This is a genomic window from Bradyrhizobium sp. YR681 (assembly GCF_000282615.1).
In the GTDB taxonomy this organism is placed as follows: Bacteria; Pseudomonadota; Alphaproteobacteria; order Rhizobiales; family Xanthobacteraceae; genus Bradyrhizobium.
In genome coordinates this window covers 1-41700 of the sequence record NZ_AKIY01000273.1, presented here as the reverse complement: position 1 = coordinate 41700, position 41700 = coordinate 1, and the positions used below count along the sequence as shown (strand labels likewise).

Genomic DNA, 41700 nt, shown 5'->3' with positions numbered 1-41700 from the left:
CACGTTCACGGTGATCTTCTTCGACAAGTCGCCCTTCGCAACGGCGGTCGCGACTTCGGCGATGTTGCGGACCTGGCCGGTCAGGTTCGAGGCCATCGAGTTGACGCTGTCGGTGAGGTCCTTCCAGGTGCCGGCAACGCCGCGCACCTGGGCCTGGCCGCCGAGCTTGCCTTCGGTGCCGACCTCGCGCGCCACGCGCGTGACTTCGCCGGCAAACGCATTGAGCTGGTCCACCATGGTGTTGATGGTGTCTTTCAGCTCGAGAATTTCGCCGCGCACGTCGACGGTGATCTTCTTGGACAAGTCGCCGCCGGCGACCGCGGTCGTGACCTCGGCGATGTTGCGGACCTGCGCGGTCAGGTTCGACGCCATCGAGTTGACGCTTTCCGTGAGGTCCTTCCAGGTGCCGGCGACGCCGAGCACGTTGGCCTGGCCGCCGAGCCGCCCCTCGGTGCCGACCTCGCGCGCGACGCGCGTGACTTCGCCGGCGAAGGCGTTGAGCTGGTCCACCATGGTGTTGAGCGTTTCCTTCAGCTGAAGGATTTCGCCCGACACGTTCACGGTGATCTTCTTGGAGAGGTCGCCGCCCGCGATGGCGGTGGCGACGTCGGCGATGTTGCGGACCTGCGCGGTCAGGTTCGAGGCCATGAAGTTGACGTTGTCGGTGAGGTCCTTCCAGGTGCCGGCGACGCCGGGCACCTGGGCCTGGCCGCCGAGCTTGCCTTCGGTGCCGACCTCGCGCGCGACGCGCGTGACTTCGGAGGCAAACGAGTTGAGCTGGTCCACCATGGTGTTGATGGTGTCTTTCAGCTCCAGGATTTCGCCGCGCACGTCCACCGTGATCTTGCGGGACAAGTCGCCGCGCGCCACGGCGGTGGTGACGTTGGCGATGTTGCGGACCTGGGCGGTGAGGTTGCCGCACATCGCGTTGACGGAGTCGGTCAGGTCCTTCCAGGTGCCGGCGACGCCGGGCACGATGGCCTGGCCGCCGAGCTTGCCGTCGGTGCCGACCTCACGCGCCACGCGCGTCACTTCGGAGGCGAAGGAGCGAAGCTGGTCCACCATCGTGTTGATGGCTTCCTTGAGCTGAAGGATCTCGCCGCGGACGTCGACGGTGATCTTCTTGGACAAGTCGCCGTTGGCGACCGCGATCGTCACCTCGGCGATGTTGCGAACCTGGTTGGTCAGGTTGTTCGCCATCGAGTTGACGCTCTCGGTCAAATCCTTCCAGACGCCGGTCACCTCCGGCACCTGGGCCTGGCCGCCGAGCTTGCCTTCGGTGCCGACCTCGCGCGCGACGCGCGTCACCTCGGAGGTGAACACGCCGAGCTGCTTGATCATGGTGTTGACGATGTTCGCCGACTGCAAAAACTCGCCGCGGAGCGGACGGCCGTCGACGTCGAGCTTGACGGTCTGGAGCAGGTCGCCTTGCGCCACCGCCGCGACCGCGCGGGTCACCTCGCGCGTCGGCCACAGCAGGTCGTCGATCAGCGTGTTGACGGAGCCTTCCATGTCGGCCCAGGAGCCGGAGGCGAGGCCGAACTTGACGCGCTGGCGGGTCTTGCCTTCGCGCCCGACGACCTGGCCGACCAGTTCGAGCTGCTGGGCCATGCGCTGGTTGGCAGCGATGATTTCGTTAAAAGTGTCGGCAATCTTGCCGTCGATGCCGAGATAGTCCCCGCTCATGCGCACCGAGAAATCGCCGCTGCGCATGGCTTGTAGCGCGAGCAGCAATTCCGGCCGGGAATCCGGCTCCGACATTCCGTTGGATTTTGGCTTTGGGACGCGACGACCGGAGCGTGATGCAGTTCCGGGATCGAGGTCGCTCATACTGATTCCCCCGCAGGCGCCGACCGAATCTGGGGCGCGACGCAATTGATCAAACTAGAGCGTCAGCCAAATTCGAAATCAAGCGCCAAGGATGCGGCGCGAGAAGATGGAACCTGCTCTGCTCAGCCCGGCCAAAATAACGACGGTCCAGGCATTTGGTTCCATCTGGTTCCAGGGAATTTTGGATTGCCGCTTTTGCAGTCATATCGGGAGAACAGGGGTACGGCACGCGGCGGGCGCCGGGACGGGGCTATCGGTCTGCCATCGTCCGCTCCGCATCCTTCACCTGGGAGCGCAGCACCGGCAGCTGGTCGCGGGCAAAAGCTGCAAGCGCGACATTGTCGGGCGCTTGGAGATAGCGTTCGAGCAGGGCAATGGTGGATTCATATTCGGGGATCTGCGCGGCGTAGAACGTCCTGATATAGGCCGGTCCGTCCGAAGTCTCGGGCTCGGCGAGGCTGGCGCTCGCCGTGCTCTTGTCGACACGCGGCTCGGTGCCGATCGCCTCTTGAATCTCCTTTAGGGCTTTGTCGCGCTTGGCCGCCTCTTCGGCTCGCAAGGCGGCGAGGTTTTTGACCTCGGCATTGCCGTTCAGATCGGTACTCTCCAGCAGGCTCTGCTGAAAGCGGCTGAACGTGTAGAGGCTGCCGATGACGTCGGTTGCAGTCGGCGCGCGGTCGCTCGTCCCCCGTTCGCCAGTCGCGTCGGCGAATGCTGTGGTGCTGAGGAACGCCAGGAGGATTGCGACAAGTATCCGCATGCCTTTCCAATGACTGATGGCGTGCAAAGTTCCCGCACGTTACGATCCGGTAAGGGCGGTTGCGACGGCGGAGTTCCGTCCCCAGATGTTATCCATGAAACAGTCTGACATCTTCAGGGACAACGCCGACAACTGCCTTCAGCTCGCCGAACGAGCGAACGGGCAGCCCGCTCACAAGCGCTATTCGCGCATGGCGGACGCCTGGACGGCCCTGGCGAACGAGCAGGATTGGCTCGATGGCGAGATTCCGCCCGTCAAGGTCCGCGTCCTCCAGACGCAGGATGCCTGACACCTCCCGATTGTGTGAATCGGCGTGTGAGACCGCTCACGGAATGTGAGCGACCAATCAGGGATCATCGAGGAATAGTCGATCGCTCTCATTTTTCCAGAAGGAGGTTTTGCGATGGCTCCACGTCTGGCTCTTCTCTCACTCATTCTAGCCTTTGGCGTCTCGGTCGCGTTCGCGACGGTCACGACGGTACGCCAGGTGCATCAGGAAAATGCTTCGGCTGCGATCCACGCGGCGCACAGCTAGCGTTGTCGCTCTCGCGCGCTGGAACATTCGTTGCGCCCGTGCGTAGCCGCTTCGAGACATCTGGAGAGGCGAGAGGACATCATGGCCCATTCCGACCACGGCATCGTCAGGGACAAGCGGGCGGAGGATCAACCGCGCGACAAGCAGCGTGCGCAGACGGTGCACAAGACCGATCAGAAGGGCTCGCCGTCGCGTGAAGCGACACGCGATCCCAAGCTCAACGACAACGCCAAGACGCCGGGCTCCGGCGTGATGCCGGACGATTCCGGCGGCGCGCCGACCGGCTAGTTATCGGAAGGAACGAATCCCTTCGCGAAGAGTCGATGGATTGCTTTCGGCTGTCATGCCCCCGGTGCGCCGGAAGCAATCTCCAAGGACGGCCCTGGCACCCCACTGTGCCGGGGTCGTTTTGCTGTGAAGGACAGGCAATTAATCCTCGAGGTCGCCGCCGCCTTTTCCGGGCGTGTGTCCGTCCGGCCCACGGCCGAACACACCGACTTCGCTTGATTTGACGCCCGTGGGCGGCTCGATGCTCGTCTCGATGCCCGCAGCTGCGAGCCCGAATTTGAGGAGCTCGCGAACGGCAGCAGCCCGGGTCGGCATGCGGTGCTTGAACCGGAAATCGTCGACTGCGGCCAGCTCCTCCGGGGAGAGCATGACCTGAAGGCGCTCGGCGCGAAGGTCGTTCATGGTCAATCACGCAAATTGAGCAAGTTGAGTAGTTTACTCAACGAGCCAATTTGGCAAGGGTTCCACAAGAGTCCAAAAAGACATCAACTTAGCAATATTATCAAGCAATATCAATAAGTTATGACTTGCATTGACGTCCAGGAGGGCGCATTCTTGGGGCAGAAGGAGACGGGCCATGACGGACGAAGTCAGGTTACCGCGCCAGCTTTCCGAGGAACGCGAAGCACCCAAGCCGGTGCGCCCAAGCCACCAGAAGGTCATCGAGCAAGTCGAGCGCTGGGCCAACAGCCCGGGCCTGCAACCACCAAGGACGGACGATGCGAAGACGCTCTGAACCCCACACATTCGAGCAACGGTTGGAAGTGCAGAGATCTCGGCTCGAGCAACAGCTTGCGAGCCTGCCGGACGGCCATCAGCGCGCCTCGGTTGCCGCGCGCCTCGAGCAGCTCCAGGCCGCGGCCGAGATGTTTGAATTCCTGATGCCGCGAGAAGCTCTGGCGCCCCGCTGATCGTGGCCAGCGTCAGGACGGCGAGCGGGAGACGACGAAGCTTTCGTCTCAACCACCAGATCGACACCGAGACCACGGCCCAAGTTGCGCACCGACTATGCCGCAGCCGAAAGCGATGATCTACGGCGCGATCGCGCTGGCGAGTCCGCGGCGAATGGGGCATCCCCGACTTTGCGCTTCAGCGTAAGGAGTCGGGCATCGTTGCTCAAACGAGAGGACGCCGGACAGGCCGGCGTCCTCGGAAGATGTCCAATGTTTACTTGGACTGTCCGACGCTCGGCGCCTTGCCGAGCTCCTTGGCCATGTCGAGGTGGTGCCTGAGCGCCGGCAGGGTCTTGCCGGCCCAATCCTTCAGCGCGGAATTGTCGCCGCCCTTGGCGTAGCGCTCGAACAGGGACACGGCATCCTCATGGGCGCTGACCTGATAGGAGTTGTAGTCCGAGCTGAAGTCCTTGCCCGTAGCGCCCTTGAGCTTGTCGAGCTTGCTCTGGTGCGAGCTGTCGAGGGCTGTCGGCAAGGTCGCCTGCACCTTGCCGCCGCCCACGAGCCCCTTGAGCTCGCCGCTGGTCTTGGTGTGGTCGGTGACCATCTGCTGCGCAAAGGATTTCTCCTGCGTATTTCCCTTCTGCACAGCGAGCTTGCTCGATTCGATCTCGAACATGTCGCTGATCGCGACCTCCTTGACGAAGTCGGCAGTCGCAGGCGCGACGCCGAGCGCCGAATTGACGCCGGTCTTTTCGCCCAGCGACTGGGCAAGCGCGGGGCCTGCGAGCAGCACGCAGGCAACAGCGAGGATGGTTCGTTTCATGGTCCGGTCCCTCTGAATTGGCGGCGTGGCTGCTTGCCACGCGACAGCGCTGACCAACCCAGCGTGGGATGCGAGGTTCCTAATCCGTCGGATTCCGGCCCGTGCGCGGGTTGATCGGATCGGTCGGTTTGCGCCGAAGTCGCTCCGGCAAAAACGGCTCGCTCGACGACGCCGTGGGCTCGGCGCGCACGTCGGCATGATGTTGCGCCCGCTCGTGCGGCGTCCTGTTGTCATTGAACTGCCGCTTCACGTCGACGCCGTCGACGGGATCGTTGACGCCGTGCTGGATATCGCGGAAGTCGCTCATGGTTCATTCCTTCTGCTGCAGGCTGATGTGCGGTTTCTTGCATCGGGATTAAGAGAACCACGCGTTTCCAGCGATGTTCCTGATCAGCCGCCGAGCCCCGTTTTGGAACGATCGCCGTCGGAACAGGTTGGTCCACACACTGGCTGAGTGGAGAATAAAGATGTTGAATCAAGGCGAATTGGACCGCAGCGAAATGGGCCGGTTGATCGGCAGCGACAAGGTCGAGGGAACGTCGGTCTATGGCGCGGATCGGAGCAAGATCGGTTCGATCGAGCGGGTGATGATCGACAAGGTCAGCGGCAAGGTGTCCTACGCGGTGCTCGGCTTCGGCGGATTTCTGGGGCTGGGTAACGATCACTATCCGCTGCCCTGGCAGTCGCTGAAATACGACACCGAACTTGGCGGCTATGTCACCGGGATCACCGCCAAGTCGCTCGAAGGCGCGCCGAAATATGGCGAGCGGAGCGATTGGAACTGGGGAGACGATGCGGCGGTGCGCGGCATCAACTCCTATTACGGCGTCCCCTTCGCGTAAGCGAAGCACCGGAAGGAGATCCGATGAGCAAGGAACGGCCGACCGACGACCCCCGGCATCAAACCGACTGGGGATCGCACAGACAGACGGACAAGCCCTGGAAGGGCCTTCCGGAGAAAGAGCAGAAGTCGGACGAAACCAAGCCCGATCTCGAAAAATGGCATGACACCAAGACGCACTGAAGAATATGGGTGCGCGACTACAAGACAATTGAGCGCGGTGCCGAGAGGTGCCGCGCTTCTTTTTGATCGGTCTGTCATGCATGACAGCAGCGCGGATGCCACCGGAACCACGCTCCCGCGCTGCGGTTAGGTCTGCGGCGCGCCGGCAAGAGCCGGTCCGATGGGCGCCAGCTCAGTACCGAGGTATGCACCGTGGATGCTCAAACCCGGGAGCGTGGGCCGTCCGCGGAGCAGCCGCAGAGGGCCAAGGAAGCTCCAAGAACGTCTCCTGATCAGACCCGTGACGCGAAGGAGCAGAAGCCGGCCAGGAAGCCATTACTGCGCGAACGTTTGCGCGAGCATTGGCTGCTCGCGAGCGTCGGCGCAGTCGTGTTGATCGCGGCCCTCGTTGGCGGTCTGCTCTACTGGCTCGAAGTGCGTCACTACGAATCCACCGACGACGCCTTTGTCGCAGCGCGCAGCTTTTCCGTGGCTTCGAAGGTCGGCGGCTACGTGACAGATATCCCGGTCACGGACAACCAGCATGTCAACGCCGGCGATCTTCTCGCCAAGATCGACGAACGAGACTATCGCATAGCCATCGAGCAGGCTGCTGCGCAGGTTGCGGTTTCGAAGGCAAACATCGCCAATGTCGAGGCGCAGCTCGTTTCCCAGCAGGAGCAGATCAAGCAGGCGCAGGCGCAGCTCGAACAGGCGCAGGCGCAGCTCCAATTCGCACAGGAGGAATCTGCCCGCGCCCAGGACTTGGTGGAGAAGGGCGCCGGCACCGTGCAACGCCAGCAGCAGACCCGCTCCGATCTTCAGGCGCAGCAGGCCAACACCGAGCGGGCGAAGACCGCGGTGACCACGGCGCAAGTCGGTATCAAGACGCTTCAGGCGCAGCTCGAAGGCGCCAGGGCGCAACTCGATCAATCTCGCTCGCAGCTCGATCAGGCGAACCTGAACCTGCAATACACAAGCGTCGTTGCCGCGCAGTCCGGCCGGGTCGTCAAGCTCTCCGGCGCCAAGGGCACTTTCGTGACCGCGGGGCAGAGCCTGATGATGTTCGTGCCCGACGAGGCCTGGATCGTCGCCAACTACAAGGAAACCCAGCTCAACGACATGCGGCCAGGTCAGCCGGTGGAAATTCGCATCGATGCCTATCCCGGACGCAAGCTGACCGGTCATGTCGATTCCGTGCAGCGTGGCTCCGGTACCGCCTTCAGCCTGCTGCCGGCCGAGAACGCCACCGGCAATTACGTCAAGGTCGTGCAGCGCGTGCCGGTGAAGATCGTGGTCGACAATTGGCCGGCTGATCTGCCTGTCGGTCCCGGCATGTCGGTCGTGCCCTGGACCAGGGTGCGATGACCGACGCGACGCAAGGCGGCGCCCCTGCCGGTAGCTGGTCGCCGGAGCGCTCGGCGGCCGGCGGGCACAATCCCTATCTCATCGCTTTCGTGGTCTCCATCGCGACTTTCATGGAGGTGCTCGACACCACCATCGCCAACGTCGCGCTGCGCCACATCGCCGGCAGCCTCGCAGTCGGCATCGACGAGAGCACTTACGTGATCACCAGCTATCTCGTCGCCAACGCCATCGTGCTGTCGATCTCGGGCTGGCTGTCGACCGTGATCGGCCGCAAACGTTTTTACATGATCTGTGTCGCGACTTTCACGGTCTCGTCGCTGTTGTGCGGCTTCGCCTGGAATTTGCAGTCGCTGGTCCTGTTCCGCATCTTGCAAGGGCTTGGCGGTGGCGGCATGGCGACCAGCGAGCAGGCGATTCTCGCCGACTCCTTCCCACCTCATAAACGGGGCCAGGCTTTTGCCATCTACGGCGTCGCCGTGGTGGTCGCGCCGGTGATCGGCCCGACTCTCGGCGGCTGGATCACCGACACCTACACCTGGCATTGGGTGTTCCTGATCAACGTGCCGATGGGATTGCTCTCGCTGTTTCTGGTCGGCACGCTGGTCAAGGAGCCGTCCGGGGCGGAGGAGGAGCGCGAGAGGCTGCTGAGCAAGGGCCTGCGCGTCGACTATGTCGGCTTTGCACTGGTCGCGATCGGCCTCGGGTCGCTCGAATACGTGCTCGATGAGGGCCAGCGCAACGACTGGTTCGGCTCGAACCTGATCGTCACTTTCGCTGTGATCTCGGCCGCGTCACTGCTCGCGCTGATCCCTTGGGAATTGACACGCGACGAGCCCATCATCGATCTCCGTCTGCTCGGTCGGCGCCAATTCGCCGCCTGCTTCCTGGTGATGCTCGGCACCGGTGCGGTGCTCATCTCGACCACGCAGATTCTGCCGCAATTGCTCCAGACCGAGCTGAACTACACCGCGCTGCTGGCCGGCCTCGCTCTGTCGCCCGGCGGCATTGCCACCTTGATGCTGATGCCCGTGGTGGGAAAGCTGGTCAGCACCGTCCAGCCGAAATACCTCATCATGTTCGGTGCGGCGGTGGTCGCGTTATCGATGTGGCACCTGACCGGGCTGACCGGCGACATCACCTATGGCTACGCGGCGCTGTCGCGCATCTTCCTCGCGATGGGTCTTCCTTTCCTGTTCCTGCCGGTCACGACCGCGTCCTATGACGGCGTACCTCCCGACAAGACCAATCAGGCTTCCGCGCTGATCAACGTCGCCCGCAACATTGGCGGCTCCATGGGCGTGGCGCTGGCGCAGACGGTTCTGGCCCAGCGCCAGCAATTCCATCAGAGCCGCCTGATCGAGCACGCCGCGCCGTCCGATCTCGGCTATCAGCAGACCATCGATACCATGACGCGTTTCTTCCAGGCCCAGGGCTCGAATGCGAGCGATGCTGCGTCGCAGGCGGTGGCCTGGGTCGGCAGGACCTTGCAGCAGCAGGTCGACTTGCTCGCCTATATCGACGTGTTCTGGACGCTTGCCATCATCGCCATGCTGATGATCCCGACGGCAGCGGTGCTGCGGTCGATCGATCTGGGAGCGCCGGCGCGGGGGCATTGAGCACCCGTCCCACCGCTTCCCTTCGTCCCGGCTCCGCATGGATATGCACCTGCTTGGCATGCAGCGTCCCGCCGCCAGCTTTTTCAGCCGCTCGGTCCTTCGGAGAGAAATGGTGACTGCGGCAGGAGACTGCGGCTAGACTGATGCCACACAATCCGAAAAACCCGGGAGGCACTTCAGTGAAGACCGCGATCACCGAACTGTTCGGCATCGAGCACCCCATCATCCAGGGTGGCATGCATTTCGTCGGCTTTGCCGAGCTTGCCGCCGCCGTCTCCAATGCCGGAGGGCTCGGCATCATCACCGGTCTCACCCAGAAGACGCCGGAATTGCTCGCGAAGGAAATCGCGCGCTGCCGCGACATGACCGACAAGCCGTTCGGGGTGAATCTCACCTTCCTGCCGACCTTCGCGGCGCCGCCTTATCCGGAATATATCGCAGCCATCGTCGAAGGCGGCATCAAGGCGGTGGAGACCGCGGGCCGCAGCCCGGAAGCCTACATGCCCGCCTTGAAGGCGGCCGGGATCAAGGTCATCCATAAATGTACCTCGGTTCGACACTCCCTGAAGGCCGAGCGCATCGGCTGCGACGCCGTCAGCGTCGATGGATTCGAGTGCGGCGGCCATCCCGGCGAGGACGACATCCCCAACATGATCCTGCTGCCGCGCGCGGCGGAGGAGTTGAAGATCCCGTTCGTGGCTTCCGGCGGCATGGCCGACGGGCGCAGCCTCGTCGCCGCGCTGTCGCTGGGCGCGGCCGGCATGAACATGGGCACGCGCTTCATCGCCACCAAGGAAGCACCAGTCCATCAGAACGTGAAGAACGCGCTTGTCGCCGCGACCGAACTCGACACCCGCCTGATCATGCGGAGCCTGCGCAACACCGAGCGCGTGCTGAGAAACGCCAATGTCGACCGCCTCATCGAGATCGAGCGCGAGAAGGGCGATAAGCTCAAGATCGACGACATCCACGACCAGGTCGCGGGGGTCTATCCCAGGATCATGCTGGACGGGCAGATGGATGCGGGCGCCTGGAGCTGCGGCATGGTCGCCGGCCTCATCCATGACATCCCCACCTGCAAGGAACTCGTCGATCGGATCATGGCCGAGGCGGACCAGATCATCCGCAGCCGCCTGATGGGGTTCCTGGACGGGACGGGTGCGACGCGAAAGGTCGCCTGACACCGCCAAACTTCTTAACCAATGCGGGAACTGACCGCTGGTATTGCGCGCGGCGCCTCCTAAATAGAGGTAAATTACCTCTCAACAATCAATTTCAGGAGGCGTCCGTGGTCCTGAAGAGCGTTCATTTTGCTGTTGCCGCTGCCCTCGTGCTCGCATGGGGCGGCATCGCGCGTGCTGACGACTACAAGCCCGGCGAGTATCTGAGTCTCGATCTTTCCAAGGCCGTGCTGTCGCCCAGGCGGCTCGGGCCAGAGACGCAATTCGCGCCGGTCGCACTCGAGGCGCGCGGCGGTAACGAGGCGCAGGCGCGCGCCGAGCCGGTCGACGTGCCCAAGAAGGTCGCCGCCGAACGCGTGCGCGTAGCCGAGCCGAAGGCCGCTCACACCAGGAGCGCCCAGCCGCGTGGCGCGGCACGTACCAGGCTCGCGCATCGCCATGGCAACCCCTTGGACGCACAGGCGAGGGATACCCGCATCCAGACCTGGCCCTGCCGCTCGGGCGGCATCTGCAGCTGGCAGCGTTGAGGCGAGACTTATTTCGCTGCGATTGATATCCACTGCTTCGTGCGAGGCGGTGGAACGGGATGATGCCCGATGTCCGATTTCCGCTATCGGTGCCTGCTGGTCGCTTTCTCCCTGTGCATGTTGAACTTCGTGGCCTTTGCCGTTGGCGCATTCGCGCTCGGCGGCGATGCGATCAACGGCAAGATCGTCGGGGAGCATTTCTATCTGGCAGAACACGGCAAGCTCGCCGAGGTCAGCGAGGCCGTGTACACCTACAGTTTGTGGCACGCGCGCAGTGTTTTCGTAACGCACCCGTTGGCGATCCTGGCTGCATGGCTCGCTAGATTGGAGCAACAGGCGAGGAAGGCGGCAAGGCGTGATGGCAATCAAGGTGGCGCGCTTCCGAGTTCGATCTAGGCTCGCCCCAGCTGTCATCCCCGCGTCGCAAAACCGTAGGCCTGGAGTCAAGAAACCGTAAGCCGGCAGTCAAACGGCGCAGGCACCTTCCGTCGGGATTCGACGAAGGTTTCCTGAATGGCATCGCTCCGCGCCTCGCGCGCATGGACCCGGCGGCAGTTCCTGGTCCGCTCCACGTCCAGCCTCGCCTTGGCAGCGCTCGCAAAGCCGCACCTCAGCCGCGCCGCCGACCGTCCGCAGATCGCCGGCGGCATCCAGTCCGGCGACGTCGCGGACGGCTCCGCCGTGGTCTGGGCGCGCGCAGACCGGCCCGCGCGCATGCAGGTGGAGTGCTCCACCGTCGAAAGCTTCAAGACCATCGTTGCGTCCGCATCGCGTGACGCGCTGCCCGATGCCGACTTCACCGCAAAACTGCAGCTCGACAATCTGCCGCCCGGGCAGGACATCTTCTATCGCGTGCGCTTCGACGACATCGCCGCCGGCATCGCGGGCGAAAGCCGCGTTGGTCATTTCCGCACCGCGCCGGCCGCGGACCGGTCGATCTCGTTTGTCTGGTCGGGCGACGTCGCGGGGCAGGGCTGGGGCATCGACATCTCACGCGGCGGCTATCGCAGCTATCGCACCATGCTCGACAATCGCCCCGATTTCTTCATCCATTCCGGCGATCACATCTATGCCGATTGCACGATCCCTTCGGAGCAGAAGCTGCCGAATGGCGAGACCTGGCGCAATCTGGTGACCGAGGAAAAATCCGGGGCCGCGCACACGCTGGCGCAGTTTCGCGGCAACTACAAATACAATCACCTCGACGAAAACTTCCGCGCGTTCCACGCGCAGGTGCCGATGCTCGCGCAATGGGACGACCACGAGGTTACCAACGACTGGTCGCCGACCGGCAGCTACGACGAAGCCGGTTACGAGGACGACGGCACCCCGCGCCTGGTCGCGCGCGCCCGCCGCGCCTTCTTCGACTTCATGCCGATCCGCGACCTCGGCGCGCGGCAGGGCCGGGTGTATCGCAAGATCGGCTACGGTCCGCTGCTCGATGTCTTCATGATCGACATGCGCAGTTTTCGCGATGCGACCTGGAACAAGGGCGACGATCACCGCGGCTGGATTCTCGGGGCCGAGCAGCTCGCCTGGCTGAAGCGTGAGCTTGCGGCCTCGCGGGCGACCTGGAAGGTGATCGCGGCCGACCTGCCGATCGGCCTCGTCAGTCTCGACGCGGTCGCGCTCGGCAATGGGCCGCCTGACAGGCGCGAGCACGAGATCGCCGATCTGCTCGGCTACCTCAAGCGCGCCGGCGTGCGCAACACCGTCTGGCTCACCGCCGACATGCACTACACCGCCGCGCATTATTACGATCCGAACAAGGCGCAATTCCAGGATTTCGAGCCGTTCTGGGAGTTCGTCTCCGGCCCGCTCCACGCCGGCACCTGGGGCCCGGGCGAGCTCGACGATACCTTTGGCCCGGTCGCGATGTACCAGAACGGCTGCAGCGAGGCGCAGGGCGAGAACCTCGCGCCGTGCTTCGGATTGCAGTTCTTCGGCCGGGTCGACATCGACGGCCGCAGTGGCGTGATGACCGTGACCTTGAAGGACGTCGACAACCGCGACCTCTGGTCGGTCGACATCGTGCCGCAGCCGCGGGTGCGCCCGGCCGTGGTGGCGCAGCATTCCTAGGCCGCTAACCCGATCTTGCTTGGCCGCCCCGCGCCTCCCGCTCTATACTGAGCGTTCCCGCCATTTCTTTTCCATCACCGAAGGGTCTGTCCCCGCGGCCTCACCGTGGGTAAGCGGCGGGTTGAAATACGTCAGGAGCCTGTTTCATGGATCATCTGAAGACACAGGGCATCGACATGCCCAAGCTCGGCCTCGGGACCTTCCGCATGCAGGGCGATGCCTGCCGCGCCGCGGTCGAGAGCGCGCTGTCGATCGGCTATCGCCATATCGACACCGCCGAAATGTACGCCAATGAAGAAGCGATCGGCGCGGCGCTCGCCGCGGCCGGCGTGCCGCGCGGCGAGCTGCACGTCACGACGAAGGTCTGGCACGAGAACCTCAGCCCCGATGCGATCCGCCGCGCCTTCGACGCCAGCCTGACCAAGCTGCGGCTCGACCATGTCGACCTCTATCTCGTGCACTGGCCGTCGAAGTCCGCGAACTGGGGCGCGGTGTTCGAGACCCTGATGAGGCTGAAGGAGGAAGGGCGCACGCGGGCGATCGGCGTTGCCAATTTCACCACGGCGCTGCTCAAGATCGCGGTCGAGGACATCAAGGCGCCGATCGCCTGCAACCAGATCGAATATCACGCCATGCTCGATCAATCGAAGGTGCTGGCCTATCTCAACGCCAGATCGATCCCGCTGGTTGCCTATTGCCCGCTGGCGCAGGGGCGCTTCGCGACCGATCCGGTGCTCGCCGAGATCGGCGCCAAGCACGATGCGACGGCCGCGCAAGTCGCGCTGAAATGGCTGCTCGACCAGGACGGCGTCGCCGCGATCCCGAAGGCCTCGCGCCGGGAGAGCCAGCAGGCCAATCTCGACGCGCTGAAGATCGTGCTCGACGATGCCGACCGCAAGAAGATCGCCGCGTTGCCCAAGGACAAGCGCTGCGTCAATCCCGGCTTCGCGCCGGCATGGGATTAATCTCGCCTGACATGTCGAGAACGCAAAGAAATGGCCCCGCGAGGGGCCATTTCTTTGATGCGTTGCGCGTTAGTCCCAGTGGTGACGGTGACTGCGCTTGATCACCACGACCCGGTCGCGATGGTGGCCGCGATGCCAGCCATGATCGCGATGCTCGCGCATTTCGGCGCGGGCGCCGTAGCCATGATGGTGACCGCGCTTGATCACCACCGTCTCGGCACTCGCCAGTGTCGGCGCCGCAACCGCGAGCGCGCCGAGAGCCGCAATCACATAACCAAGCTTCTTCATGATGTCCTCCTCCAATTCAATGCACAGGAGAACGACGCATGTGTGCGAACGTTCCGGAGGAACTGGCAGAGAATTCTGAACGGATGTTCAGGTGGTTAATCACAGCGCTGCTGCGCGGGGGTCGGCGCACCCGTCGCGACGTATTTGCCGTCCCTGATCGTGTACGCGCCGCGCTCGCTGCGATTGTAGATCGCGCGCATGCTGCCGTCCTTCGCCAGCAGCAGCCCGAACTCGCGGGCCTGATGCAGCGACGGGAAGTACACCATCACGTTGAGCAGGCCTTCGGCGTTGACCGTGGCGGACACCACCTCGTTCTCGTCCCTGGCGTCGCCGAACTCGCGCCGGTACATCACCCTTCCGTCCTTCCGGATCTCGTAAGTCAGCAGGGCGCCCTTGTCGCGGTCGGGCCGGGCAGCGCAATCGACCGCCCATGAGCCGAGCAGGCCCCATTGCTCCACCGTCGCCGCAAGCGTCTCGGCGCCGGCCGGGGACGTCAACGCCATGCACACCGCCGCAGCCGTGGTCCAGCGGCTCAAAAAACACGTCATGTCCGGAAAGGCCCCGCCCTCGAAGATTTCCAAAGTGTAGCATCCCGCCCGCGGCCGTCCACGGCGGCCGCCGATTGCCCGCGAATTTGATCCGCGTCAATGAGGCCCGCCGTATTGCGGGTAGGATGGCGGCTCCCGAAGGCGAAATTGGATAGACCGATGCTGAATCAAGTCATGGATTTTGCGGGCGAAGTGCTGCCGGGGAGCCGTGCCCTGCCGCCATATTCCGAGACCGCGTTTCTGGCCGAGCTGGGCGACCGTTTGCGGTCTTCGCGCGCCCGCTGCGAGCTGTCGCGCCGGGAGCTGGCCCGCCGTTCCGGGATTTCCGAGCGCTACATCGCCCAGATCGAGGCCGGCAAGGGCAATGTCTCGATCGTGCTGCTGCTGCGGCTGGCCTCCGCCATGCACGGCAGCCAGCCCGAGGCGGCTTGATGAGCCGTTAGGTTCGCTTCTCGACATTGGCGCTGCGGGCCGGCACGCCGAACTCCTTGCGGCAGACCTCGGCCAGCACGGCGACGCCATCGCGGATCTGCTGATGCGAAGGGCTCGCAAAGCACAGCCTGAGCCGCGAGCTGGAATGGGGCTTGTCGGTCGACCATTCCGGCCCCGGATTGATCGAGACCCCGGCGGCAAGCGCGGCCTGATAGAGCTTCAGCGCATCGACCTGGTCGGGCAGCTTCACCCAGAGGAAGATGCCGCCCTTGGGTTCTTCGAATTCCGCCGCCGTTCCGAACTGCTCGTTCAGCGCTTCCATCAGCGTGTCGAGCTTGGTGCGCAGCGCCTTGGTCAGGGCCGGGACGTGAGTTGAAAAGTGCGGCTTGCAATAGGCGGCCAGCACCATCTGCTCCAGCGCGCCAGAGCCCGCATCCGTCTTCAGCGACAGCATTCGCGACATCACATCCCAGGGCGCCACGATGAAGCCGACGCGCAGCGCCGGTGCGATCGATTTCGAGAACGAGCCGATATGGATCACGCCGCCGTTCGGGCTCATCGCATGGATCGCCGGCGGCCGCTGTCCCGACCAGACGAGGTCGGCGTAGCAATCGTCCTCGAAGATGGGCACGCCATGTTCGCTCGCGAGCCGCACCAGCTCCGCGCGGCGGCTCTCCGGCATGATGCTGCCGGTCGGGTTCTGCACGGTCGGGATGGTGTAGATGTATTTCGGCCGGATGCCGCGGCTCTTCAAATCGGCGAGCGTCGCGGCCAGCAAATCCATGCGCATGCCGTCCTTGTCGAGCGGGATCCCGACGACGTTGACGCCGAGCCGCGCCAGGCGGGTCAGCGAGCCCTGATAGCTGTCCTGCTCGAAGATCACGGTGTCGCCGCGCGTCAGCAGCGTCGCGTTGACGAGGTCGAGCGCCTGAAGCGAGCCGGAGACGATCAGGAGATCATCGACGGTGCAATTGATGCCGGCATCGCGCTTCAGTTTTGTCACCAGGAATTCGCGCAGGGGCAGATAACCCTGCGGCCCATGCGCCAGTCCGTAGGTGGCGAGCGATCGACCCTCGCGACGCAGCACCGCGTTGGCCGCCTCGATCAGCTCGTCGAGCGGGACCTGTTCGGAATCGTTGTTGCCGCCGACGAAGCTGTATTTGGCCAGGCCTGTCCAGCGCGCAGTCGGGGCCGGCAGCCCTGCGGGAAACAGGGGCGCGAAATCGAAGCTGGACGTCATGGGAGCGTTCCTCGTTTTGTTCTTGTTGAGCGGCCGGCTTTGCGCCGGCTTGCCTTACGTCGTGCTGGTCGTCCGGGGGGGACCACCTCTATTTCCTCGTGGCCGTCCTGGTCGGGCGTCCCTGGCTGATGAAAGCGTAATGCGCATTGGCGACGCCGCCAACCATCAAGGCCTCGACAACCGGCTCGGCGATCTCGCCCGTGGCGGCCCAGTCGACGAGGAAGTTGGCTCCGGTCCCGCCGCGGACGTCGTCGGTCGGGATGAAAATCGAGACGGTGGCGAGCGGCTTCAGGGCGACCGGCGCCTTCAGATAGCTCTCGACCTGCTTGCCTGCGGTGTCGAAATAGGCGATGCGTTTGACCACCAGTGCTTGCGTCTCGGAGGCGTTGTGCACGCTCAAGGTCACCGAGAAGTCGACGCGCAGCTTGCCCTGGCTCATCGCGACGCTGGAATAGGCGGGCACGTAGAACCCGCCGGAGACGGCAAGTTCCTCCTTTGGCAGTGCGGTGAGCGAATCGGCGAAGTTTTGCTCGATATTGACCTTGGGCTGCGCGCTAAGGGGGGCAGCGGACAGCAACGGACCTAGCAGGGCTATCAGCCAGAGCACGATCCGCATGTGACGAATTGCTCGCTTGCCGCGTTGCACTCGGTCACTAGGGTGCGGCAAAACGGACCAATTTGGCATGCACGAGCTCATTCGCGACATCACTCTCTGTATTCTGTTTGCCTGGATGCTGGGCCTGCTGGCCCATTTCTCCCGGCAGCCGCTGATCCTGGCCTACCTTATCGCCGGCTTCTGCATAGGTCCATTCGGTGCCGGCTGGGTCAAGTCGCAGGAATCGATCAGCGTCATCTCCGAGCTCGGCCTGATCTTCATGCTGTTCATGATCGGGCTGGAGATCGACCTCAAGAAGATCGTGCGGGCGGGAAAGGTGATCCTGTTCGCGGCGGGCGGACAGCTTCTCGGCGGCTGCCTGCTCGGGGTGCTGTTCTTCGTCGGCATCGGCCTGTCGCTCGGCGGCGGCCATTTCGACGCGATTTATCTCTGCGTCGCCTGTGCGCTGTCGAGCACCGTCATCATCGTCAAGGTGCTTTACGAGAAGCGCGAGCTCGATACGCTGCCGGGCCGCATCACGCTTGGCGTGCTGGTGCTCCAGGACATCTTCGCCATCCTGTTCCTGGCGGTGCAGCCGAGCCTCGCCAATCTGGAAGTCAGCGTCATCCTGCTGTCGATCGGCCGCGTCGCGGTGCTGGTCGCCGCCGCGCTGCTGGTCAGCCGTTATGTGCTGCCGCGCCTGTTCCACCAGATCGCCCGCCGCCCCGAGCTGATCCTGCTCGGCGCGCTCGCCTGGTGCTTCCTCGTCGCCGAGACCGCGGAGCGGCTGTCGCTGTCGCGCGAGATGGGCGCCCTGATCGCCGGCGTCTCGCTCTCGACCTTCCCGTACGCGCTCGACGTCACCGCCAAGGTCACGACGCTGCGCGACTTCTTCATCACGCTGTTCTTCGTCGCGCTCGGCATGACCATTCCCGTGCCAGGCCTCTCCGTGATCGGGCTGGCGCTGATGATCGCGGCGTTCACGGTGGCGAGCCGCCTCGTCACCACCTTCACCCCGCTCTATCTGATGAAGCAGGGCCTGCGCGCCAGCCTGCTGCCGGCCCTCAATCTTGCGCAGATATCCGAGTTCTCGCTCGTGGTGATCCAGACCGGCGTCGCAGACCACCATATCGCGGCCGAGACGGCGAATGCGGCCTCCTTCGCCTTCGTGGTGCTGGCCGTGCTCTCGACCTTCGCGATGAGCCGCAGCGACGAGATCACCCGCTGGGCGATCGGCCCGCTGAAGCGGATCGGCCTGAAGGACCTCGACCATGGCAACGGCCATGGCGAGGAGGGGCACGAGGGCGGCCATGGCGAGGCCCGCCGCATCGTCATCCTCGGCTTTTTCCGTGCGGCGAGCGCGCTGCTGGCCGAGATCGAGCGGCAGGCCCCGGTGCTGCTCGAGCAGATCACCGTGATCGACTTCAATCCCAATGTGTACCAGACGTTGCTGTCGCGCGGCCTGCACGTGATCTATGGCGACATCAGCAGCGCCGACACGCTGCTCCATGCCGGCGTCGGCAAGTCCGAGATGATCATCCTCAGCGTGCCGGATGCGCTGCTGAAGGGGGCCAGCAACGAGAAGCTGGTCCGCCACGTCCGCACCCTCAACCCCACCGCCATGATCGTCGCCACGGCCGATCTCTTGTCGGATGTCGGCGAGCTCTACGAGGCCGGCGCCAGCTACGTCACCGTGACCCGGCTCAGCGACGCTCATGAGCTGTTTACCGTGATCGAAGCCGCCCAGGCCGGCCTGCTCGCGGACAAGCGCGCCGAGCTCGACCAGCGGCTCGGCGAGCGGCGCGAGGTGCTGCCTTGACGGGGGCGTGGCCGCCTTCCGTCCGGGCCCTGCGCGCCTATATCCCTGGTATCTTCGGTGCAAGCCTGAGGCCCGCGGGCCGGCCCGCCATCGGGCATATGCGGTTGCGTCCAGGACACTAGCGCTTGGCGCCAAGTCCGGCTAAGGCGTCCGGCTAAGCCTCCGGCCCATCAACGATAGAGATTGGGAAATGCCCGATAGCGTCCAGGAAGTCTTGCAGGCCTTCGCCACGGGCGAGCTCGTCGTCGTGACCGACGACGAGGACCGCGAGGGTGAGGGCGATCTGATCGTCGCCGCCTCGCTCTGCACCGCCGAGAAGATGGCGTTCATCATCCGCCACACCTCCGGCATCGTCTGTGCGCCCGTGACCAGCGAGGATGCGCGCCGGCTGCGGCTCGATCCGATGGTGGCCCACAACGATTCCGCGCATACCACCGCCTTCACCGTCTCGATCGACTACAAGCCCGACGGCGGCACCGGCATCTCCGCCGAGGAGCGCGCCTCGTGCTGCCGCGCGCTGTCCAATCCCAATGCCGGCGCCAACGACTTCGCCCGGCCCGGCCACATCTTCCCGCTGATCGCCAAGGACGGCGGTGTGCTGCTGCGCTCCGGCCATACCGAGGCGGCGGTGGACCTCTGCAAGCTCTCCGGCCTGCCGCCGGTCGGCGTCATCAGCGAGCTGATGAACGACGACGGCAGCGTGATGAAGGGCGAGCAGGTCGCCCGCTTCGCCGCCCAGCACAAGCTCAAGCACGTCACCATCGCGGACATGATCGCCTACCGCCAGGCGCGCGAGAAGCTGATCGAGCGGGTCTCGACCTTCGTCACCGAGAGCCCGATCGGACCGCTTCAGGGCTACGCCTATCGTTCGCCGTTCGACTCCATCGCCCACGTCGCCTTCGTCTATAACGGCGTCGGCGACGGCAAGAACGTGCTGACGCGCTTCCACAAGCCGAACATCGTCAAGGATATCTTCACCGGCCACAAGCGCATGGCGGCCGTGCTCGAGCATTTCAAGAAATCCGGCCGCGGCGTGCTGGTTTACCTGCGCGACGGCGCGGCCGGTGTTCCGGTGGCGGCGCTGCCCGATGAGAGCGCGACCGAGGCCGATCGCAACCGTCAGTGGCGCGAAGTCGGCGTCGGCGCGCAGATCCTGCGCGATCTCGGCGTCACCTCGATCCGCCATCTCACGTCCTCGGTGCACGACTACAAGGGCCTGTCGGGCTTCGGCATCGAGATCGTCGCCAACGAGCAGCTTGAAATCTGACGACGTCATTTCCGGCCTCGCGCGGTTGCGTGCCCCGGAATGACCGAAACCAGGATGCATTTGCACTTGTTGCCGCGGCGCTTTAGTTTGTCGGGCAAATTTTGACGGAACCAGATGCGAAAGGACGTTTCATGAGCGTGCGCCCTCAGGCCAAGGACAAGCCGGCTGCGGCTTCTTTCCAGTGGGACGATCCGTTCCTGCTCGACGAGCAGCTGACCGAAGACGAGCGCATGGTGCGCGACACCGCGCGCGCCTACGCCCAGGACAAGCTGCTGCCGCGCGTCACCAAGGCCTATCTCGAAGAGACGACGGATCGCGAGATCTTCAACGAGATGGGCGAGCTTGGCCTGATCGGCATCACGCTCCCTGAGGAATATGGCTGCGCCAATGCGAGCTACGTCGCCTACGGCCTCGTCGCGCGTGAGATCGAGCGGGTGGACTCAGGCTACCGCTCGATGAACTCTGTGCAGTCCTCGCTGGTGATGTACCCGATCTACGCCTATGGCGATGAGAACCAGCGCAAGAAATATCTGCCCAAGCTCGCCAGCGGCGAGTGGGTCGGCTGCTTCGGCCTGACCGAGCCCGACGCCGGCTCAGATCCGGCCGGCATGAAGACTCGTGCCGAGAAGGTCTCGGACGGCTACCGGCTGACCGGCAGCAAGATGTGGATCTCGAACGCGCCGATCGCCGATGTGTTCGTGGTCTGGGCCAAATCGGCCGCGCACGACAACCAGATCCGCGGCTTCGTGCTGGAGAAGGGCATGAAGGGCCTCTCCGCGCCGAAGATCGGCGGCAAGCTGTCGCTGCGCGCCTCGATCACCGGCGAGGTCGTGATGGACGGCGTCGTGGTGCCCGAGGATGCGCTGCTGCCCAACGTCTCCGGCCTGAAGGGCCCGTTCGGCTGCCTCAACCGCGCCCGCTACGGCATCTCCTGGGGCGCGCTCGGCGCGGCCGAGGACTGCATGCATCGCGCCCGGCAGTACACGCTCGACCGCAAGCAGTTCGGCAAGCCGCTCGCCGCGACCCAGCTGGTGCAGAAGAAGCTCGCCGACATGGAGACCGAGATCGCGCTCGGCCTGCAGGGCTCGCTTCGCGTCGGCCGCCTGATGGACGAGGGCAAGTTCGCGCCCGAGATGATCTCGATCATGAAGCGCAACAATTGCGGCAAGGCGCTCGACATCGCCCGCGTCGCGCGCGACATGCACGGCGGCAACGGCATCTCGGCCGAGTACCACGTGATGCGCCACGTCCATAATCTCGAGACGGTCAACACCTACGAGGGCACCCACGACGTCCACGCCCTGATCCTGGGCCGCGCGATCACGGGCATCCAGGCGTTTTTCTGAACGCCGCGTTCTCCGGTCGTGGCTCGTTTGCTCCGCTGTCATCGCCCGCGAAGGCGGGCGATCCAGTATTCCAGAGACCTCGCCTTCGCCACCGACGCCACGGCGTACTGGATACCCCGCTTTCGCGGGGTATGACGGCAGAGTGGGGCTGCAGTGCACAGGAAGTCCCATGTCCGACAACGACGACGTCCCGTTCAACCGCAATTTCCCGCTTCAGCCCGGAATCGTCGAGGAAGTCCGCCCCGGCGTGCGGCGGGTGCTCTGTAACAATCCGAGCCCGTTCACCTTCACCGGCACGGTCAGCTACATCGTTGGCCGGGGTAACGTCGCGATCATCGATCCCGGTCCTGATGATGCGGCCCATGCCGCAGCGCTGCTTGATGCCGTGCGCGGCGAGACGGTGAGCCATATCTTCGTCACCCATACCCACCGCGACCATTCGCCGAACACGGCGCGGATCAAGCAGGCGACCGGCGCGCCTGTCTATGCAGAGGGCCCGCACCGCGCCTCGCGCCCGCGCTTCGAGAGCGAGAAGCACAATCCGGAATCCGGTTCCGATCGCGACTTCGTGCCCGATATCCGGATCGCCCATGGCGATGTCGTCGAAGGCGACGGCTGGCGGCTGGAGGCGGTGGCGACGCCCGGCCATACCGCCAACCATCTCGCCTTTGCCTGGCCCGAGCGGAAATTCAACTTCGTCGGCGACCACGTCATGGGCTGGTCGACCTCGATCGTGGCGCCGCCCGACGGCTCGATGATCGACTACATGGACTCGCTCGACCGGCTCGCTGCGCGCGAGGAGGATCTGTATTTCTCCGGCCACGGCCCCGAGATTCCGGAGGGCCAGCGCTTCGTGCGCTTCCTGATCCGTCACCGCAAGGCGCGCGAGGCATCGATCCTGCATCGCCTCGCCAAGGGCGAGACCGACATCCCGACCATGGTGCGCGCGATCTATATCGGCATCGATCCCAGGCTGACGACGGCGGCCGGCTATTCCGTGCTGGCGCATCTGGAAGACCTCGTCGCGCGCGGCGTGGTCGCGACGGATGGCGATCCCGTGATCGGCGGGACGTATCGGATGGCGGGTTAACCCGCCCGTCATTCCGGGGCTCGCGAAGCGAGAACCCGGAATCCATCCATCGACAAACTCTGCGGCGCGATGGATCCCGGGCTCGCGCTAAAGCGCGCCCCGGGATGACGCTCTATCGCGTCACTTCTTCACCGTCTTCGCCGGCGCTTTCGGCGGCGCCACCGGCGTCTTCTTCACCGGCTTGAGCGCATCGGCGTCCGCGGCGGTGTTGAGATCGTCGATGAATTTGGTCACGCGGGCGGCGTTGCTGCCGAGGTCGCTCTCGAAATAGCGCGAGGCGGAGCGGATATCGACGCGGGAATCCTCGCCGTCGGGGACGACCCGGATCGAGATGTCCTCGCGCAGGCCCATGATCGGCGAGCGTGCCACTGCCTCGATGCGGCCGATGCGGCGCGGTGGCTGCGGCGCGCGCTCGTCGATGACGAGCCATTTGCGCTTGTTGACCAGCTGGAGCGCGATCGCATAGGCGCGATCGACCGGGATTTCGAGTTCGATCGGCTCGATATCGGGGTAGAATTGACGCTGCTGCTCGGCCGAATAGAGGCCGGCATAAACGGCGGTATTGGCGCCGTCGCTGGCACGCAGCTTCGCCAACGCGTCGAAGCGGGGCGGGTCGATCGGGTCGGTGGTGATGTCGTGGATCGGCGGCAGCTTGCTGTATTGCAGGCCGAGATAGGCGGGGTAGGCGAGGATCGCCCCGTCGATCAGGAAGGCGAGCAGGATGCGCGCCATGCCGCGCGAGCCGTTCTGCCAGATCGCGGCAAAGCCGGCGAGGCCGAAAAGGATCGAGAGCCCGGCGATCGCAAGGCCGCCGAAGAAGGTGACGAGCGCCGGCTTCGGCTCCAGAAAGCCGAAGCGGACGATCACGATCGAGACCACGACCGCCACCACCGCGAACACGGCCAGATTGCGTGCCCAGCTGGCGAGGCTGGACACGGGCTCCGTCTGATAGGGAGCGGAAAACCTGCGGGCCATCGGGTGAGCTCTGCCGGATAGTTGGGGGCGGTGCCGGCCGAATTGGCGCGACAATGCGCCGTTGAGACCATGGCCCGGCGGCAAATTCAAGGGTCGTTCACCCTCCCCTGACGGGGAGGGTGGCACCGAGCCTTACGCCGCCGCGTTCGGGAAGCGGTACTCCTTGAACTGATCGCGCAATGCGGTCTTCAGGATCTTGCCCGTGGCCGTATGCGGGATGCCGTCGACGAAGGCGACGTCGTCGGGCATCCACCATTTGGCGATCTTGCCGTCCATGTATTTCAGGATGTCCTCGCGGGTGGCCTGCTGGCCCTGCTTGAGCTGCACGATCAGCAGCGGACGCTCGTCCCATTTGGGATGATAGATGCCGATCACGGCGGCTTCCGCCACGGCGGGATGGCCGACCGCGAGGTTTTCGAGGTCGATCGAGGAGATCCATTCGCCGCCGGACTTGATCACGTCCTTGGAACGGTCGGTGATCCGCATATAGCCGGCCTCGTCGATGGTCGCGACGTCGCCGGTGTCGAAGAAGCCCTCCTCGTCGAGGATGTCGGTGTCGACGCGGTAATAGGCCTTGGCGACGGCAGGTCCTGAGACCTTGAGGCGGCCAAACGTCTTGCCGTCCCAGGGCAGTTCCTTGCCGGCATCGTCGGTGATCTTCATCTCGACCGCGAAGGGCGCGTAGCCCTGCATCTGCAGCACGTCGAGCCGCGCCTCACCGGCGGCGTTCTGGAACGGCGGCTTCAGCGCCGCGACGCTGCCGATCGGGCTCATCTCGGTCATGCCCCAGGCGTGGCGCACGTTGGAGCCCATGTCGAGGAAGGCCTTGATCATCGAGCGCGGCATCGCCGAGCCGCCGCAGATCACCATCTTCAGGTCGGGCAGCTTCAGATTGTTGGCGCCCATGTGCTGGAGCAGCATCAGCCACACCGTGGGAACGCCCGCGGTATGGGTCACCTTCTCGGTCGAGAGCAGTTCATAGACCGAGGCGCCGTCGAGCTTGGCGCCGGGCATCACCAGCTTGGTGCCCTGCGAGGGCGCGGAGAAGGCAATGCCCCAGCTGTTGGCGTGGAACAGCGGAACCACCGGCAGCATCGTCTCGGAGGCGCTGGTGCCGAGCGCGTCGACATTGTTGGCCATCAGCGCGTGCAGCACGTTGGAGCGATGCGAATACAGCACACCCTTCGGATCGCCGGTCGTGCCTGACGTGTAACACATCGCTGCCGCCGTGTTCTCGTCAAAGTCCTTCCATTTGAATTTGCCGTCGGCCTCTGCGATCCAGTCCTCGTAGGCCACCACATTCTTCAGCGTGGTCTCGGGCATATGCGCCTTGTCGGTGAGCACGACGTAGCGTTCCACGCTTGGCAGCTTGTCGGCGATCTTCTCCAGGACCGGAACGAAGGTGATGTCGGTCATCACGATGCGGTCCTGCGCATGGTTGATGATCCAGGCGATCTGTTCGGGGAAAAGGCGGGGATTGACGGTATGGCAGATGGCGCCGATCCCCATGATGCCGTACCAGACTTCGAGATGGCGCCAGGTGTTCCAGGCGATCGTCGCGACACGGTCGCCGAGCTTGATGCCGTCGCGCTCCAGCACCTGCGAGACCTTGAGCGCGCGCTTGTGGATTTCGCCGTAGGTGGTGCGATGGATCGGTCCCTCGACCGACCGCGTGACGACCTCCTGCTGGCCATGAATCCTGGCGGCGTGTTCGATGATCCGGTGGCAGAGCAGGGGCCAATCTTGCATCAGACCAAGCATTCAGACGTTCCTCCGAGTAAGGCTGGACTTTGTTATCGCTCTCAGCGCTGGGGCAAAGAATTGTCATGAGTTTTAGCCTGCCGGACTTTCGCCGCAAATGGTCTTGTCGCGGCTATATGTCCACCGGCGCGGCAATGGTTACCGCCGCGCTGGGGCTGACGCTCTTGCTTGGGGATCCGGCTGAGGCGCGGAAATATGCTGCGCCGCTCGATATCTTTGGCATTGCTGCACCACGGCCGCGCGCGACGGTTCATTCGGCCAAGATCCCGCTACCGAAACCGCGCCCCGAAGAGGCTCCCAAGGCATCGGAGGAGGCACCCCCAGAGGCGGATGGGAAGCCGTCTTCCGACAAGCCGAGCCCCAACAAGCCCGCCGAGGCTGCGCCGCCGCCCGAGAAGCAGCTCTCGGCTTGCCGCCTGGCGCTGACCGAGGAGATCGCGATCGCGCCCTCCATCCCCGATATCCGTGGCCCCGGCGCCTGCGGCGGCGAGGATCTGGTACGTCTGGAGGCCATCGTGCTGCCCGACAAGCGCAAGGTCGCGGTCAAGCCGGCGGCGGTCCTCCGCTGCACCATGGCGTCCGCGATTGCCGACTGGGTGCGCAAGGACATGGTGCCGCTGGCCACCAGCCTCGGCTCGACCATCAGCGATCTCGACAATTTCGACAGTTTTGAGTGCCGCGGCCGTAACCGTGTGGTCGGCGCCATGCTGTCCGAGCACGGCAAGGCCAACGCGCTCGATGTCCGCGCCATCAAGCTCGCCAACGGGCAGTCGATCGGTCTGACCGACCGCACCTTGTCGCGCGACGTGCGCGAGCGCGTGCTGCATTCGGTCTGCGCGCGCTTTTCCACCGTGCTCGGGCCGGGGTCGGACTGGTACCACGAGGACCACATCCATCTTGATCTGGCGCAGCGGCGCAACGACTACCGGATCTGCCAGTGGAACGTCTGGGATCCCCTGCCGCAGGTCGCACCGCTGTTGCCGGCGGAACGGCCCGAGGAGGCGCCGCCGCGCGAGGTCGCGGCCAAGCCCGAGAACAAGCCCGAGACGAACAAGCCTGAGGCAAAGGACGGAGCTGATGACGAGGCGGCGGAAAAATCTCCGGCGCCCAGGCAGAAGCCGGCGGACAAGCCGTCCAGGCCCGCAACAAAAAAGCGCCGGTGAGACCGGCGCTTTTGAATGTTCGCGATCAGACGGCGATCAGTAGCTGCCCGCCTGGCCGGTTCCGCCGGCGCCAAGCGCCAGACGCGAATTGTAGGGGGAGTCGCCATGCTTCGGCTCGAGCACCACGACGATGGTGCCGACCTTGACGCGATCATAGAGGTCGATCGCGTCCTCGTTGGTCAGGCGGATGCAGCCCGACGAGATCGAGGCGCCGATATATTCCGGCTGGTTGGTGCCGTGGATGCGGAACAACGTGTCTTTTCCGCCGGAGTAAAGATAGATCGCGCGAGAGCCCATCGGATTGTCCGGGCCGGGCGCAACATAGGTCGGCACGCCCAGGCGTGAAATTTCGCCCGGGGTCGGATGCCAGGCCGGCCACTCGGTCTTGCTGCCCACCTTGGCGATGCCGGACCAGGCCATCGCCTCTTCGCCGACGGTGATGCCGTAGCGGATCGCCTTGCCGCCATCCTGCACGTAGTAGAGATAGTGGTTGTCGGAATCGACCACGATCGAGCCCGGCGATTCCTTGCGGTGGTAGTCGACGATGGCGCGGCGGAACGGCTCGGCGACCGGGGTGTTTTCGTACCGGACCTTGGCGAGGAGTTCCTTGTCCTTCGGTTTGAAAGCCTTGGTGTCAGTCGCCTCAAAATGTGTGGCCTGCATGCAGCCCGACAGCATCAGGCCAGCGGCCAAAATACCCAGCTTAACTTTCAGCGACGACATGATTTGGTTCCAATCGACAACAACAAGCTTTTGCGGAGCTTGAGCCAAGCCCAAAACCACGACTCCGTTGGCCGCTATTATCGTTGAAATCTGCCACAATTCCAGCGTTTCGGACCCTTTCCCGCGCTGCAAGACCCCAGCTGTGGCTTTTTTGCCGCAAGTTTTGCGGCTTTGCGCGGATTTTCGGGCGCGGGCTGCCGAACTGTCGATTCCATGCCACGGTTGGGCCACGCCGCCGCCACAAATGCAAACGCTCCGTTAATGTGCTTGTCATCTTGAACTTGTCAGAATCGCGCTAAGGGCTGTCACTCTGTCGCAGGCCCCTGCTGGAGTTGTGCATGTTTTCTGTGTTCGTTCCCTCCGAGACCTCCCTCAGGAAGGCCGTCATCGAGGATCTCACGGCGTTGCCGGAGAACGCGGTCTGGATCGACCTCGTCAATCCGAGCGCGGCCGAGGACAAGGCGGTGGAGCGACTGGCGGGGATCGCCATCCCGACCCGGGAGGACATGCAGGAGATCGAGATTTCCAGCCGCCTCTATATCGAGAACGGCGCGCGCTACATGACGGCGACGCTGATGTGCCATTCCGATACCGACATGCCCCGGACCACGGCGGTGACCTTCATCCTCGGCGACCACCGCCTGGTGACGGTGCGCTACGACCAGCCAAAGCCGTTCGCCCTGGTCGAGGCCAAGCTGGCCCGCTCCTGCACCCCGGGCATCACCGGCGAAATGGTGCTGATGGAGCTGCTGGACGCCGTCATCGACCGCTGCGCCGACATTCTGGAGCGCTGCGGTGCCGAGATCGACCAGGTCAGCCACGACATCTTCGAGCCCGAGAGCGAGCGCCACGGCCACGCCAAGCAATATTCCCAGATCCTGATCTCGATCGGCCGCAAGGGCGATCTGACCTCCAAGGTGCGCGAGAGCCTCGTCTCGATCGGCCGCGTCGTCGCCTTCCTCTCGGCGGTGGTGGAAGGCGTGAAATGGTCGAAGGACATGCGCGAGCAGCTCAAGACCATGCAGCGCGACGTCTCCTCGCTGACCGACCACGCCTCCTATCTCTCGAGCAAGATCACCTTCGTGCTCGACGCCATGCTCGGCGTCGTCAATCTCGAGCAGAACAACATCATCAAGCTGTTTTCGGTCATGGCCGTTGTCCTGATGCCGCCGACCTTGATCGCATCGATCTACGGCATGAACTTCAAGGCGATGCCGGAACTCGAATGGGCGCACGGCTATCCGTTTGCGCTGGTGCTGATGCTGATCGCGGCCATCGTGCCGTACTGGATCTTCAAGTGGAAGAAGTGGCTGTGATACCTACCGAGACCTTACGGCGTTCGTAGAGACACCGTGCTTGGTGTCGCAGAATAGAGCGGGATTGCGGCCGCGCGGTGATGCGTGCCTGCCGCCCCAATTCCTCCGGTAAAATTTGAGCGGTGGGCTGAACGTTTGCGCGAAACTTGTCTGCGATAAGCAGTGCGTAGCCGCGAGGAACAACCATGGTTGAAAAACACATAACGTCGCCCCGCAACGTCATCGATCTGGCGCACTATCGTCAGACCCTGGCGAGCGGCAAGGCGTCGTCGATGTCGGCACGCCTGTGCCGGCACTGTGGTGCTCCGCTGCTCGACGGCGAGAACGACGACGACTGCTCGACTGCATTTGATGCCGCAGCTCCCCGGCTGCGTGAACAGTCGCGTCGCTTCCGCGCCGATTGAGAACGGAAGGTAAGGGCGATCCAGGTCTTGCGGCGGCTTTGTCTGGATCGCCTTGCTTCCCTGACGTTGTTTCCATCCGTCATTGCGAAAAGCTCTTGCGACGAAGCAATCCAGACTGTCTCCGCAGAGGCACTCTGGATTGCTTCACTTCGCTCGCAATGACGACAGCGTCTATACGTGCTGGCCGCCGTTGATGTGGATCTCGGCGCCGTTGACGTAGGACGAGGTCTCCGTGCACAGCACGTAGATGATCTTGGCGACCTCGTCGGGCGTGCCGAGCCGGTGCATCGGGATCTGCTGCTCCACGATCTTCTCGGTGCCCGGCGACAGGATCGAGGTGTCGATCTCGCCCGGCGCGATGGCGTTGACGCGCACGCCGACGCGGCCGAAGTCGGAGGCCATTTCGCGCGTAAGCGAAGCCAATGCGGCCTTCGAGGTGGCATAGGCGGCGCCCGCAAAGGGATGCACGCGCGAGCCCGCGATCGAGGTGACGTTCACCACCGAGCCCTTGGCCGCCTTCAATTCCTCGATCAGTCCGCGCGCGATCATGATCGGCGCGAAGAAGTTGACGTGGAAGACATGCGTCCAGGTGTCGAGATCGGTGTCGACCGAGCCGAGCCGCGAGCCGCCCGGGCCCTTCGGCGAGATCGCGGCGTTGTTCACGAGTGCATGCAGCATGCCGCCTTCGAGGCGGTTGCGGATGTCGGAGATCGCGCGGGTCGTGTCCTTGGGATCGGCGAGGTCGACCTGGATGTGGTCCTCAGGACCCGCATCCCAAGGGCAGTCCTCCGGGAAGGGATGCCGCGAGCAGGTGATGACGCGCCATCCCGCCGAGGAGAAGCGGATCACGGTGGCATGGCCGATACCGCGGCTCGCTCCGGTCAGGAGCAGCGTGCGGCGCGGCGCATTGGACGAATGCGGCATGGACATCCTTCAGGTCGGCCTAAACTTACGGATACATCCGCGTCTTGGACCACGGTTGGCCGGCCGCGTCACGGCGAAATTCGATACGGTCGTGCAGGCGGAACGGGCGGTCGTGCCAGAACTCGATCCGCGACGGTGTGATGCGCCAGCCGCTCCAGCCCGGCGGGCGCGGCACCTCGCCGATGACGTGCTTGGCCGCGACTTTCGCGATGGCCTGCTCAAAGGCGAAGCGGCTCTCCAGCTCTTGCGACTGCTTGCTCGCCCAGGCGCCGATCTGGGCCTGCTTGGGACGGGTGGCGAAATAGGCGTCCGCTTCGGCGTCGGTCACCGGCGTCACGTTGCCGCGGATGCGGACTTGGCGGCGCAGCGACTTCCAGTGAAAAAGTAAAGCGGCCTTAGGATTTGCGGCGAGTTCGCGGCCCTTCTGGCTGGCGATGTGGCTGTAGAAGACAAAACCCTCGGTATCGAAGCCTTTCATCAGCACCATGCGCACATCCGGCAGCCCGTCGGGATCGACGGTCGCGAGCGCCATGGCGTTCGGATCGTTCGGCTCGCTCTTGATGGCTTCGTTCAGCCAGGCCTCGAACAGCGCAAAAGGCTCGTCGGCGGCGGTGAAATCACCGGATGTTAAGGGTGTCTGGTGTTTCATCGAGGTCGTGTCGGTCATGTCTGGAGTCCGAGTTGCGTATCGCGGCCCAAAACGCGTTGTTGTCCGCTGCCGCCCTATATAGGGCATGGGGACGCGTTGGCCTATCGGCGATCGGGCCGTCCAGCTTTGCCATGACGATCATTCTGATCGGGCTCGGCGCCGGCGGCTGCAGCTTTTCCCGCAACGACAAGAATGCCTATGCCAAGGCCGACGATGCCGACCTGACCGGCTCGATCGCGCGGCCGGCGAAGGACGCACCTCCAACCGAGACCGATCTCGCCTTTGCCCGCAACGCCGCCTCCGACGTGCTGAGCAAGGGCGACAAGGATTCGAGCCAGCACTGGGAGAATCCCGAGACCGGGGCGCGCGGCTCGGTGACGCCGATCGCGCAATCCTACGCCGCCGAGGACGGCCGCAAGTGCCGCGATTTCCTGGCGAGCTACGTCAACGGGAGCACCGAAAGCTGGCTCCAGGGCGCCGGCTGCCAAAGCAGCCGTGGCCGTTGGGAGATTCATACGCTAAAGCCGTGGCGGAGCTGAGCATGATCCGGAGAAGTGGGAACCGGTTTTCCGATAAGATCATGCTCCAAACGTAGAGAATCGGCCGGCGACCCTAGTTGCAAAAATGCCACTCACCCCCCACATGAGGCTCAAGTGGGGCGGGGAGCCCTTTGAACAATTCGATTCCTTGAAGGAGACGTGACGGATGCGCGACCCCTATGAGGTCTTGGGGGTGCCGCGGAGCGCCAACGCTGCCGCCATCAAGAGCGCCTATCGCAAGCTTGCCAAGAAGCACCATCCTGACAGCAACAAGGATGACCCGAAGGCTGCCGAGCGTTTCTCCGAGATCAATTCGGCGAACGAAATCATCGGCGACGAGGACAAGCGCAAGCAGTTCGACCGCGGCGAGATCGACGCCGACGGCAAGCCGCGCTTCCAGGGTTTTCCGGGCGGCGGCGGGCCGCGCGGGCGCGCTGGCGCGGGTCCTGGCGGGTTCGAGAGCTATTCGTTCCGTTCCGGCGGCGGCCCCGGCCAGGGGGGCGGCGCGTTCGAGGACATCCTCAACAGCATGTTCGGCGGCGGGGTGCGCGGTGCGCGGCCCGGGGCCGGCGGCGGGCAGTTCGAATTCGACACCGGAGGGGTCGGGCTCGATCTCGACGTGAATGTCGCCATGAGCGTCTCGCTCGAAGAGGCGGTCAAGGGCGGCGAGAAGCGCGTCCGGCTGCCGACTGGCAAGGAGCTCAACGTCAAGATTCCGGCGGGGGTCACCGAGGGCCAGCAGATCCGGCTGCGCGGGCAGGGCGAGAGCGCCCATGGCCACCCGCCCGGCGATCTCCTGATCACCATCAGCATCGCGCCGCACCCCTTCTTCAAGGTCGAAGGCGCCGACTTGCGGATCGACCTTCCGGTCACGCTCTACGAGGCGGTGCTCGGCGGCAAGGTCCGCGTGCCGACCCTCGGCAATGCCGTGGAGCTGTCGGTCCCGAAAAACACCTCCAGCGGCCGGACCTTCCGTCTCAAAGGTAAGGGCTTGCCGAAAACCGGTGGAACCGGGGATCTCTTTGTCACCATCAGGATTATGCTACCGGACGGGAACGACGCCGAGCTTGAAGCATTGATGGAAAAGTGGCGGGACCAGCACCCCTACAATCCACGTAGCGGGCTTGGTTAGGGCGAGATCGAACTGAAGGGGTTCTCCTAAGGTCTACGGCATCCTCTTTGCAGATGATGCTCATCATATCCCTGAGGCGTGGTAGCGCTTCATGTGCTCGACGTGTCGGCTGTCCGGCGGGGCAGCCGATAAAAAGGTGCGGCCTCGAGAGGGGGACCAGCGCGGTACCAAAAACCCCAATCGAGGCCGCCCGCGTCGATCGGCGGATCGAACGCTGCTCATTTTCGCGTGATCATCCGGTGCGATAATGAGACGCGCCGATGTCTTGATTCCAAATTTTCAATGTCGGAATCGAGGCACCGACTTGATGCGGTTGTCTAGGTGCCGTTTTTCTCTGCCTGGTCGTACACGGCCTGCGCCACCTTGGTCAGCCGTTCGCGGTCACCGCCGCCGCTGACGACGTAGCCGACGCCCCGCTCGGACCAGAACAGCGCGCCGTCCTTGTCCGTCCTGGCGTAGCGCATCTGCGTTGCACCATTCTCGGTCTTGGCGGTGTAAATCGTGTACCGCTCGCCCGAGGCGCCCTCATACATCAGGAACGACGCCGGACCGTTCGGTCCCGGCAGGAGCCGGCCACCGACCAGCTTCAGCCCGCTCGTCTCCAGGTTCGGCGCGAACACGGTCCAGCCGCAGCGCCTGGTCAGCCAGGCCTGGAGGTGGTCCCGCTCGTTGCCGCCAACCTCGACGGGGTGGCGGACCTCGACGACATAGAGGCGATGGGCGTCGAGCGCATCCGCCGTAAAGCTCTGGAAGACCGAGGGCGCGTTGGCGGCGCCATGTGCGACCCAGCCGGCCGAGCCGCCGGCGACGAAGGCCACCAGCACGGCTGCGGCGGCGCCGTAGAGCCATTGCCGGGGACGGCGCTCCAGCCGCTCCAGCTCCAGCCGCGCCGGCACCGGCTCCTGGGCGATGGAATCGTAACGGGCGTGCAGCATCTCGGCCATGGTGCGCCAGGATTGCACCCGCTCGGCATCCTCGGGGTGGGCGGCAAGCCAGGCCTCGACATCGGCGCGGCGCTCCGCCGGCAGCTCGCCATCGACATAGGCGTGCAGCTCGTCCTCGGTAATGGGAATATTGCGGTCGTTCATATCGGTCGTCTCTGGCTCTGCGGCCCAAAATATCTTTCGTGACTCGACTTCGCTCGCTTCGTCTGGCTGCGGGCGGACGCTACGCGATGCATCAATCCTGCCATCATTTCACCCGCCTGAGCGCCGGGCGCTCACCCTCCAGCGAGGCTTTAACGTGGGCACGGGCGCGTGCCAGGCGCGACATCACGGTGCCGATCGGCACGCCCTGGATGTCGGCGACCTCGCGGTAGCTCATGCCCTCGAGCATCACCAGCAGCAGCACCGAGCGCTGTTCCTCGACCAGCGTCGAGAGGGCCCGCTCGATGTCGCGCCCTTCGGCTTCGGTCCCGCTGGCATCCGGGTTGTTCTCCGTCAGCTGCGTGAATTGCGGCCGCCTTGCCAGCGAGCGCCGCCGATTCTTGTTGAGGTTGGTCAGGATCGTATAGAGCCAGCTCCTGACGTCGCCTCCGAGAAACAATCGCTCCGAACGGAGCGCACGCACCAGCGTGTCCTGAACCAGATCGTCGGCCGCATCCGCATCGCGCGTGAGCGCGCGGGCATAGCGGCGCAACGCCGGGATCATGGCTTCCACGCTTTGGCGAAACGCACTCATGCCGTCTTCGATGTCCTGCCGTTCGGCGCAAGCGCCACAACCATCATAACACCCGAACGGAACGGCTATTCCGGCGCTCGAAACAGCGTTAACGCCGCGTATTAGGACTGTACCGCGCGGGAGGGCTGGTGTACCTCCAGACCTGAACGGGAGCCACGGGACGTTAGCAAAATGGCGCAGAATTCAGGTCTGATGCAGGGTAAGCGCGGGGTGATCCTCGGCCTTGCCAACAACCGCTCGATCGCCTGGGGCATCGCCAAGGCATGCCACGCGGCCGGCGCCGAGCTCGCCTTCACTTATCAGGGCGATGCGCTGAAGAAGCGCGTCGAGCCGCTCGCCGCCGAGATCGGCGGTCTCGTGCTCGGTCATTGCGACGTCACCGATGCCGCGACCATCGACGCGGCGTTCGCGGTCTTGCAGGAGAAGTGGGGCAAGATCGACTTCCTGGTGCATGCGATCGCCTATGGCGAGCAGCTCGACGGCCGCTATGTCGACACCACGCCGGAGAACTTTTCCAAGTCGATGCTGATCTCCTGCTACTCGTTCACGGCGGTGGCGCAGCGCGCCGAGAAGCTGATGACCGACGGCGGTTCGCTGATCACGCTCTCCTATTACGGCGCCGAGAAGTGGATGCCGCATTACAACGTGATGGGCGTGGCGAAGGCGGCGCTGGAAGCCAGCGTGCGCTATCTTGCCGCCGATCTCGGCGAGAAGAACATCCGCGTCAACGCGATCTCGGCGGGGCCGATCAAGACGCTCGCGGCATCGGGCATCGGCGACTTCCGCCATATCCTGAAGTGGAACGAGAACAACGCGCCGCTACGGCGCAATGTCTCGACCGAGGACGTCGGCGGCAGCGCGCTGTATCTGCTTTCCGACCTGTCGCGCGGCGTCACCGGCGAGGTGCATCACGTCGATTCCGGCTATCACGTGCTCGGCATGAAGCGCCCGGACGCGCCGGACATTTCGTTCGGCAGCAAGGACTGACATCTCACTCGGAATGCCCGTGCCCACGATCTATTACCTTCGCCACGGCGAGACCGAGTGGAATGCACTCGGCAGGCTTCAGGGCACCAAGGACATTCCGCTCAATGCGCGCGGGCGTGACCAGGCCATGCAGGCCGGCGGCGTGCTGGCCGATCTCTTCAAGCGTGACGGCACGGACAGGACGGCGCTGCCTTACGTGTCGAGCCCGCTCGGCCGCGCACGCCAAACCATGGAACTCGCGCGCGGCAAGCTCGAACTGCCGGTCGCCGATTACGCGCTCGACGATCGCCTGCGCGAGATCGGCTACGGCAGCTGGGAAGGGCTGACGCTGGCCGAGAGCGAGGCGGCCGATCCCGAAATCTATGCCAGGCGCCTCGCCGACAAATGGACGGTGGGCCCGGCAGGCGGGGAGACCTACGCCGATGTGCAGGTCCGCGTCCGCGCCTGGTACGACCAGCTCCGCACCGACACGGTCGCCGTCGCCCATGGCGGCACCTGCCGGGCCCTGATGGTGTCGCTCGGCCTGGAAACGCCGGCCAGCGCCGCCGAGCTCTATATCGAGCAGGGCGCCGTCTACGTGTTCCGCGAGGGACGGCTGGAGAAGTATAGTTAAGCCAGTCCCGGTTGTCCTTGCGGTTTGACCCCCGGGCCCCCGCACGTTACCACACGCCGGAACCGAGCGAGCAGCGATGTCCTTCAACACCTTCGGCCACATGTTCCGCGTCACCACCTTCGGCGAGAGCCACGGGGTGGCGATCGGCTGCGTGGTCGACGGCTGCCCGCCGATGATCCCGCTCACAGAGGCCGATATCCAGGGCGATCTCGACCGCCGTCGGCCCGGCCAGTCGCGCTTCACCACCCAGCGCCAGGAGCCGGACCAGGTGAAGATCCTGTCGGGCGTGATGGCGCATCCGGAGACCGGCGTGCAGGTGACGACGGGTACGCCGATCGGCCTCCTGATCGAGAACACCGACCAGCGCTCGAAGGACTATTCCGAGATCAAGGACAAGTTTCGCCCGGGCCATGCCGACTTCACCTATGAGGCGAAGTACGGCCTGCGCGACTATCGCGGCGGCGGCCGTTCCTCGGCGCGCGAGACCGCGACGCGCGTCGCCGCCGGCGCCATCGCGCGAAAGGTGCTGCCCGACGTGAAGGTGCGCGGCGCACTGGTGCAGATGGGCCCGCACAAGATCGACCGCGACAAATGGGACTGGGCCGAGGTCGCCAACAATCCGTTCTTCTGTCCGGACAAGGACAAGGCCGCGTTCTTCGAGGCCTATCTCGACGGCATCCGCAAGAGCGGCTCCTCGATCGGCGCGGTGCTCGAGATCGTCGCCGAAGGCGTGCCGGCCGGCCTCGGCGCCCCGATCTACGCAAAACTCGATTCCGATCTGGCGGGTGCGATGATGACCATCAACGCCGTGAAGGGCGTCGAGATCGGCGCCGGTTTTGGCGCGGCCGAACTCACCGGCGAAGAGAACGCCGACGAGATGCGCACCGGCAATGACGGCACCCGCTTCTTGTCCAACCATGCCGGCGGCATTCTGGGCGGCATCTCCACCGGACAGCCGGTGGTGGTGCGTTTCGCGGTGAAGCCGACCTCGTCGATCCTCCAGCCGCGTCTCACGGTCGATCGCAACGGCGCCGACACCGAGATTTTTACGAAGGGCCGCCACGACCCCTGCGTCGGCATCCGCGCCGTCCCCGTCGGCGAAGCCATGATGGCCTGCGTGCTGGCAGATCACTTCCTGCGCGACCGCGGGCAGGTCGGGCGATAGAGGGGCAATCTCTTCACCTCTTCCGGCGGGAGAGGTGAAGCACAGCGCGATGATCCTTCATGTCGCGGTACCAGCCCACCGCGCAGCTTGACGTCTCCACAACTTCGTCCGCAAATGCGGACATGCAAAACTCCGAGATCCAGCGCATTACCAACTGGCTGATCGACGGCGCGAGGTCGTCCGGGACCCCGTCGCAAATGATCGCCGAGGTCTGCGAGCATCTGGTCGCGGCCGGCCTGCCGCTGTCGCGCTTCGGCATCTTCATCCGCACGCTGCACCCGGAAATTTTTGGCCGCAATTTCATCTGGCGGGAGGGGCAGAAGGTCGAGATCGGCACCGTCGATTTCGAGATCCTGGAGACGCCCGAATTCGCCAGGAGCCCGCTTCGGATCGTGTTCGAGGAGGGGCTCGAGGTCCGCGGCCGGATGGACGATCCGGACAGCAAGCGGTTTCCATTCCTCGACGACATGCGCGCCGAAGGCGTGACCGACTATTTCGCGGTGCCGATGCCCTATCTCGACGGCTCGATCCACGCGACGAGCTGGGTGACGCGGCATCCCGGCGGGTTCAGCGACGGCGACATCGATGCGATCCGGACCCTCGTGGCGCCGCTCGCGCGCGTCAGCGAGATCATCAGCCTGCGCCGCACCGCCGAGATGCTGCTCGACACCTATGTCGGCAACCGCGCCGGCGCGCGCATCCTCGGCGGCCAGATCCGCCGCGGCCACAACGACACCATGCAGGCCGCGATCTGGCTGTCGGATCTGCGCGGCTTCACCGCGCTGTCGGACCGGCTACCGGCCGAGACCGTGGTCGAGATCCTCAACCAGTATTTCGACTGCCAGGTCACCGCGATCCGGGGCCATGGGGGCGAGGTGCTGAAATTCATGGGCGACGGCTTGCTCGCGGTGTTTCCGATCGACGAATATGTCGGCGATGCCACCCATGTCTGCGCGCGCGTGCTGGAAGCCGCGCGCGAATCCCGCGCCAGCGTCGAGGCGCTCGCTTATCCCGTCGGCGAAATCGTCGAGCGCTTCCGCTTCGGCGTCGCGCTGCATGTCGGCAACATCCTCTACGGCAATATCGGCGGCGGCAACCGCCTCGACTTCACCTGCATCGGCCCCGCCGTCAATCTCGCGGCGCGGCTGGAGAAGATCGCCGGCCGGTTGGGGCGAACCGTCGTGGTCTCGGAAGTCTTCGCCAATGCCTGCCGCCACGACTGGCGCGAGCTTGGCGAGTTTCCGATCGCGGGATTTTCCAAGGCGCAGCGCGTGTACGGGTTAGCGGAGGAGACGCCGGTGGTGATGGCTTAGGGCACGGCATCGAAGGTCCACCGCCTCCGCTCGGTCGGCAGGATCCCGTCGCTATACGGCCGCCGCCACGACCGATTTGAGCGGTACATCCAACCGATAGGCAAATCCCCTCGGCTCATAGGCGAGGTGTACCTGGCCGCTCAATTGCTGACCGAGCGACTCGATCATCCGGGTGCCGAAGCTTCGGCGTGTTGGCGGCGCCACCGGGGGACCGCCGCCCTCGCTCCACGTCAAGCGCAGCCTCTGCCCGATGTCGTCGACCGTCCACGCGATGTCGACATGGCCGGAGGAGTTGGATAGCGCGCCGAATTTGATGGTGTTGGTACACAATTCATTGAACGTCATCGCGAGCGCGATGACGGCACCGGAGGTGATCCTGATGTCCGGCCCATTGAAATGGAAGCGTCTGCCTCCTTGAACATCATAGGGATCGGTAGCGCCGCTGAGGGTATGCGTGAGACTGGCATTTGCCCAACTGACCTGCATCAGCAGATCGTGAGCCCGTCCCAAGGCCAGCAAGCGGCCTTCCATGGCTTTCTGCCCATGCTCCAGATTGATTGCGCCGCGGAAGCTCTGGGATGCGATCGCGCTGACCGTAGCAAGCGTGTTCTTGATGCGGTGGTGCAATTCCCCAAGGATGAGCTTTTGTAGCTTGTCGGCGGCGTCGCGTTGCTGAGCTTCAATGCCTGCTTGAGCAAGCAGGATCTTGGCGTCAGTACCCGCTTGCTCCAGTAAAAGGCGAAGGTTGTCGTTCTCCGCCGCCAGGATGGCCTCTTGCGGCGTGCGGAGGATCTGGAGTGCTTCCTCGGCGGTGACCGCTGTCGTGCTCGGGACGATCTCCAACGCGCCCACGCCGATCATTGCCTGCAACTGGGCGATCATGTCCTCGACTGACAGCGGCTTGCGAAAGAAGCGGCTGTCTGCGGGCGTTTCAGCGTCAGAAGGCTTCACCTGACCGGAAACCAATACGATCTTGATCGAGGGCCAGCGGTCGTGCACTGCGTGGGCCAGCTTCAGGCCGTCCATGCTGCCGGGCATCTGGATATCGCTGAACAGGAGCGATATGTCCGACCGCGACTCGAGAATTGAGATGGCTTCGTCGGCGTTGACGGCCTCCACTGACCGGAATCCCGCATCTTCGACGATGTCGACGGCGCGCATCCGCAATATCATCTCGTCTTCGACGACGAGAACGTTCGGCAACGGCGGTGAAGTTGTTGACATCTGACCCATGACACTTTCCTGCAGCAGCCGACAAGATCAGCATGCGCTTGCGATTGTTGGTCTAGCGGCGCGCCGTCACCAGACGAGCTTCTCGAACGAGGATATCGGACTGGCTGTTACGCAGGCAGGATGCTTCGAAGTTGGGCCAGACTTGGCCGGGGCAATTTCGGGCGACGGGATGGATCGCCAGTCGATCTGCTTTTGCCAAAGCGACGGATTCTCGCGCCTTCACCTCAGGGGCGAAACCGGGCAACACGATTGCTGACACTCCGAGGAGCGCGAATATCGCGAGTGCGACAAGAGATTTCATCATTCGGGGGCTACTTTGGCTGCGGGCTGCTCCCTCTCCGTTTGGGGAACATGACTACAACAACCAAAATGAAATATCGTTCATTATTTGCAACTTATATTTGAGGCCTCCCGACGCCGCTCTTGGCCCGGACCTCGCTTGACGTGAAGGATGTCGCCAACCGGATCGGCTTTGTCACGACTTCGGCGCTTTCGGGGAGGGCGAACTCATCCAGTTATGAATGTGCGAGGCCGTTTCGCTCAATCGCGCCGCTTTGAGAAGCGCTTCCCGCTGGACTCCCGGCGGAGCCTCCTCGGCCCGGCGACGGGCCTCGTCCGCCAATTGGGCAAGGCGATCGCTCAGGGGGATGTGTCTCTTGATCGGGTTTCGCAAGGAGGTGGCTCCGCATATCGGCGGGAGCGCGAGAAGCTCTCAGTCACCGATGGATGCCGTCAGACGCCGGTGATGGCTCATCATGCGCTTATTCATGGTTCATGGATACCAAATTCCGCAGAGCACCATGGGTCGCCAAAATCAACAGAGCGCGCCACGGACGGCGCATCTGAAGCAGCAGCCGGTGTCGCAGGCACCACCGGCCGCCGTGTGCACGCACTTCAATAAGCCACCTTCATCGCCAGTGTCGCGATCACGATCATGATGGCGCCGCCGACGCGGGTGGCGATCTGGGCGAAGGCCATCAGGCCCATGCGATCGGCGGCGCCGAGAATGGCGACGTCGCCGGTGCCGCCCAGGCCGGAATGACAGGCGGTGACGATGGCGGCTTCGACCGGAAACATGTTCAGCCATTTGCCGACGAAGAAGCCGGACGCCACCATCGCCAGCACCGTCGTGGTGCATACCGCGATGTAGCCGGGATTGAACGAGGCCACGAGCTGCTGCCACGACACCAGCAGCGTTCCCATCGCGACCAGGATCGCGAAGGTGAGGTTGGTCGACATGAACTTGTTGATCTGGTAGGCGCCGAGCTCCATCTCCGCCGGCAGCAGCTTTGTCAGCTTGAGCGCGACCGCCGAGACGATCATCAGGATCGGGCCGGGGATGCCGGTATAGGGCGCGAGCACCATGCCGAGCACGAACAGCACGCAGGACAGCACGATGCCGGCACCGAGCAGGCCGAGATCGATCGGACGATCGGCTCGGGCCGGACCGAGGATGTCGTTGTCGCCGGTCTTGACGAGGATGCCCTGGCCGGTGAGGTCGCGGCGTTTTTCGCCGAGGCGAGCCAGAAGTCCGGCCGCGACGATCGCGACGACGTTGCCGAGCAGGGCGGCGGGCACCATCTGCGCCACGAGCTCGGCCTGCGGCCGGTGCAGCATTTCCGCATAGGCGATCGACAGCGGCAGCACGCCTTCGGCAAGGCCGCCGCCGATGATCGGGATGATCACGAAGAAGAACGTCTCCTTCGGGCTGTGGCCGAACAGCAGGCCCACGGCGATACCGGCGGCGATGGCGCAGAGCGTGCCGACCAGCAGCGGCACGAACATCCGGATGAAGCCCTGCACCAGGACGCGGTGGGGCATGCCGAGGATCGAGCCCGCGACGAGGCAGGCGATGAAGAAGTACTGGAAATTCGCGGTGCGGAAGGTCGTCGTGATCGCCTTCAGCGCGGTCTCCGGCATCAGGCCGTAGCTGACCAATGCGGCCGGCACGAACAGGCACAGGATGGCGGTGCCGCCGATCCGCTTCAACACCGGAATGGTCTGACCGAGCTTGCCGAGCAGGAAGCCGAGCAGCATCAGCACCGAGAGCCCGCCGATCACGTCGTTCGGGAGCTTTCCGGTGTAGATCGCGGCCGCGCAAACGAGTGCGGCGGCAAGATAGACCGTGATCGGCAACGGGCCGATCTTGAGCGCGGCGAGCGTCGATGGCTGCGTCGTTTCCTCGAGCTTGATGGTGGTGTCGGTCAAGAATGCCTCCCTTTGTCGTTTTGGTTTGATTGGCCCGGCCTGCGCTCAGAACCAGGGATTGTCCGCCCTGTGCCGCACCTCGAAAGCGCGGATGTCGTCGGCAAAGACGAGCGTGGAGCTGATCGCGTCACGGCCTGTGAGGAACGCCTCCTTCCGCGCGGGCTCGATCGCGAAGGGCACGGTGCCGCCGCCGTCGATGCGGATGGTCTGCTGCTCGAGATCGATGGTGAGCCGGTTGCTTGCGGGATTGGCGACGATGTCGGCCAGCGTGGCGACCGTGGCCGCATCCAGGCTGATCGTCAGCAGGCCGTTATTGGCACAATTGTCGTTGAAGATGCCGGCGAAGGTGGTGCCGATCAGGGCGCGGATGCCGAGCTGCCGGAGTCCCCAGACCGCATGCTCGCGGCTCGAGCCGCAGC

Annotated in this window: 47 protein-coding genes; 27 read left to right on the top strand and 20 right to left on the bottom strand. The window is 64.4% G+C overall.

Annotation, left to right across the window (positions count from 1 at the left end; all coding sequences use genetic code 11):
• Together PMI42_RS30090 and PMI42_RS30085 are read right to left on the bottom strand one after the other, a co-directional pair.
• A partial coding sequence (locus PMI42_RS30090; protein WP_008141589.1) for a HAMP domain-containing protein occupies window positions 1-1830 on the bottom strand: 1830 nt, incomplete at its 3' end.
• A 250-nt stretch (window positions 1831-2080) separates the two neighbouring features.
• Window positions 2081-2590: a DUF4142 domain-containing protein gene (locus tag PMI42_RS30085; protein ID WP_008141587.1), complete on the bottom strand. Its 510-nt coding sequence runs from the start codon at window positions 2588-2590 to the stop codon at window positions 2081-2083.
• Window positions 2591-2684: 94 nt separating this feature from the next.
• Here PMI42_RS30085 and PMI42_RS30080 point away from each other — a divergent pair, with 94 nt between their 5' ends.
• The gene (locus tag PMI42_RS30080) at window positions 2685-2879 is read left to right on the top strand and encodes a hypothetical protein (RefSeq protein WP_035967038.1); all 195 of its coding nucleotides are present in this window, start codon (window positions 2685-2687) and stop codon (window positions 2877-2879) included.
• A gap of 327 nt (window positions 2880-3206) precedes the next feature.
• Window positions 3207-3413: a hypothetical protein gene (locus PMI42_RS30075; RefSeq protein WP_008141581.1), complete on the top strand. Its 207-nt coding sequence runs from the start codon at window positions 3207-3209 to the stop codon at window positions 3411-3413.
• A gap of 141 nt (window positions 3414-3554) precedes the next feature.
• On the opposite strand, the gene PMI42_RS30070 is transcribed toward PMI42_RS30075, so the two are convergent.
• On the bottom strand, window positions 3555-3815 hold the full coding sequence (locus PMI42_RS30070; RefSeq protein ID WP_008141574.1) for a hypothetical protein: 261 nt from the start codon (window positions 3813-3815) through the stop codon (window positions 3555-3557).
• Window positions 3816-3990: 175 nt separating this feature from the next.
• On the opposite strand from PMI42_RS30070, the gene PMI42_RS40190 reads away from it, so the two are divergent.
• Together PMI42_RS40190 and PMI42_RS30065 are read left to right on the top strand one after the other, a co-directional pair.
• Window positions 3991-4149, top strand: a complete 159-nt coding sequence (locus PMI42_RS40190; RefSeq protein ID WP_008141573.1) for a hypothetical protein — start codon at window positions 3991-3993, stop codon at window positions 4147-4149.
• 28 nt (window positions 4150-4177) lie between these two features.
• Window positions 4178-4324 (top strand): hypothetical protein, encoded by a 147-nt coding sequence (locus tag PMI42_RS30065; protein WP_240535300.1) that lies wholly within the window; start codon window positions 4178-4180, stop codon window positions 4322-4324.
• A 256-nt stretch (window positions 4325-4580) separates the two neighbouring features.
• Here PMI42_RS30065 and PMI42_RS30060 read toward each other — a convergent pair whose 3' ends face one another.
• Together PMI42_RS30060 and PMI42_RS30055 are read right to left on the bottom strand one after the other, a co-directional pair.
• Window positions 4581-5132 carry a DUF4142 domain-containing protein gene (locus PMI42_RS30060; RefSeq protein WP_008141571.1) on the bottom strand — a complete coding sequence of 184 codons (552 nt, stop codon included), beginning with the start codon at window positions 5130-5132 and terminating at the stop codon, window positions 4581-4583.
• A 79-nt stretch (window positions 5133-5211) separates the two neighbouring features.
• Window positions 5212-5439 (bottom strand): hypothetical protein, encoded by a 228-nt coding sequence (locus tag PMI42_RS30055; RefSeq protein ID WP_008141570.1) that lies wholly within the window; start codon window positions 5437-5439, stop codon window positions 5212-5214.
• Window positions 5440-5599: 160 nt separating this feature from the next.
• Between PMI42_RS30055 and PMI42_RS30050 the strand changes: the two genes are divergently transcribed.
• The 9 genes from PMI42_RS30050 to PMI42_RS30015 all read left to right on the top strand — a co-directional run bounded on the left by PMI42_RS30050 (window position 5600) and on the right by PMI42_RS30015 (window position 13871).
• Entirely contained in the window at window positions 5600-5974 is a 375-nt protein-coding gene (locus PMI42_RS30050; RefSeq protein ID WP_008141564.1) for a PRC-barrel domain-containing protein, read from the top strand.
• Window positions 5975-5997: 23 nt separating this feature from the next.
• A complete protein-coding gene (locus PMI42_RS40185) occupies window positions 5998-6156 on the top strand; it encodes a hypothetical protein (RefSeq protein ID WP_008141563.1) in 159 nt (52 codons plus the stop codon).
• A gap of 192 nt (window positions 6157-6348) precedes the next feature.
• Window positions 6349-7503, top strand: coding sequence for an HlyD family secretion protein (locus PMI42_RS30045; RefSeq protein ID WP_008141562.1), 1155 nt, complete (start codon window positions 6349-6351; stop codon window positions 7501-7503).
• The gene (locus tag PMI42_RS30040) at window positions 7500-9119 is read left to right on the top strand and encodes a DHA2 family efflux MFS transporter permease subunit (protein WP_008141561.1); all 1620 of its coding nucleotides are present in this window, start codon (window positions 7500-7502) and stop codon (window positions 9117-9119) included. The genes PMI42_RS30045 and PMI42_RS30040 overlap by 4 nt, the downstream gene beginning before the upstream one ends.
• Before the next feature lie 179 nt (window positions 9120-9298).
• The gene (locus PMI42_RS30035) at window positions 9299-10300 is read left to right on the top strand and encodes an NAD(P)H-dependent flavin oxidoreductase (protein WP_008141560.1); all 1002 of its coding nucleotides are present in this window, start codon (window positions 9299-9301) and stop codon (window positions 10298-10300) included.
• A gap of 107 nt (window positions 10301-10407) precedes the next feature.
• The gene (locus tag PMI42_RS30030; RefSeq protein WP_008141559.1) at window positions 10408-10827 is read left to right on the top strand and encodes a hypothetical protein; all 420 of its coding nucleotides are present in this window, start codon (window positions 10408-10410) and stop codon (window positions 10825-10827) included.
• 69 nt (window positions 10828-10896) lie between these two features.
• A complete protein-coding gene (locus PMI42_RS30025) occupies window positions 10897-11223 on the top strand; it encodes a hypothetical protein (protein WP_008141551.1) in 327 nt (108 codons plus the stop codon).
• A 117-nt stretch (window positions 11224-11340) separates the two neighbouring features.
• On the top strand, window positions 11341-12906 hold the full coding sequence (locus tag PMI42_RS30020) for an alkaline phosphatase D family protein (protein ID WP_008141549.1): 1566 nt from the start codon (window positions 11341-11343) through the stop codon (window positions 12904-12906).
• Between the two features lie 146 nt (window positions 12907-13052).
• Window positions 13053-13871: an aldo/keto reductase gene (locus PMI42_RS30015; RefSeq protein ID WP_008141547.1), complete on the top strand. Its 819-nt coding sequence runs from the start codon at window positions 13053-13055 to the stop codon at window positions 13869-13871.
• Window positions 13872-13940: 69 nt separating this feature from the next.
• On the opposite strand, the gene PMI42_RS30010 is transcribed toward PMI42_RS30015, so the two are convergent.
• Complete coding sequence (locus PMI42_RS30010; protein WP_008141543.1) at window positions 13941-14159, bottom strand: hypothetical protein; 219 nt, start codon at window positions 14157-14159, stop codon at window positions 13941-13943.
• A gap of 95 nt (window positions 14160-14254) precedes the next feature.
• The gene (locus tag PMI42_RS30005; RefSeq protein ID WP_008141536.1) at window positions 14255-14662 is read right to left on the bottom strand and encodes a hypothetical protein; all 408 of its coding nucleotides are present in this window, start codon (window positions 14660-14662) and stop codon (window positions 14255-14257) included.
• A gap of 204 nt (window positions 14663-14866) precedes the next feature.
• On the opposite strand from PMI42_RS30005, the gene PMI42_RS30000 reads away from it, so the two are divergent.
• On the top strand, window positions 14867-15139 hold the full coding sequence (locus PMI42_RS30000) for a helix-turn-helix domain-containing protein (protein WP_008141533.1): 273 nt from the start codon (window positions 14867-14869) through the stop codon (window positions 15137-15139).
• 7 nt (window positions 15140-15146) lie between these two features.
• Here the strand turns inward: PMI42_RS30000 and PMI42_RS29995 are convergent, their stop codons facing one another.
• Together PMI42_RS29995 and PMI42_RS29990 are read right to left on the bottom strand one after the other, a co-directional pair.
• Entirely contained in the window at window positions 15147-16379 is a 1233-nt protein-coding gene (locus tag PMI42_RS29995; RefSeq protein ID WP_008141531.1) for an aminotransferase-like domain-containing protein, read from the bottom strand.
• Window positions 16380-16467: 88 nt separating this feature from the next.
• Window positions 16468-16995: a DUF3124 domain-containing protein gene (locus tag PMI42_RS29990; protein ID WP_008141528.1), complete on the bottom strand. Its 528-nt coding sequence runs from the start codon at window positions 16993-16995 to the stop codon at window positions 16468-16470.
• 67 nt (window positions 16996-17062) lie between these two features.
• On the opposite strand from PMI42_RS29990, the gene PMI42_RS29985 reads away from it, so the two are divergent.
• The 4 genes from PMI42_RS29985 (at window position 17063) to PMI42_RS29970 (ending at window position 22496) form a co-directional block, all read left to right on the top strand.
• A complete protein-coding gene (locus PMI42_RS29985; protein ID WP_008141525.1) occupies window positions 17063-18793 on the top strand; it encodes a cation:proton antiporter domain-containing protein in 1731 nt (576 codons plus the stop codon).
• A gap of 190 nt (window positions 18794-18983) precedes the next feature.
• Entirely contained in the window at window positions 18984-20060 is a 1077-nt protein-coding gene (gene ribB / locus PMI42_RS29980; protein ID WP_008141523.1) for a 3,4-dihydroxy-2-butanone-4-phosphate synthase, read from the top strand.
• A 131-nt stretch (window positions 20061-20191) separates the two neighbouring features.
• Complete coding sequence (locus PMI42_RS29975; protein WP_008141520.1) at window positions 20192-21406, top strand: acyl-CoA dehydrogenase; 1215 nt, start codon at window positions 20192-20194, stop codon at window positions 21404-21406.
• A 169-nt stretch (window positions 21407-21575) separates the two neighbouring features.
• A complete protein-coding gene (locus PMI42_RS29970) occupies window positions 21576-22496 on the top strand; it encodes an MBL fold metallo-hydrolase (protein ID WP_008141518.1) in 921 nt (306 codons plus the stop codon).
• A gap of 120 nt (window positions 22497-22616) precedes the next feature.
• Here PMI42_RS29970 and PMI42_RS29965 read toward each other — a convergent pair whose 3' ends face one another.
• Window positions 22617-23471 (bottom strand): DUF1499 domain-containing protein, encoded by an 855-nt coding sequence (locus PMI42_RS29965; RefSeq protein ID WP_008141516.1) that lies wholly within the window; start codon window positions 23469-23471, stop codon window positions 22617-22619.
• Between the two features lie 132 nt (window positions 23472-23603).
• Entirely contained in the window at window positions 23604-25232 is a 1629-nt protein-coding gene (locus PMI42_RS29960; protein ID WP_008141514.1) for a fatty-acid--CoA ligase, read from the bottom strand.
• A gap of 65 nt (window positions 25233-25297) precedes the next feature.
• Between PMI42_RS29960 and PMI42_RS29955 the strand changes: the two genes are divergently transcribed.
• Window positions 25298-26395: an extensin family protein gene (locus PMI42_RS29955; protein ID WP_008141511.1), complete on the top strand. Its 1098-nt coding sequence runs from the start codon at window positions 25298-25300 to the stop codon at window positions 26393-26395.
• A 36-nt stretch (window positions 26396-26431) separates the two neighbouring features.
• Here the strand turns inward: PMI42_RS29955 and PMI42_RS29950 are convergent, their stop codons facing one another.
• Window positions 26432-27118, bottom strand: a complete 687-nt coding sequence (locus PMI42_RS29950) for a L,D-transpeptidase (RefSeq protein WP_008141509.1) — start codon at window positions 27116-27118, stop codon at window positions 26432-26434.
• A 338-nt stretch (window positions 27119-27456) separates the two neighbouring features.
• Here PMI42_RS29950 and PMI42_RS29945 point away from each other — a divergent pair, with 338 nt between their 5' ends.
• Entirely contained in the window at window positions 27457-28434 is a 978-nt protein-coding gene (locus tag PMI42_RS29945) for a magnesium transporter CorA family protein (protein ID WP_008141507.1), read from the top strand.
• 185 nt (window positions 28435-28619) lie between these two features.
• Window positions 28620-28838, top strand: a complete 219-nt coding sequence (locus PMI42_RS38190; protein ID WP_008141505.1) for a hypothetical protein — start codon at window positions 28620-28622, stop codon at window positions 28836-28838.
• A gap of 171 nt (window positions 28839-29009) precedes the next feature.
• Here PMI42_RS38190 and PMI42_RS29940 read toward each other — a convergent pair whose 3' ends face one another.
• Window positions 29010-29762 (bottom strand): SDR family NAD(P)-dependent oxidoreductase, encoded by a 753-nt coding sequence (locus tag PMI42_RS29940; RefSeq protein WP_008141503.1) that lies wholly within the window; start codon window positions 29760-29762, stop codon window positions 29010-29012.
• Window positions 29763-29787: 25 nt separating this feature from the next.
• Window positions 29788-30429 (bottom strand): pyridoxamine 5'-phosphate oxidase, encoded by a 642-nt coding sequence (gene pdxH, locus PMI42_RS29935; protein ID WP_008141501.1) that lies wholly within the window; start codon window positions 30427-30429, stop codon window positions 29788-29790.
• Window positions 30430-30542: 113 nt separating this feature from the next.
• On the opposite strand from pdxH, the gene PMI42_RS29930 reads away from it, so the two are divergent.
• Together PMI42_RS29930 and PMI42_RS29925 are read left to right on the top strand one after the other, a co-directional pair.
• Window positions 30543-30950, top strand: coding sequence for an RT0821/Lpp0805 family surface protein (locus tag PMI42_RS29930; protein ID WP_008141499.1), 408 nt, complete (start codon window positions 30543-30545; stop codon window positions 30948-30950).
• Between the two features lie 166 nt (window positions 30951-31116).
• On the top strand, window positions 31117-32082 hold the full coding sequence (locus PMI42_RS29925; protein ID WP_008141496.1) for a DnaJ C-terminal domain-containing protein: 966 nt from the start codon (window positions 31117-31119) through the stop codon (window positions 32080-32082).
• 317 nt (window positions 32083-32399) lie between these two features.
• Here the strand turns inward: PMI42_RS29925 and PMI42_RS29920 are convergent, their stop codons facing one another.
• Both PMI42_RS29920 and PMI42_RS29915 read right to left on the bottom strand, forming a co-directional pair.
• Window positions 32400-33170, bottom strand: a complete 771-nt coding sequence (locus tag PMI42_RS29920) for an anti-sigma factor family protein (RefSeq protein ID WP_008141493.1) — start codon at window positions 33168-33170, stop codon at window positions 32400-32402.
• A 103-nt stretch (window positions 33171-33273) separates the two neighbouring features.
• Window positions 33274-33762, bottom strand: coding sequence for a sigma-70 family RNA polymerase sigma factor (locus PMI42_RS29915; protein WP_008141491.1), 489 nt, complete (start codon window positions 33760-33762; stop codon window positions 33274-33276).
• A 171-nt stretch (window positions 33763-33933) separates the two neighbouring features.
• On the opposite strand from PMI42_RS29915, the gene fabI reads away from it, so the two are divergent.
• From fabI to PMI42_RS29895, 4 genes are all read left to right on the top strand, one after another.
• A complete protein-coding gene (fabI, locus tag PMI42_RS29910) occupies window positions 33934-34749 on the top strand; it encodes an enoyl-ACP reductase FabI (RefSeq protein ID WP_008141488.1) in 816 nt (271 codons plus the stop codon).
• 13 nt (window positions 34750-34762) lie between these two features.
• The gene (locus PMI42_RS29905; protein WP_008141486.1) at window positions 34763-35362 is read left to right on the top strand and encodes a histidine phosphatase family protein; all 600 of its coding nucleotides are present in this window, start codon (window positions 34763-34765) and stop codon (window positions 35360-35362) included.
• A 76-nt stretch (window positions 35363-35438) separates the two neighbouring features.
• Complete coding sequence (aroC, locus tag PMI42_RS29900) at window positions 35439-36527, top strand: chorismate synthase (protein ID WP_008141484.1); 1089 nt, start codon at window positions 35439-35441, stop codon at window positions 36525-36527.
• 122 nt (window positions 36528-36649) lie between these two features.
• Window positions 36650-37840 carry an adenylate/guanylate cyclase domain-containing protein gene (locus PMI42_RS29895; protein ID WP_008141482.1) on the top strand — a complete coding sequence of 397 codons (1191 nt, stop codon included), beginning with the start codon at window positions 36650-36652 and terminating at the stop codon, window positions 37838-37840.
• Window positions 37841-37891: 51 nt separating this feature from the next.
• Here the strand turns inward: PMI42_RS29895 and PMI42_RS29890 are convergent, their stop codons facing one another.
• From PMI42_RS29890 to PMI42_RS29880, 4 genes are all read right to left on the bottom strand, one after another.
• A complete protein-coding gene (locus PMI42_RS29890) occupies window positions 37892-39073 on the bottom strand; it encodes a sensor histidine kinase (RefSeq protein WP_008141480.1) in 1182 nt (393 codons plus the stop codon).
• A 52-nt stretch (window positions 39074-39125) separates the two neighbouring features.
• Window positions 39126-39377, bottom strand: a complete 252-nt coding sequence (locus tag PMI42_RS40560; RefSeq protein ID WP_081502967.1) for a hypothetical protein — start codon at window positions 39375-39377, stop codon at window positions 39126-39128.
• 590 nt (window positions 39378-39967) lie between these two features.
• Entirely contained in the window at window positions 39968-41281 is a 1314-nt protein-coding gene (locus PMI42_RS29885) for a 2-hydroxycarboxylate transporter family protein (protein ID WP_008141479.1), read from the bottom strand.
• A gap of 45 nt (window positions 41282-41326) precedes the next feature.
• Window positions 41327-41700: 3-isopropylmalate dehydratase small subunit (locus tag PMI42_RS29880; protein ID WP_008141478.1), on the bottom strand; the 374-nt coding region annotated here is incomplete at its 5' end.

Bases quoted from the DNA above. Each gene is read 5' to 3' on its own strand.
- PMI42_RS30085 (WP_008141587.1), bottom strand. From the start codon at position 2,590: ATGCGGATACTTGTCGCAATCCTCCTGGCGTTCCTCAGCACCACAGCA.
- PMI42_RS30080 (WP_035967038.1), top strand. From the start codon at position 2,685: ATGAAACAGTCTGACATCTTCAGGGACAACGCCGACAACTGCCTTCAG.
- PMI42_RS30075 (WP_008141581.1), top strand. From the start codon at position 3,207: ATGGCCCATTCCGACCACGGCATCGTCAGGGACAAGCGGGCGGAGGAT.
- PMI42_RS30070 (WP_008141574.1), bottom strand. From the start codon at position 3,815: ATGAACGACCTTCGCGCCGAGCGCCTTCAGGTCATGCTCTCCCCGGAG.
- PMI42_RS40190 (WP_008141573.1), top strand. From the start codon at position 3,991: ATGACGGACGAAGTCAGGTTACCGCGCCAGCTTTCCGAGGAACGCGAA.
- PMI42_RS30060 (WP_008141571.1), bottom strand. From the start codon at position 5,132: ATGAAACGAACCATCCTCGCTGTTGCCTGCGTGCTGCTCGCAGGCCCC.
- PMI42_RS30055 (WP_008141570.1), bottom strand. From the start codon at position 5,439: ATGAGCGACTTCCGCGATATCCAGCACGGCGTCAACGATCCCGTCGAC.
- PMI42_RS30050 (WP_008141564.1), top strand. From the start codon at position 5,600: ATGTTGAATCAAGGCGAATTGGACCGCAGCGAAATGGGCCGGTTGATC.
- PMI42_RS40185 (WP_008141563.1), top strand. From the start codon at position 5,998: ATGAGCAAGGAACGGCCGACCGACGACCCCCGGCATCAAACCGACTGG.
- PMI42_RS30040 (WP_008141561.1), top strand. From the start codon at position 7,500: ATGACCGACGCGACGCAAGGCGGCGCCCCTGCCGGTAGCTGGTCGCCG.
- PMI42_RS30025 (WP_008141551.1), top strand. From the start codon at position 10,897: ATGTCCGATTTCCGCTATCGGTGCCTGCTGGTCGCTTTCTCCCTGTGC.
- PMI42_RS30020 (WP_008141549.1), top strand. From the start codon at position 11,341: ATGGCATCGCTCCGCGCCTCGCGCGCATGGACCCGGCGGCAGTTCCTG.
- PMI42_RS30015 (WP_008141547.1), top strand. From the start codon at position 13,053: ATGGATCATCTGAAGACACAGGGCATCGACATGCCCAAGCTCGGCCTC.
- PMI42_RS30010 (WP_008141543.1), bottom strand. From the start codon at position 14,159: ATGAAGAAGCTTGGTTATGTGATTGCGGCTCTCGGCGCGCTCGCGGTT.
- PMI42_RS30005 (WP_008141536.1), bottom strand. From the start codon at position 14,662: ATGGCGTTGACGTCCCCGGCCGGCGCCGAGACGCTTGCGGCGACGGTG.
- PMI42_RS30000 (WP_008141533.1), top strand. From the start codon at position 14,867: ATGCTGAATCAAGTCATGGATTTTGCGGGCGAAGTGCTGCCGGGGAGC.
- PMI42_RS29995 (WP_008141531.1), bottom strand. From the start codon at position 16,379: ATGACGTCCAGCTTCGATTTCGCGCCCCTGTTTCCCGCAGGGCTGCCG.
- PMI42_RS29990 (WP_008141528.1), bottom strand. From the start codon at position 16,995: ATGCGGATCGTGCTCTGGCTGATAGCCCTGCTAGGTCCGTTGCTGTCC.
- PMI42_RS29985 (WP_008141525.1), top strand. From the start codon at position 17,063: ATGCACGAGCTCATTCGCGACATCACTCTCTGTATTCTGTTTGCCTGG.
- ribB (WP_008141523.1), top strand. From the start codon at position 18,984: ATGCCCGATAGCGTCCAGGAAGTCTTGCAGGCCTTCGCCACGGGCGAG.
- PMI42_RS29975 (WP_008141520.1), top strand. From the start codon at position 20,192: ATGAGCGTGCGCCCTCAGGCCAAGGACAAGCCGGCTGCGGCTTCTTTC.
- PMI42_RS29970 (WP_008141518.1), top strand. From the start codon at position 21,576: ATGTCCGACAACGACGACGTCCCGTTCAACCGCAATTTCCCGCTTCAG.
- PMI42_RS29965 (WP_008141516.1), bottom strand. From the start codon at position 23,471: ATGGCCCGCAGGTTTTCCGCTCCCTATCAGACGGAGCCCGTGTCCAGC.
- PMI42_RS29960 (WP_008141514.1), bottom strand. From the start codon at position 25,232: ATGCTTGGTCTGATGCAAGATTGGCCCCTGCTCTGCCACCGGATCATC.
- PMI42_RS29955 (WP_008141511.1), top strand. From the start codon at position 25,298: ATGAGTTTTAGCCTGCCGGACTTTCGCCGCAAATGGTCTTGTCGCGGC.
- PMI42_RS29950 (WP_008141509.1), bottom strand. From the start codon at position 27,118: ATGTCGTCGCTGAAAGTTAAGCTGGGTATTTTGGCCGCTGGCCTGATG.
- PMI42_RS29945 (WP_008141507.1), top strand. From the start codon at position 27,457: ATGTTTTCTGTGTTCGTTCCCTCCGAGACCTCCCTCAGGAAGGCCGTC.
- PMI42_RS38190 (WP_008141505.1), top strand. From the start codon at position 28,620: ATGGTTGAAAAACACATAACGTCGCCCCGCAACGTCATCGATCTGGCG.
- PMI42_RS29940 (WP_008141503.1), bottom strand. From the start codon at position 29,762: ATGCCGCATTCGTCCAATGCGCCGCGCCGCACGCTGCTCCTGACCGGA.
- pdxH (WP_008141501.1), bottom strand. From the start codon at position 30,429: ATGACCGACACGACCTCGATGAAACACCAGACACCCTTAACATCCGGT.
- PMI42_RS29930 (WP_008141499.1), top strand. From the start codon at position 30,543: ATGACGATCATTCTGATCGGGCTCGGCGCCGGCGGCTGCAGCTTTTCC.
- PMI42_RS29925 (WP_008141496.1), top strand. From the start codon at position 31,117: ATGCGCGACCCCTATGAGGTCTTGGGGGTGCCGCGGAGCGCCAACGCT.
- PMI42_RS29920 (WP_008141493.1), bottom strand. From the start codon at position 33,170: ATGAACGACCGCAATATTCCCATTACCGAGGACGAGCTGCACGCCTAT.
- PMI42_RS29915 (WP_008141491.1), bottom strand. From the start codon at position 33,762: ATGAGTGCGTTTCGCCAAAGCGTGGAAGCCATGATCCCGGCGTTGCGC.
- fabI (WP_008141488.1), top strand. From the start codon at position 33,934: ATGGCGCAGAATTCAGGTCTGATGCAGGGTAAGCGCGGGGTGATCCTC.
- PMI42_RS29905 (WP_008141486.1), top strand. From the start codon at position 34,763: ATGCCCGTGCCCACGATCTATTACCTTCGCCACGGCGAGACCGAGTGG.
- aroC (WP_008141484.1), top strand. From the start codon at position 35,439: ATGTCCTTCAACACCTTCGGCCACATGTTCCGCGTCACCACCTTCGGC.
- PMI42_RS29895 (WP_008141482.1), top strand. From the start codon at position 36,650: ATGCAAAACTCCGAGATCCAGCGCATTACCAACTGGCTGATCGACGGC.
- PMI42_RS29890 (WP_008141480.1), bottom strand. From the start codon at position 39,073: ATGGGTCAGATGTCAACAACTTCACCGCCGTTGCCGAACGTTCTCGTC.
- PMI42_RS40560 (WP_081502967.1), bottom strand. From the start codon at position 39,377: ATGATGAAATCTCTTGTCGCACTCGCGATATTCGCGCTCCTCGGAGTG.